At 67.6% G+C, this 57,201-nt stretch carries 50 protein-coding genes (1 of these 50 only partly in view); 26 read left to right on the top strand and 24 right to left on the bottom strand.

Going from position 1 to position 57,201, the window contains the following annotated elements; translation table 11 throughout:
• Nucleotides 1–171, top strand: partial view of an NAD(P)/FAD-dependent oxidoreductase gene (locus tag NFU04_RS10810; RefSeq protein ID WP_251309443.1) — the 3' end only. It extends 948 nt beyond the left edge of the window; the window shows 171 of its 1,119 coding nt (coding positions 949–1,119); the start codon falls outside the window, past its left edge; its stop codon occupies nucleotides 169–171.
• Between the two features lie 81 nt (nucleotides 172–252).
• Here NFU04_RS10810 and NFU04_RS10805 read toward each other — a convergent pair whose 3' ends face one another.
• Nucleotides 253–798 carry a gamma carbonic anhydrase family protein gene (locus tag NFU04_RS10805; RefSeq protein ID WP_251309442.1) on the bottom strand — a complete coding sequence of 182 codons (546 nt, stop codon included), beginning with the start codon at nucleotides 796–798 and terminating at the stop codon, nucleotides 253–255.
• A 33-nt stretch (nucleotides 799–831) separates the two neighbouring features.
• Nucleotides 832–2,172: a sodium-dependent transporter gene (locus NFU04_RS10800; RefSeq protein ID WP_251309459.1), complete on the bottom strand. Its 1,341-nt coding sequence runs from the start codon at nucleotides 2,170–2,172 to the stop codon at nucleotides 832–834.
• 168 nt (nucleotides 2,173–2,340) lie between these two features.
• Between NFU04_RS10800 and prlC the strand changes: the two genes are divergently transcribed.
• From prlC to NFU04_RS10780, 4 genes are all read left to right on the top strand, one after another.
• Entirely contained in the window at nucleotides 2,341–4,392 is a 2,052-nt protein-coding gene (prlC, locus tag NFU04_RS10795; RefSeq protein WP_251309441.1) for an oligopeptidase A, read from the top strand.
• A 255-nt stretch (nucleotides 4,393–4,647) separates the two neighbouring features.
• The gene (locus NFU04_RS10790; RefSeq protein WP_251309440.1) at nucleotides 4,648–4,893 is read left to right on the top strand and encodes a YheV family putative zinc ribbon protein; all 246 of its coding nucleotides are present in this window, start codon (nucleotides 4,648–4,650) and stop codon (nucleotides 4,891–4,893) included.
• Nucleotides 4,894–5,118: 225 nt separating this feature from the next.
• Nucleotides 5,119–6,099 (top strand): TAXI family TRAP transporter solute-binding subunit, encoded by a 981-nt coding sequence (locus NFU04_RS10785; protein WP_251309439.1) that lies wholly within the window; start codon nucleotides 5,119–5,121, stop codon nucleotides 6,097–6,099.
• 73 nt (nucleotides 6,100–6,172) lie between these two features.
• Nucleotides 6,173–8,335 (top strand): TRAP transporter permease, encoded by a 2,163-nt coding sequence (locus tag NFU04_RS10780; RefSeq protein WP_251309438.1) that lies wholly within the window; start codon nucleotides 6,173–6,175, stop codon nucleotides 8,333–8,335.
• A 73-nt stretch (nucleotides 8,336–8,408) separates the two neighbouring features.
• Here NFU04_RS10780 and sodC read toward each other — a convergent pair whose 3' ends face one another.
• Together sodC and metF are read right to left on the bottom strand one after the other, a co-directional pair.
• A complete protein-coding gene (gene sodC / locus NFU04_RS10775) occupies nucleotides 8,409–8,936 on the bottom strand; it encodes a superoxide dismutase [Cu-Zn] SodC (protein WP_251309437.1) in 528 nt (175 codons plus the stop codon).
• A gap of 204 nt (nucleotides 8,937–9,140) precedes the next feature.
• Entirely contained in the window at nucleotides 9,141–9,983 is an 843-nt protein-coding gene (gene metF, locus NFU04_RS10770; RefSeq protein WP_251309436.1) for a methylenetetrahydrofolate reductase [NAD(P)H], read from the bottom strand.
• A 265-nt stretch (nucleotides 9,984–10,248) separates the two neighbouring features.
• On the opposite strand from metF, the gene NFU04_RS10765 reads away from it, so the two are divergent.
• Nucleotides 10,249–11,181, top strand: coding sequence for an AEC family transporter (locus tag NFU04_RS10765; protein WP_251309435.1), 933 nt, complete (start codon nucleotides 10,249–10,251; stop codon nucleotides 11,179–11,181).
• A 118-nt stretch (nucleotides 11,182–11,299) separates the two neighbouring features.
• Here the strand turns inward: NFU04_RS10765 and NFU04_RS10760 are convergent, their stop codons facing one another.
• The 7 genes from NFU04_RS10760 to NFU04_RS10730 all read right to left on the bottom strand — a co-directional run bounded on the left by NFU04_RS10760 (nucleotide 11,300) and on the right by NFU04_RS10730 (nucleotide 20,722).
• Nucleotides 11,300–12,523: a GGDEF domain-containing protein gene (locus tag NFU04_RS10760; protein ID WP_251309434.1), complete on the bottom strand. Its 1,224-nt coding sequence runs from the start codon at nucleotides 12,521–12,523 to the stop codon at nucleotides 11,300–11,302.
• 84 nt (nucleotides 12,524–12,607) lie between these two features.
• Nucleotides 12,608–14,017, bottom strand: coding sequence for an adenosylhomocysteinase (gene ahcY / locus NFU04_RS10755; RefSeq protein WP_251309433.1), 1,410 nt, complete (start codon nucleotides 14,015–14,017; stop codon nucleotides 12,608–12,610).
• 219 nt (nucleotides 14,018–14,236) lie between these two features.
• Nucleotides 14,237–15,457, bottom strand: coding sequence for a methionine adenosyltransferase (metK, locus tag NFU04_RS10750; RefSeq protein ID WP_251309432.1), 1,221 nt, complete (start codon nucleotides 15,455–15,457; stop codon nucleotides 14,237–14,239).
• 172 nt (nucleotides 15,458–15,629) lie between these two features.
• Entirely contained in the window at nucleotides 15,630–16,376 is a 747-nt protein-coding gene (locus tag NFU04_RS10745) for an ABC transporter ATP-binding protein (protein ID WP_251309431.1), read from the bottom strand.
• A gap of 14 nt (nucleotides 16,377–16,390) precedes the next feature.
• Nucleotides 16,391–17,458 (bottom strand): FecCD family ABC transporter permease, encoded by a 1,068-nt coding sequence (locus NFU04_RS10740; RefSeq protein ID WP_251309430.1) that lies wholly within the window; start codon nucleotides 17,456–17,458, stop codon nucleotides 16,391–16,393.
• Complete coding sequence (locus tag NFU04_RS10735) at nucleotides 17,455–18,609, bottom strand: ABC transporter substrate-binding protein (protein ID WP_251309429.1); 1,155 nt, start codon at nucleotides 18,607–18,609, stop codon at nucleotides 17,455–17,457. The genes NFU04_RS10740 and NFU04_RS10735 overlap by 4 nt, the downstream gene beginning before the upstream one ends.
• A 58-nt stretch (nucleotides 18,610–18,667) precedes the next feature.
• Nucleotides 18,668–20,722 carry a TonB-dependent receptor family protein gene (locus NFU04_RS10730; protein WP_251309428.1) on the bottom strand — a complete coding sequence of 685 codons (2,055 nt, stop codon included), beginning with the start codon at nucleotides 20,720–20,722 and terminating at the stop codon, nucleotides 18,668–18,670.
• Nucleotides 20,723–20,811: 89 nt separating this feature from the next.
• On the opposite strand from NFU04_RS10730, the gene NFU04_RS10725 reads away from it, so the two are divergent.
• The 5 genes from NFU04_RS10725 to fba all read left to right on the top strand — a co-directional run bounded on the left by NFU04_RS10725 (nucleotide 20,812) and on the right by fba (nucleotide 27,190).
• The gene (locus tag NFU04_RS10725; RefSeq protein ID WP_251309427.1) at nucleotides 20,812–21,543 is read left to right on the top strand and encodes a GntR family transcriptional regulator; all 732 of its coding nucleotides are present in this window, start codon (nucleotides 20,812–20,814) and stop codon (nucleotides 21,541–21,543) included.
• A gap of 150 nt (nucleotides 21,544–21,693) precedes the next feature.
• On the top strand, nucleotides 21,694–23,685 hold the full coding sequence (tkt, locus tag NFU04_RS10720; protein ID WP_251309426.1) for a transketolase: 1,992 nt from the start codon (nucleotides 21,694–21,696) through the stop codon (nucleotides 23,683–23,685).
• A gap of 161 nt (nucleotides 23,686–23,846) precedes the next feature.
• Complete coding sequence (locus NFU04_RS10715; protein WP_251309425.1) at nucleotides 23,847–24,872, top strand: type I glyceraldehyde-3-phosphate dehydrogenase; 1,026 nt, start codon at nucleotides 23,847–23,849, stop codon at nucleotides 24,870–24,872.
• Between the two features lie 37 nt (nucleotides 24,873–24,909).
• Nucleotides 24,910–26,073: a phosphoglycerate kinase gene (locus NFU04_RS10710; protein WP_251309424.1), complete on the top strand. Its 1,164-nt coding sequence runs from the start codon at nucleotides 24,910–24,912 to the stop codon at nucleotides 26,071–26,073.
• Nucleotides 26,074–26,125: 52 nt separating this feature from the next.
• Nucleotides 26,126–27,190: a class II fructose-bisphosphate aldolase gene (fba, locus tag NFU04_RS10705; RefSeq protein WP_146803125.1), complete on the top strand. Its 1,065-nt coding sequence runs from the start codon at nucleotides 26,126–26,128 to the stop codon at nucleotides 27,188–27,190.
• A gap of 75 nt (nucleotides 27,191–27,265) precedes the next feature.
• Here the strand turns inward: fba and NFU04_RS10700 are convergent, their stop codons facing one another.
• From NFU04_RS10700 to NFU04_RS10680, 5 genes are all read right to left on the bottom strand, one after another.
• Complete coding sequence (locus tag NFU04_RS10700) at nucleotides 27,266–28,156, bottom strand: SMP-30/gluconolactonase/LRE family protein (RefSeq protein ID WP_251309423.1); 891 nt, start codon at nucleotides 28,154–28,156, stop codon at nucleotides 27,266–27,268.
• 13 nt (nucleotides 28,157–28,169) lie between these two features.
• The gene (locus tag NFU04_RS10695) at nucleotides 28,170–29,969 is read right to left on the bottom strand and encodes an IlvD/Edd family dehydratase (protein WP_251309422.1); all 1,800 of its coding nucleotides are present in this window, start codon (nucleotides 29,967–29,969) and stop codon (nucleotides 28,170–28,172) included.
• Nucleotides 29,970–30,047: 78 nt separating this feature from the next.
• On the bottom strand, nucleotides 30,048–31,454 hold the full coding sequence (locus NFU04_RS10690) for a sugar porter family MFS transporter (protein ID WP_251309458.1): 1,407 nt from the start codon (nucleotides 31,452–31,454) through the stop codon (nucleotides 30,048–30,050).
• Between the two features lie 121 nt (nucleotides 31,455–31,575).
• Nucleotides 31,576–32,454, bottom strand: coding sequence for an aldose 1-epimerase (locus NFU04_RS10685; RefSeq protein ID WP_251309421.1), 879 nt, complete (start codon nucleotides 32,452–32,454; stop codon nucleotides 31,576–31,578).
• 9 nt (nucleotides 32,455–32,463) lie between these two features.
• A complete protein-coding gene (locus NFU04_RS10680) occupies nucleotides 32,464–33,234 on the bottom strand; it encodes an SDR family NAD(P)-dependent oxidoreductase (protein WP_251309420.1) in 771 nt (256 codons plus the stop codon).
• A gap of 256 nt (nucleotides 33,235–33,490) precedes the next feature.
• Here NFU04_RS10680 and NFU04_RS10675 point away from each other — a divergent pair, with 256 nt between their 5' ends.
• The 7 genes from NFU04_RS10675 (at nucleotide 33,491) to NFU04_RS10645 (ending at nucleotide 39,814) form a co-directional block, all read left to right on the top strand.
• Nucleotides 33,491–34,693 carry an ROK family protein gene (locus tag NFU04_RS10675; protein ID WP_251309419.1) on the top strand — a complete coding sequence of 401 codons (1,203 nt, stop codon included), beginning with the start codon at nucleotides 33,491–33,493 and terminating at the stop codon, nucleotides 34,691–34,693.
• Between the two features lie 102 nt (nucleotides 34,694–34,795).
• Nucleotides 34,796–36,373, top strand: coding sequence for an aldehyde dehydrogenase (NADP(+)) (locus NFU04_RS10670; protein WP_251309418.1), 1,578 nt, complete (start codon nucleotides 34,796–34,798; stop codon nucleotides 36,371–36,373).
• Nucleotides 36,370–37,551, top strand: coding sequence for a fumarylacetoacetate hydrolase family protein (locus tag NFU04_RS10665; protein WP_251309417.1), 1,182 nt, complete (start codon nucleotides 36,370–36,372; stop codon nucleotides 37,549–37,551). The genes NFU04_RS10670 and NFU04_RS10665 overlap by 4 nt, the downstream gene beginning before the upstream one ends.
• Before the next feature lie 31 nt (nucleotides 37,552–37,582).
• Nucleotides 37,583–37,954 (top strand): Rossmann-fold NAD(P)-binding domain-containing protein, encoded by a 372-nt coding sequence (locus NFU04_RS10660; protein WP_309296793.1) that lies wholly within the window; start codon nucleotides 37,583–37,585, stop codon nucleotides 37,952–37,954.
• 270 nt (nucleotides 37,955–38,224) lie between these two features.
• Complete coding sequence (locus NFU04_RS10655) at nucleotides 38,225–38,905, top strand: HAD family hydrolase (RefSeq protein WP_251309416.1); 681 nt, start codon at nucleotides 38,225–38,227, stop codon at nucleotides 38,903–38,905.
• Between the two features lie 138 nt (nucleotides 38,906–39,043).
• Nucleotides 39,044–39,418 carry a translation initiation factor Sui1 gene (locus tag NFU04_RS10650; protein WP_251309415.1) on the top strand — a complete coding sequence of 125 codons (375 nt, stop codon included), beginning with the start codon at nucleotides 39,044–39,046 and terminating at the stop codon, nucleotides 39,416–39,418.
• 9 nt (nucleotides 39,419–39,427) lie between these two features.
• Complete coding sequence (locus tag NFU04_RS10645) at nucleotides 39,428–39,814, top strand: YbaY family lipoprotein (protein ID WP_251309414.1); 387 nt, start codon at nucleotides 39,428–39,430, stop codon at nucleotides 39,812–39,814.
• Here NFU04_RS10645 and NFU04_RS10640 read toward each other — a convergent pair.
• Nucleotides 39,811–39,969, bottom strand: coding sequence for a hypothetical protein (locus NFU04_RS10640; protein WP_251309413.1), 159 nt, complete (start codon nucleotides 39,967–39,969; stop codon nucleotides 39,811–39,813). The genes NFU04_RS10645 and NFU04_RS10640 overlap by 4 nt on opposite strands.
• A gap of 182 nt (nucleotides 39,970–40,151) precedes the next feature.
• On the opposite strand from NFU04_RS10640, the gene NFU04_RS10635 reads away from it, so the two are divergent.
• Nucleotides 40,152–41,063, top strand: coding sequence for a nuclease-related domain-containing protein (locus NFU04_RS10635; RefSeq protein ID WP_251309412.1), 912 nt, complete (start codon nucleotides 40,152–40,154; stop codon nucleotides 41,061–41,063).
• Nucleotides 41,064–41,075: 12 nt separating this feature from the next.
• Here NFU04_RS10635 and NFU04_RS10630 read toward each other — a convergent pair whose 3' ends face one another.
• From NFU04_RS10630 to glnA, 6 genes are all read right to left on the bottom strand, one after another.
• The gene (locus NFU04_RS10630; RefSeq protein ID WP_251309411.1) at nucleotides 41,076–41,801 is read right to left on the bottom strand and encodes a ribonuclease T2 family protein; all 726 of its coding nucleotides are present in this window, start codon (nucleotides 41,799–41,801) and stop codon (nucleotides 41,076–41,078) included.
• 128 nt (nucleotides 41,802–41,929) lie between these two features.
• Nucleotides 41,930–43,270, bottom strand: coding sequence for a deoxyguanosinetriphosphate triphosphohydrolase (locus NFU04_RS10625; protein ID WP_251309410.1), 1,341 nt, complete (start codon nucleotides 43,268–43,270; stop codon nucleotides 41,930–41,932).
• A 92-nt stretch (nucleotides 43,271–43,362) separates the two neighbouring features.
• Entirely contained in the window at nucleotides 43,363–44,772 is a 1,410-nt protein-coding gene (glnG, locus tag NFU04_RS10620) for a nitrogen regulation protein NR(I) (protein WP_251309409.1), read from the bottom strand.
• Nucleotides 44,773–44,803: 31 nt separating this feature from the next.
• Complete coding sequence (gene glnL / locus NFU04_RS10615) at nucleotides 44,804–45,832, bottom strand: nitrogen regulation protein NR(II) (RefSeq protein ID WP_285835142.1); 1,029 nt, start codon at nucleotides 45,830–45,832, stop codon at nucleotides 44,804–44,806.
• A gap of 443 nt (nucleotides 45,833–46,275) precedes the next feature.
• Nucleotides 46,276–46,818, bottom strand: coding sequence for a DUF4124 domain-containing protein (locus NFU04_RS10610; protein ID WP_251309407.1), 543 nt, complete (start codon nucleotides 46,816–46,818; stop codon nucleotides 46,276–46,278).
• Nucleotides 46,819–46,941: 123 nt separating this feature from the next.
• Nucleotides 46,942–48,348 carry a glutamate--ammonia ligase gene (glnA, locus tag NFU04_RS10605; RefSeq protein WP_146803114.1) on the bottom strand — a complete coding sequence of 469 codons (1,407 nt, stop codon included), beginning with the start codon at nucleotides 48,346–48,348 and terminating at the stop codon, nucleotides 46,942–46,944.
• A 482-nt stretch (nucleotides 48,349–48,830) separates the two neighbouring features.
• Here glnA and NFU04_RS10600 point away from each other — a divergent pair, with 482 nt between their 5' ends.
• From NFU04_RS10600 to NFU04_RS10570, 7 genes are all read left to right on the top strand, one after another.
• A complete protein-coding gene (locus NFU04_RS10600) occupies nucleotides 48,831–49,361 on the top strand; it encodes a hypothetical protein (protein WP_251309406.1) in 531 nt (176 codons plus the stop codon).
• Nucleotides 49,362–49,480: 119 nt separating this feature from the next.
• Nucleotides 49,481–51,307, top strand: a complete 1,827-nt coding sequence (gene typA / locus NFU04_RS10595; RefSeq protein ID WP_251309405.1) for a translational GTPase TypA — start codon at nucleotides 49,481–49,483, stop codon at nucleotides 51,305–51,307.
• A 106-nt stretch (nucleotides 51,308–51,413) separates the two neighbouring features.
• Nucleotides 51,414–51,719 carry a hypothetical protein gene (locus NFU04_RS10590; RefSeq protein WP_146803111.1) on the top strand — a complete coding sequence of 102 codons (306 nt, stop codon included), beginning with the start codon at nucleotides 51,414–51,416 and terminating at the stop codon, nucleotides 51,717–51,719.
• 150 nt (nucleotides 51,720–51,869) lie between these two features.
• Nucleotides 51,870–52,637 (top strand): ABC transporter ATP-binding protein, encoded by a 768-nt coding sequence (locus tag NFU04_RS10585; RefSeq protein ID WP_251309404.1) that lies wholly within the window; start codon nucleotides 51,870–51,872, stop codon nucleotides 52,635–52,637.
• A gap of 13 nt (nucleotides 52,638–52,650) precedes the next feature.
• Nucleotides 52,651–53,355, top strand: a complete 705-nt coding sequence (locus NFU04_RS10580; RefSeq protein ID WP_251309403.1) for an ABC transporter ATP-binding protein — start codon at nucleotides 52,651–52,653, stop codon at nucleotides 53,353–53,355.
• 14 nt (nucleotides 53,356–53,369) lie between these two features.
• The gene (locus tag NFU04_RS10575; RefSeq protein WP_251309402.1) at nucleotides 53,370–54,374 is read left to right on the top strand and encodes a branched-chain amino acid ABC transporter permease; all 1,005 of its coding nucleotides are present in this window, start codon (nucleotides 53,370–53,372) and stop codon (nucleotides 54,372–54,374) included.
• Nucleotides 54,374–55,666, top strand: coding sequence for a branched-chain amino acid ABC transporter permease (locus NFU04_RS10570; protein WP_251309401.1), 1,293 nt, complete (start codon nucleotides 54,374–54,376; stop codon nucleotides 55,664–55,666). Before NFU04_RS10575 ends, NFU04_RS10570 begins: the two co-directional genes overlap by 1 nt.
• Before the next feature lie 105 nt (nucleotides 55,667–55,771).
• Here the strand turns inward: NFU04_RS10570 and NFU04_RS10565 are convergent, their stop codons facing one another.
• Nucleotides 55,772–56,977 (bottom strand): ABC transporter substrate-binding protein, encoded by a 1,206-nt coding sequence (locus NFU04_RS10565; protein ID WP_459382084.1) that lies wholly within the window; start codon nucleotides 56,975–56,977, stop codon nucleotides 55,772–55,774.
• Nucleotides 56,978–57,201: the final 224 nt, after the last annotated feature.

Here is a 57,201-nt window from a genome sequence, read left to right as displayed (position 1 = left end):
GGCGAACCCGTCCTCGGAGAACTCGAAGCCGTGCCGGGGTGCTTCGTCGCCTTCACGCACTCGGGCGCCACCCTGGCCCTGGTGGTGGGCGAACTGCTGGCCGATGAAATCCTCTCCGGCGCCAAGAACCCCATGCTCGAGACCTTCCGCCCGGAACGCTTCGGTACCTGACCGGCTATGAAGCCGTTGGAAAAGCAAAAGGGCTTTCCCGATGGGAGAGCCCTTTTTTGTCCCTGCCGAGCCGATCGGTGCTCAATCGGACTGAGCGGCCAGGTAGTCGTCCTTCAGCTTGACGTAATTGCCGGCGCTATAGGCGAAGAAGCGTCGCTCCGCGTCCTTGAGCGGGCGCAACGCCTTGGCCGGGTTGCCGGCATAGACATGGCCGCTCTCCAGGCGCTTGCCCGGGGTCACCACGGCGCCGGCGGCGATGATCACCTCGTCCTCCACCACGGCGCCATCCATGACGATGGCGCCCATGCCCACCAGGATGCGGTCGCCCAGGGTGCAGCCGTGGAGCACGGCGCGATGGCCGATGGTCACCTCGTCGCCGATGGTCAGCGGATAGCCGCCGGGGTTGTAGTCGCTGGCGTGGGTGATATGCAGCACGCTGCCGTCCTGGACGCTGGTCCGCGCGCCGATACGGATGCGGTGCATATCGCCGCGGATCACCGCCGTGGGCCATACCGAGCTATCGTCGCCCAGCACCACATCGCCCACCACCACGCTGGCGGGGTCCACATAGACCCGCTCGCCGAGGCGGGGGGTCAGGCCGCGATGACTACGCAGTGCCTCTTGCATCGTGTCGCTCCCGGGGCGTAATCGCCCGCTTTATCAGATCAGGGTGGAGAACAGCACCACCAGGGTCAGCGGAATGGAGACATAGCGTACCACCGTCCGCCATACCCGGTAGCCGGTGGGGCCCGCATCCAGCGCCCGCAGGGCGATATCCCGGGGCATGACCCAGGCGGCGAAGATGGCGATCAACAGCCCCCCCACCGGCAGGAAGAACTCGGTGGGCACGGTGGTCACCAGTTCGAAGAAGTTCATCCCGGCGATCCAGTGCACCTCCGCCAGGCTGGAGAAGGAGAACACCGACAGCAGCCCCACCAGCCATACCGTCACCCCCACCAGGGCGGCGGCCTGACCGCGCTTGAGGCCTACCCCCTGCAGCCCCGCCACCATGGGCTCGGCCAGGTTGATGGAGGAGGTCCAGGTGGCCATCAGCAGCAGCAGGAAGAAGAGCCCCAGCCACAGCTGGCCCCAGGGCAGCTCGGCGAAGGCGATGGGCAGGGTGACGAACATCAGCCCCGGGCCCTCGCCGGGATCGATGCCCTGGGAGAAGACCACCGAGAAGATGGCGATGCCCGCCAGCAGGGCCACGGTGACGTCCAGCGCGGCCACCGCCACCGCGGCCCGGGGCAGGCTCTGGTGATCGGGCATATAGGCGCCGTAGGCCATCAGTGCGCAGGCCCCCACCGCCAGGGTGAAGAAGGCGTGCCCCATGGCATGCATCACCACCACCGGCGTCACCGCCGAGAGGTCGGGCCGGAACAGCCAGGCCAGGGCGGTGCCGAAGCCGTCGGTGGTGGCGGCATAGCCCACCAGCACCAGCAGCAGCAGGTAGAGCAGCGGCATCATCAGGTTGTTGAGCTTCTCCAGGCCGTTGGCGACCCCGGCGGCCACCACCGACATGGTCAGCAGCAGGAAGAGGGTGTGGTTGAAGGTCATGCGCAGCGGGTCGGCCAGGAAGGCATCGAAGCCGGCCCCGATCTCCGCCGGCGTACTGCCCACGAAGTCGCCGTTGATCGCCTCCACCAGGTACTCGATGGACCAGCCGGAGACCACCGAGTAGAAGGAGAGAATCAGGAACACCGTCACCCCGCCGAACCAGCCCAGCCAGCGCCAGTGCGGCGAGGCCCCGGCCTGGTTGGCCAGTTGCAGCAGCGACTGCATGGGGCTGCGGCGTCCGGCGCGACCGACCATGATCTCGGCCATCATCACCGGCAGGCCCAGCAGGGCCACGAAGGCGACATAGAGCAGCAGGAAGGCCGCCCCGCCGTTCTCCCCGGTGATGTAGGGGAAGCGCCAGATATTGCCCAACCCCACCGCGGCGCCGGTCACGGCGAGAATAAAGGCGCGCTGGGAGCCCCAGCGCTCCAGGGTCTCGTGCATCATTCGAGCTGTCCTTGTGTCACGGGCCGACCTGGGTCGACGATAGGGGCGCAAGCCTAGCAGGCCAGCCCGGGCCGGCCAATCCGCCTAGCGTCGATAGCCCGGCGATTGAAACCCCGCCGTCGCATCCCCATCTAAGGCGTATTACCCGCTAGCGACGAGGCCCGCATGTCACATAACCCCCTGCTCGAGACCCATGAGCTGCCGCCCTTCGGCCAGATCCTGCCCGACCATGTCGTGCCGGCCATCGAGGAGCTGCTGAGCGAGAATCGCGAGGCCATCGAGCGGCTGGTGGCACGGGCCGAGCAGGAGCCGCCCACCTGGGAGAGCCTGGCCGCGCCCCTGGAGAGCCTCAACGATCGCCTTTCCCAGGCCTGGTCGCCGGTCTCGCACCTCAACTCCACCATGAACTCCGAGGCCCTGCGCGAGGCCTATCAGGCCTGCCTGGCCAGGCTCTCCGACTACAGCACCTGGCTGGGCCAGCACGAGGGACTGTTCCGGGCCTACCAGGCCCTCAAGGACTCCCCCGCCTTTACGCGCCTCGACCAGGCCCAGCAGCGCAGCATCGATAACAGCCTGCGCGACTTCCGCCTCGCCGGGGTCGACCTGCCGCCGGCGCAGAAGCAGCGCTATGGCGAGATCCAGAGCCGCCTCTCGGAGCTTTCCAACCGCTTCTCCAACCAGGTGCTGGACGCCACCCAGGCCTGGCACAAGTCGCTGCCCGACGCCGACGCCCTGAGCGGCCTGCCCGACAGCGCCCTGGAGACCCTGCGCGCCAATGCCGAGGCCAAGGGCGAGGCGGGCTACCGCATCACCCTGGACTTCCCCAGCTTCTACCCGGTGATCAGCTACGCCGACGACCGGGCGCTGCGCCAGGAGGTCTATACCGCCTACGTGACCCGGGCCTCGGACCAGGGCCCCCAGGCCGGCCAGTTCGACAACGCCCCGGTGATCGAGGAGACCCTGGCCCTGCGTCAGGAGCTCGCCGAGCTGCTGGGCTTCGCCACCTACGCCGACTACTCCCTGGCCACCAAGATGGCCGAGTCGCCCCGCCAGGTGCTCGACTTCCTCGATGACCTGGCCCGCCGCGCGGTGCCCCAGGCCCGGGAGGAGTTCGACGAGCTTTCCGCCTATGCCCAGGACGAGCTGGGCCTCGAACGCCTGGAACCCTGGGATATCGGCTACGCCAGCGAGAAGCTGCGCGAGGCCCGCTACGCCATCTCCCAGGAGCAGCTGCGTCCCTACTTCCCGGCGCCGCGGGTCATCGACGGCCTCTTCCAGGTGGTGGAACGCCTCTACGGCCTGAGCTTCGCCGAGGACCCGGAGGCGCCCCGCTATCACCCCGATGTGCGCTTCTACCGCATCCTCGAGCAGGGCCAGCCCATCGCCGGTTTCTACCTGGACCTCTATGCCCGGGAGGGCAAGCGTGGCGGTGCCTGGATGGACGAGTGCCGGGTGCGGCGCCTCTGCGAGGATGGCGGCCTGCAGCTGCCGGTGGCCTACCTGACCTGTAACTTCACCCGCCCGGTGGGCGACAAGCCGGCCCTGCTGACCCACGACGAGGTCACCACCCTCTTCCACGAGTTCGGCCACGGCCTGCACCATATGCTCACCAAGCAGACGGTGGCGGATGTCTCCGGCATCAATGGGGTGGCCTGGGACGCGGTGGAACTGCCCAGCCAGTTCATGGAGAACTTCTGCTGGGAGCGCGAGGGCCTCGACCTGATCGCCGGCCATGTGGAGAGCGGCGAGCCGCTGCCCGAGGCACTCTTCCAGCGCCTCCAGGCGGCCCGAAACTTCCAGTCCGCCATGGGCATGGTGCGCCAGCTGGAGTTCTCGCTGTTCGACTTCCGCCTCCATCACGAGCTGTCCGCACCGAGCGCGACCCGGGTGCAGGCGCTGCTGGACGAGGTGCGCGAGGCCGTTTCGGTGGTGCCGCGGGCCGCCTTCAACCGCTTCCAGAACGGCTTCAGCCATATCTTCGCCGGCGGCTATGCGGCGGGCTACTACAGCTACAAGTGGGCCGAGGTGCTCTCCGCCGACGCCTACAGCGCCTTCGAGGAGGCCGGCACCTTCGACGCCGCCACCGGCGCGCGTTTCCGCCGCGAGATCCTCGAGCAGGGCGGCGCCCGGGATGCCGCAGAGCTGTTCCGCGCCTTTCGCGGCCGCGAGCCCAGCATCGAACCGCTGCTGCGTCATAGCGGCATTCGTGCCGCTTGAATTGATGGTTCATCGCACTGTGGCGTGAATACCACCGTGGGAGCGCGGATTCCGCGCGATTATCGCCCGAAGGGCGATCCTGGCTGCCACCAGGGGCGACTTCGTCGCCCAATCGCCGAGGCGTCGGACCGTCGGCATAGCCAAACTCCCACGATGGCAAGCTGGAATCATCCATGTCGTGACTTCACGCTAATCCGCGCTGCCTGAATTCTTCGCCGCCGGCTCTCGCCCGGCGGCTATCGAGAGGCCTCAATCATGACTGTCCAGAAACGTTTTATCGCCGGCGCCATCTGTCCCCGCTGTGCGGAGATGGATCGCATCCGTGCCTGGGAGCAGCACGGGGTGCGCTACCGGGAGTGCGTCAGCTGCGATTTCTTCGAGCAGCTGCCCATCGAGGAGGAGACGCCCCAGGAGCTGGAGACCCGGGTCAACCGGATCCGCGAGAGCCAGGCCCGCGATACCCTCCAGACGGTGAAGATCCTCGACCCCAAGAAGTCCTGATACGGCGCCCCTCGCCTCGCCGCCTCCGAGCTGTGCGGATTTCCGCACGACCAGCCCCGGCGAGGGTGCGGGGCTCCGCACAGATGGCCCGCCGAAGGCTTCGACCAAGGTCGCAAGAGGAATCCCTAACCCATTGACAAAGAAGGACTAAAAACCGAGTGGCGCGTATTTGGCTATAGTCAGGAGGCAACCCGCAACAATCATAACTGCCTCAGGAGAGACGCCATGCGCCTTACTGCACGCCCGCTACTCACCCTCGCCCTCGGCGGCACCCTGCTGGCCGCCGCCGGCGCCCAGGCCGACCGCAGCGAGTGGCCGGAGAGCTTCACCATGGGCACCGCCAGCCAGGGGGGGACCTACTTCGTCTACGGCTCCGGCTGGGCCAACATGATCGCCGACGAGCTGGGCCTCTCCGGCGGCGGCGAAGTCACCGGCGGACCGGTGCAGAACCTGGCGCTGGTGCATACCGGCGATATCGCCTTCGGCATGACCACCATGGGCCCCGCCGCCGATGCCATGGCCGGCCAGAGCCCGCTGGCCCCGGGCATGGTGCTGGACAACGTCTGCGCCATGTTCCCCATGTACGAGACGCCCTTCTCGATCACCGCCCTGTCCAGCAGCGGCATCACCAGCATCAGCGAGATTCCCGACGGCGCGCGCATCGGTTTCGGCCCCGCCGGCTCCACCTCCGACACCTACTTCCCGGCGATTCTCGAGACCCTGGGCGTCGACTTCGAGCGGCGCAACGGCGGTTGGACCGACCTGGGTGGCCAGCTTCAGGATGGCCTGCTGGACGTGATCGCCTTCGCCGCCGGCATCCCGATTCCCGCGGTCAGCCAGCTGGAAGTGCAGAGCGAGGTGAACATCATCGAGTTCAACGAGGAAGAGCTGGCCACCACCCTGGAGAACTTCCCGGTGGCCGAGTTCTCGATTCCCGCCAGCACCTACACCACCCTGGAGGAGGATGCCCGGGCGGTCTCCATGTGGAACTTCGCCATCGCCGGCTGCGACCTGCCGGAGGACCTGGTCTACGAGGCGACCCGCCTGACCATGGAGAACAACGAGCGCATGCAGAGCATCCACCGCAGCGCCGTCACCACCATCCCCGAGAACGTGGTTCATAACCAGGTGCTGCCGTTCCATCCGGGCGCCGCTCGCTGGTTCACCGAGAACGGCTACGAGATCGACCCGGCGCTGATCCGCTAAGCGCCATCGCGAGCCGCCCGCGGGCGGCTCGTCCCCTCGTTCTCTTACCGTTCGTCCCTCAGGGGGAAGCTTCATGACCCAATCAACCGACCATCAGGCGCCCGACACCATCGCCCAGGGCGTCGACGAGGAGGCAGTGGAATCCAACCGCCGCCTCTATACCGGCTGGCAGTGGATCCTCTTCGCCACCCTGGCCATCGCCTATGCCGGCTTTCACCTGGTGACCCTGAATATGCTGCCGATGGAGACCTGGTCCTATCGCATCGTGCATATCTGTGGCGCCCTGATTCTCGGCTTCGGTCTCTACACCGGGGCCCGCTTCGCCGAGGCCGAGGCCCCCTCGAGCCGCCCCTGGCTCACCGGCCTCGGCTATCTGCTGTTGCTGCCGGCCGCCTATGCCCTGCTGCAGGTGTGGCTGATGCAGCGTGAACTGGCCGGCGGCGCCATGCGCATCGACGCCGCCGTGGAGGCCTGGCACTTCGGCTACCCGTTGATGCTGGCCACCTTCGCCACCATCGTGCTCTCCTGGTTCCAGCGCCAGCATCGCGAGCGCCTGGCCTCCGCCGACCTGGCGCTGATGGTCTGTGCCGTGGCCAGCGCCGCCTACCTGCTGCTGATCTATAACACCCCGATGCGCATGTCCACCGGCACCGCCTTCGCGCCGCCGGGCATCGCCTACGCCGCCATCGCCGGCTCGGCGCTGATCCTCGAGCTGACTCGCCGGGTCGCCGGCCTGGCCCTGGTGATCATCTCCGCGCTGTTCCTGGCCTATGTCTTCGCCGGCCCCTACCTGCCCGGCTTCCTCGGCTATCCCGGGCTCTCGGTGCAGCGCTTCTTCAGCCAGGTCTACACCGACGCCGGCATCCTCGGGCCGACCACCGCCGTGTCGTCCACCTATATCATCCTGTTCATCATCTTCGCCGCCTTCCTGCAGGCCTCCAAGGTCGGCGACTACTTCGTCAACTTCGCCTTCGCCGCCGCCGGCCGCGCCCGGGGCGGCCCCGCCAAGGTCTCGATCTTCGCCTCCGGGCTGATGGGCATGATCAACGGCACCTCGGCGGGTAACGTGGTCTCCACCGGCTCGCTGACCATTCCGCTGATGAAGAAGGTCGGCTACCCCGGCAAGAGCGCCGGGGCCATCGAGGCCGCCGCCTCCACCGGCGGGCAGATCATGCCGCCGATCATGGGCGCCGGCGCCTTTATCATGGCCGAGATCACCGGCATCCCCTACACCGAGATCGCCGTGGCGGCGCTGATTCCGGCGATCCTCTACTTCGCCTCCGTCTACTTCATGGTCGACTTCGAGGCGGCGAGGAAGGGCATGCAGGGCATGCGCAAGGAGGAGATCCCGCAGTTCCGCCGTCTGGTCAAGCAGGTCTACCTGTTCGCGCCCATCGTGATCCTGATCGCGGCGCTGTTCATGGGCTACTCGGTGATCCGTGCCGGCACCCTGGCCACCGCCTCCGCCGCCGTGGTCAGCTGGCTGTCGCCCTACAAGATGGGGCCCCGGGCGATCCTCAAGGCGCTGCAGCTGGCCGGCACCATGTCGATCCAGATCATCGCCGTCTGCGCCTGCGCCGGCCTGATCGTCGGGGTGATCTCGCTGACCGGCGTGGGCGCGCGATTCTCCTCGCTGCTGCTCGGCCTGGCCGGGGTCAGCCAGCTGCTGGCGCTGTTCTTCGCCATGTGTATCTCCATTTTGCTGGGCATGGGCATGCCCACCACCGCCGCCTATGCGGTGGCCGCCTCGGTGGTCGCACCGGGCCTGATCAATATCGGCATCCAGCCGCTGGTGGCACACTTCTTCGTGTTCTACTTCGCGGTGGTCTCGGCGATCACCCCGCCGGTGGCCCTGGCCTCCTATGCCGCGGCGGGCATCTCCGGCGCCAACGCCATGGGCACCTCGGTGACCTCCTTCAAGGTGGGCCTGGCGGCCTTTATCGTGCCCTTTATGTTCTTCTACAGCCCGGCGCTGCTGATGGAGGGCTCCTGGCTGCAGATCCTGCGGGTCGGCGTCACCGCCACCCTGGGCATCGTGCTGCTGGCCGCCGCCGTCCAGGCCTGGTTCTTCGGCCCGGTGAAGGCCTGGCAACGCCTGCTGATGCTGGTCGGCGCCCTGTGCATGATCTATGGCGGTATCTACACCGATATCGCCGGCCTGGTCATCGGCGCCCTGCTGTTCCTGATGCAGCGCGGCAGCCATGGCGGCGGCACCAAGGCCGCCACCCCCGGCTGATATCGACGATACCCCCGCCCGAAACCACGACGGCCCCGCCATTGGCGGGGCCGTCGTGGTCTGTATCGACGATCTAGAAGGGCACCACGCCGCAGGCCATGCGGGCACCGCCGCCGCCCAGGGGCGACGGCTCGTCGCTGTAGTTGTCACCGCCGGCGTGCAGCATCAGGCTACGCCCGGCGAGGTCCTCCACGGACAGGCGCGGCGCCAACAGCGGCACCCCAGCCCGTCCCTCGGCATCGACGGCCAGCGCCGGCAGGTCACCCAGGTGCCCACCCCCGTAAGGGCCGGCATGCTCGCCACTCTCGTCAGGGTCGTAGTGCCCTCCCGCGGACAGGCCCGGCACGACATTGCCCTCGGCATTCTCGGCGGGTTCGCAGCTCGGGTTCTGGTGCACATGGAAACCGTAGACCCCGGGCTCGAGCCCCTCGAGGCTCGGCGTCAGCAGCAGGCCATGGTCGCTATCGGTCAGCTCGACCTCGCCGATGGCGTCGCCGACGCCCTCCGGGGAGATCCGCTGCAGGGTCACGCTGGCGGCGACGGCGGGAAGCGCGGCCAGGCAGCCGCAAACGGACAGGGAAGCGAGCAGGGAAGAACGCATGACGAGCCCTCCTGATTGGCTGGAACGAACCCTTTCCAGGCTAGTCGCTGCCTGCTCGAGACGCCATGAAAAGGCAGACGGAGCATCAGAAGGGCGCGGCCTTAGCCGCAGAGATTATCCAGGACCCTCAGGGTCGGCTCGGCCTGGTTGAGGCAGGTGTAGAGAGGGAAGTGCAGCCGGGCTGCACTTGCTCAGCACATCGCCTTAGCCGCAGAGATTATCCAGGACCTTCAGGGTCGGCTCGGCCTGATTTAACGTATAGAAGTGCAGCCCCGGGGCGCCGCCTTCCAGCAGCCGCCGGCTCAACTCGGAGATCACCTCTTCGCCGAAGGCGGCGATGGAGGCGCTGTCGTCGCCATAGGCCTCCAGCTGCTTGCGGATCCAGCGCGGGATCTCGGCGCCGCAGGCGTCGGAGAAGCGCGCCAGCTTGGTGTAGTTGGTGATCGGCATGATGCCCGGCACGATCGGTGCCTCGACGCCCAGGGCCTGGGCTCGCTCGGCGAAATGGAAATAGGCATCGGCATTGAAGAAGTACTGGGTAATCGCCAGATTGGCGCCGGCCTTCATCTTGCGGGCGAAGTTCTCCAGGTCGCGCTCGAAGTCGGGTGCCTGGGGGTGGCATTCCGGGTAGGCGGCCACGGCGATCTCGAAGTGATCGCCGGTCTCCTCGCGGATAAACTCCACCAGCTCGTTGGCGTAGCGCAGTTCGCCGACGCCACCCATGCCGGAGGGCAGGTCGCCGCGCAGGGCCACCAGGCTATCGATCCCCTCTTCCCGGTACTGGGCCAGCAGGTCGCGCAACTGGGCCTTCTCGCTGCCTACGCAGGAGAGGTGCGGCGCCGTGGAGATGCCGCTCTGGCGTACCTGACGCACCGTGTCCAGGGTACGGTGCTGGGTGGAGCCGCCGGCGCCGTAGGTCACCGAGAAGAAGCGCGGTTGACGGCCAGCCAGGGCATCGCGCACATGCATCAGCTTCTCGCGCCCCGCCTCGGTGTTCGGGGGAAAGAACTCGAAACTGATACCCAGCGGATGCTCTTGTGCGCTCATTGACTCAACCCTCGTTTCATTATGCCTGGTCACCTGAGCCGGTGACTCTCATGACTGGTCGGTGGACCGTCGCGTGTCCGGACGCCGAGAACGGCATTGTGCCGACTCGGCACACCTGAGACCAATGAAAGTTTCCCCGCCTCTGCTTCGAAATGGCTCATGTTAGTGGTTATAGTTTTATGCCCTGGTTTATCGAGCCAGGGAGGGCCACTGACAACCCGGGCCCGAGCCGGCATGATGGCCACGATACCCAAGGAGAGGCCCCGTGGAACTCGCAACGACCCTGATGACGCCGCTATGGACGCTGCTGGCCTTCGTCGGCCTGGGCTGGCTGGCGGCCCGCCGCCTGGCCATCGACCCGCGCCCCATCGCTACCCTGCTGATCTACCTGATCGCCCCCCTGACCTTCTTCCGCGGCCTGGTGCTGGGGGGGCCGACCCCGGCCTACCTGCTGCTGACCCTGGCCGCCTTCCTGGTGGCCAGCCTGCTCTGCCTGCTGGTCAGCCGCCTGGTGCGCCATGGCTTCGCCGATCAGGAGGCGGCCCTGCTGGCCTTCTCCGCCGGTACCGGCAATACCGGCTACTTCGGCCTGCCCATCGCCATGGTGCTGCTGCCGCCGCAAGGCGTGACCCTCTACCTCTTCTGCGTGCTGGGGATCACCCTCTATGAGTTCACCCTGGGCTTCTATATCAGCGCCCGGGGGCGTTTCTCGGTGCGCGAGAGCCTGCTCAAGATCTTTCGCCTGCCGCTGATCTACGCCTTCGCCGCCGCCCTGCTGGTCAGCGGCCTGGGGCTCGGCGTGCCGGCCCCGGTGATGCAGGGCCTGGAGGCCTTCCCGGCCACCTATACCCTGCTGGGGATGATGATCATCGGCATGACCCTGGGACGGGTCTCGCTGCGCGAGGTGGATGGCCGCTTTATCGGCGCCTGCGTGGCGGTGCGCTTCGCGCTCTGGCCACTGCTGGCCCTGGCCCTGGTGCTGGGCCTGCAGGCGCTGCTGCCCCTGCCACCGGAGATGGCCCTGGCGCTGTTGCTGCTGGGGGTGGTGCCCATGGCCGCCAATGTGGTGGTGGTGGCCATGGAGCTGGGTATCGCCCCCGCCAAGGGGGCCCTGGCGGTGCTGATCACCACCCTGGCCGCCCCCCTGGTGATTCCCCTCTATCTGCACGGGATGATGGGGCTGACCGGCCTGGGCTAGGCCCGAAAACTGGCGGCGCCGAGTCGAAGCCCGGCGCCACCAGCAGGACATACCTGCAGCGACGAGGAGCGGCTCCCGGCCCGTCGACGGGGAGTCGAGGCGGGTACCGGCCGCCGAGTCAGAAGCCATCCAGGGAGGGCCAGTCCTCCCCTTCCCGATACCCGGAATCGCCCCCCTTGATCTCGCCTGCGCCTCCCGCCGTCTCGCGGCGAGCCGTCCTTACCCGGCGCTTGTTATGGTACATCTCGCTGTCGACCCGCTGGATCAGGGTGTCCATGTCCACCCGGGCATCGTTCCAGGGCTCGTAGGTGAGCAGGCCGACGCTGGCGGTGATGGGTCGCTCGGGGTCGGCGGCCAGCCGCTGCCCGTCCAGGGCCTGCCGGAGCGCCTCGGCCCGCTGCCGACAAGCGGCTCGACCGCTACCCGGCAGCACCACCAGGAATTCGTCGCCGCCCATGCGGCAGGCCATTTCCCCCTTGCCGACGATGCCCCGCAGAACCGCGGCCACGGCACAGATCAGCTCGTCGCCGGCGGCGTGCCCCAGGGTATCGTTGACCGGCTTGAGGTGATCCACATCGATCAGCAGCAAGGACAGCGACCAGCGCATTTCCTGCTGGCAATTGGCCAGGGAACCCTTGAGGAAGGCCATGCCCCGGCGCCGATTGGGCAACCCGGTCATGGTGTCGCAGTTGGCCAGTTGCAGCAGTTCCTGATGCTGCTGGGTCAATCGATCATAGGCGACGCCGAGTTCCGCGTTACGCTTGGCCAACTCCATGCGCAGGGCCGCGGCGCGGGTGAAGTTGAAGTGGCGTACCTGGGAGAGCAGCGGGGCGATCAGGGCCCCGATCAGCAGGAAGACGCCGCCGTACTGGCCCAGGATAAAGAAGCTGAAGGGGCTCCATAGCAGGAAGCAGAGCAGGTACGCTGCGATTACGAAGACATCGAGCAGCAGCATCTTGCGCCAGTGCCAGACGGTGGCCACCGGCACCAGCAGGAAGAGCGCCAGGGCGGTGCTGATGTTCCAGAAGAAGAAGATATCGGTATCGTCGATCCGAGACGCGCCCCAGGCCATGAAGAGCCCCGCCCCCAGGCCACTGATCAGCAATGCCCTCTCGCTGCGCTCCGGGTGACTGCGCTGCCAGAGCAGACAGGCGACGATCAGGCCGATGCTGCCCAGGCGGCCGGCCCACAGCTGCGGCCAGAGAGACGGGATCAACCAGTAGTCGAAGGGCAGGTAACAGAGCAGGCCGATCACCGCGCAGAGCAGGAAGGCGGCGTTAACGCGCGCCTGCTGTAGACGCTCTTCCAACGCCGCATCGAGATTCAGGTCTGCCAGCATCATGGCTGCCTCCAGCGAGCGTCCTGCTCGCCTATGGAACGCCAGCGGCGGGCCAGGGAAGGCCCCACCGCCAGCGCCTGCCGTACCTCAGTAACGATAGGCATCCGGTTTGTAGGGCCCACCCACCGGCACCCCAAGATAGTCCCCCTGGGCCTCGGTAAGCCGCGTCACCACGCCGCCGAAGCCCTCCACCATATAGCGCGCCACCTCCTCATCCAGCGCCTTGGGCAGCACCGAAACGCCCAGCGCCGTCGCCTGGTCCACGGCCGGCAGCTCGGCGTAGCGCTCCTCGTAGAGGTGGATCTGGGCCAGTACCTGGTTGGCGAAGGAGCCGTCCATGATCCGCGACGGATGGCCGGTGGCATTTCCCAGGTTCACCAGGCGCCCCTCGGCCAGCAGGATCAGGTAGTCGTCGCTGTCCGGAGCATAGTCGCCCGGGTCGCTATCCCGATAGACCTTGTGGACCTGGGGCTTGACCTCCTCCCAGTGCCACTGGCGACGCATGTAGGCGGTATCGATCTCGCTGTCGAAGTGGCCGATATTGCACACCACCGCGCCCTTCTTCAACGAGCGCAGCATGGGCGCATCGCAGGCGCCGATATTGCCGGTGGCGGTGACCACCAGATCGATCCTCTGGAGCAGCCCCCGATCGATGCTGTCCATGCCGCGGTTGATGCCGTCGAGATAGGGGGAGACCACCTCGAAGCCATCCATGCAGGCCTGCATGGCACAGATGGGGTCCACCTCGCTGACCTTGACGATCATCCCCTCCTGACGCAGCGAGGCCGCCGACCCCTTGCCCACGTCGCCATAGCCCACCACCAGCGCCTGCTTGCCGGCCAGCAGGTGGTCGGTGGCGCGCTTGATGGCATCACTCAGGGAGTGGCGGCAGCCGTACTTGTTGTCGTTCTTCGACTTGGTGACGGCATCGTTGACGTTGATGGCCGGCACCCTGAGGCTGCCGTCGCGGAGCATCTCCTGGAGGCGATGCACGCCGGTGGTGGTCTCCTCGGAGATGCCGTGGATGGCGTCCAACCGCTCGGGAAATCGCTCATGGAGCAGCTGGGTCAGGTCGCCACCGTCGTCCAGCACCAGGTTGGGGGCCCAGCCATCGGGACCGCCGACGGTCTGCTCGATGCACCACCAGAACTCTTCCTCGGTCTCGCCCTTCCAGGCGAAGACCGGGATGCCGGCCGCGGCGATGGCGGCGGCGGCATGATCCTGGGTGGAGAAGATATTGCAGGAGGACCAGCGCACGCTGGCTCCCAGGGCCACCAGGGTCTCGATCAGCACCGCGGTCTGGATGGTCATATGGATGCAGCCGGCAATACGCGCGCCGGCGAGGGGCTGCTGGTCCTGATACTTGCGACGGATCGCCATCAGCGCCGGCATCTCGGTCTCGGCAATGCGAATCTCGCGGCGGCCCCAGTCGGCCAGGGAGAGATCGGCGACCTTGAAATCACCAAGGTCGGCGGCGGACAAGGCGGCTCGGGTCATGCGGGCACCTCGATTGCGACGATGGGTTATAAACGCATTGACTCCCACTATAGGCAGTACGTTCTGCCACCACCATTCGCGGCCCTAAACGCCGGATACCTCCACCGCCATGCGATTCCCCCAGGCGGTCCGCTTTCTTGCCGTCGCCACACGGATGCCTAAACGCCCGCGCCCGGCACGAGGCCGGGCGCGGGGAGCAACGCTGGGACGGAGAGACGCTTAGAGGCCGGCGGCGTCGCGCAGGGCCTGGGCCTTGTCGGTCTTCTCCCAGGGGAAGGCGGTGAAGGTCTCGGTCTGAGTCTCGCCGCCGTTATCGGTCCAGGTATAGGAGGTCTCGAAGGGCTCGCGGCCGAAGTGACCATAGGCCGCGGTGAGGCGATACATGGGATGCTCCAGATCGAGCATGCGGGTGATGGCATAGGGGCGCAGGTCGAAGTGCTCGCGCACCAGCTCGATGATGCGCGCGTCATCCACCTTGCCGGTACCGAAGGTGTTGACCGAGACCGAGGTCGGCTCGGCCACGCCGATGGCGTAGGAGACCTGGATCTCGCACTTGTCGGCGAGCCCCGCGGCGACGATGTTCTTGGCCACATAGCGACCGGCATAGGCGGCGCTGCGGTCCACCTTGGAGGGGTCCTTGCCGGAGAAGGCACCGCCGCCGTGGCGCGCCATGCCACCATAGGTATCGACGATGATCTTGCGCCCGGTCAGGCCGCAGTCGCCCACCGGGCCGCCGATCACGAACTTGCCCGTCGGGTTGATATGGTAGCGAGTGGTCTCGGTAAGCCACTCGGCGGGGATCACCTGCTCGATGATCTCGCGCTTGACCATCTTGCGCAGCTCTTGCTGATCGATGCTGGGATCATGCTGGGTCGAGAGCACCACCGCCTCCACGGCGCAGGGCTTGCCGTCGGCGTCGTAGCGGAAGGTGACCTGGCTCTTGGCGTCCGGGCGCAGCCAGGGCAGCAGGCCGTGCTTGCGCAGCTCCGCCTGACGCTCCACCAGACGGTGAGCGTAGTGGATCGGCGCCGGCATATAGGAGTCGGTCTCGTTGGTGGCGTAGCCGAACATCAGCCCCTGGTCGCCGGCCCCCTGATCCTCCGGCTTGCTGCGATCGACGCCCTGGGCGATATCCACGCTCTGCTTGCCGATCAGGTTGAGCACGCCGCAGGTCTCGCCGTCGAAGCCCACGTCGGAGGAGGTGTAGCCGATATCGGTGATCACCTCCCGGACCAGGGCCTCCAGGTCGACCCAGGCGCTGGTGCTGATCTCGCCGGCGACGATCGCCACACCGGTCTTGACCAGGGTCTCGCAGGCCACCCGGGCGTTCTTGTCCCGGGCGATAATGGCGTCCAGCACCGCATCGGAGATCTGGTCGGCGATCTTGTCCGGATGCCCCTCGGACACGGACTCGGAGGTAAACAGGGAGTATTCGCTCATGGCGGTCCTCGACCCTCTGGAAATGGGATGACGGCATCTGGGCTCGAAGCCAGGGTAAAAGCCGGTACGACGCGAATAAGGAGACACCCTCGCCCTAGCGCCACGGCCGGAGGCGAATTCTACACCCTCACCGCCGGGGATCCTACCGGAGCCCGCCGATCCGGCGCCGCCCTCACAGGCCCAGCGCCTGGATGCGCGGCCGCGCATCGGGTCCGGCCTCCACGGCGAGGCGCACGTCGAACAGGGGCTCGAGCCGCCCGGGGGTCAGGCACGCCTCCACCGTCCCCGAGGCCAGGCAACGTCCCTCCTTCAGCAGCCAGCAATGATCGGCGAAGCGTGCCGCCAGGTTGAGGTCATGAAGCGCCAGCAGCACGGTGCGCCCCGCATCGGCTTCACCACGCAGCCACTCCAGCACCCTCAGTTGCTGGTGGAGATCCAGGGCACTGGTGGGCTCGTCCAGCATCAACACCCGGGGGCGGCGTACCAGGGCCTGGGCGATGGCGACCCGTTGATATTGCCCCCCGGAGAGGCTGGCGAGGCGCCGCTCCGCCAGGGCCTCGAGCCCCATGGCGCTCAGCGTCGCCGCGACCCGCGCCAGGTCCTCGCCACGCACGCGCCCGGGATGCAGGGTCTTCAGCGACAGCAGCACCGCCTCGTGCACGCTCAGCGCCGCCTGGCTGCCGCCCAGTTGCGGCAGGTAATAGCAGGTCGCGCGGCGCTGGGCCGGGGGCAGGGTCATCAGGTCACGACCGTCCAGGCTCGCCGACACCCTGGCCGGCTCGATGCCTGCCAGGGCTCGGAGCAGGGTCGACTTGCCGGCCCCGTTGGGGCCCAGCAGGACGGTAATGGCTCCGGCGGGAGCCACCAGGGGGCCGTCGATGGCCAGCCGCCCCTCCAGGCTCACGCGCCGTACCAACAAATCCTCGGGTGATATCAAGATGACCTCCGGCGACGCAGAATCAGCAGGAAGAAGGCGGGCAGTCCGGCCAGGGCGGTAATGATGCCGATGGGCAGTACCAGTCCCGGTACCACCAGCTTGCTGGCCAGATCGGCAATGCACATCAGGCTGGCGCCACACAGCGCCGAGAGCGGCAGGAAGTGACGCTGCTGCTCGCCCACCAGCAGGCGTGCCATATGCGGCGCCACCAGGCCGACGAAGCCGATGGTGCCCACCGCCGCGACCACCACCGCCGTCAGCAGCGCCATGGCCGCCAGCACCCCTAGCCGCAGACGATCCACCCGCACGCCCATGGCCTGGGCCGAGACGCGCCCCAGGCGCAGGGCACTCAGTTGCCAGCCCAGGCATCGACATAACAGCAGGCAGGCCACCAGCACCCCGGCGATCAGGCCGAGCTTGAGGCCGGATGGCCGCGCCAGGCTACCCAGGGACCAGAACACCAGCTGCTGCAAGGCATCCGGCGAGGCCAGGTACTGCAGTAGCCCCAGCAGGGCATTGAAGGTGAACATGGTGGCGATCCCCAGCAGCACCAGGGTATCCAGGCCGACGCCCCTCAGCCGTCCGAGCAGATGGATCGCCCCCGCCGCCAGCAGGCTGAAGACGAAGGCATTACCCGCCGCCGCCAGGTGCCCCGCCAGGGGCAGCAAGCTGACCCCAGCCACCACCGCCAGGGCGGCACCGAAGCTGGCCGCCGAGGCCAGCCCCAGGGTAAAGGGGTCGGCCAGGGGGTTATCGAGCACCGTCTGCATCTGGGCACCGGCCACCGCCAGCCCAGCGCCGGCCAGTAATGCCAGCAGCGCCGTCGGCAGGCGGATCTGCCATAGGGTGATGCGCACCAGCGGACTGGCCTGCTGCGGCTGCCACAGGGCCCGCAAGACCTCCCCCGGAGGGTGATTGCCCGGCCCCAGCAGCAGGTCGGCGAGGAAAGACACGAGCAACAGCCCCAATCCGGCCAGCAGCCAGGCACGATGCCGGGCCTCCCGGCGATAAAATCCGGCGTTCAGGGTCAATCGCCCCGCGTCACCGCTGACCTCCAGGCTCATGGCCCCTCCTCTCTCAACGAGGCCCAGAAGGCCCCTTCCGCCGACCACGGCAGGAAATCATCATGCAAGCGGCGCCACAAGGCCTCCGGGGCCAGGTCGGCCATGGCCACGGGGTGCAACCACTTGGCCAGGCGCTGTACGGCCACGAACTGGAAGGGGGTGTTGTAGAACTGATGCCAGAGGGCATGCACGCGCCCCGCACGCGCCGCGGCCAGTTCGGGCCAGCCCTCACGCGACTCGATCAGCCGCGTCATCGCGGCCCGAGCCTCGGCGGCACGGGTATCGTAGCCCATCGGTACCGCCGTCTCGCGCAGCCCCTGCCAGGCACCGCCGGTCATGACGATGACGTCGGGATCCTCGGCCAGGATCCACTCGGGGTGCAATCGCCCGAACACACCCGGCAGGCGCTCCGCGGCGATATTGTCGCCGCCGGCCAGGCGCACCACCCGCCCCAGGTTGTCGTCTCCCACGCTGCGACAGCAGTCCGGATGCAGCCCCGCCGCGGTCTCGATCAATACTCGGGGGCGCCGCTCGGGGAGCCGGGCCGCCACCGCCGCGAGGCTCTGCCGGCGCAGCGTCAGCAGGGCCTCGGCCCGAGCCTCGGCGGCAAACAAGCGCCCCAGCAGGCGCACGCTGGGCGCCAGATGGCGATCCGGCTCGGTCAGGAAGTCGACGAACACCACCGGAATCCCCGCCGCCTCCAGCACCGCCAGGGCCGGGCCATCCGCGAGTGTCGGCCAGGCGGCCAGGTCGAAGACGATGGCGTCGGGCTCCAGGGCCAGGGCGCGCTCGAGGCTGAATTCACCGTTGGCCGCCTTGCCGAAGGTCGCTAGCCGCTCGGCGCGGGGGAAACGTTCCCGAAGGCGCGCCCAGACATCGCCATCGAAGCGCCTGAGCTCGTCCCGCCAGCCCACCAGGGGCGCGAAGGGATCCTCCGGGCGTAGCACCGCCAGGGTGTATAGCAGGCGCCCCTCCCCCAGGATCACCCGCTCGGCGCCATGGGGAATGGTGACCTCGCGACCGGCCAGGTCGGTTACCGTGACCGACTCGGCGGCGAAGGCCCCCGAGGCCCAGGCCAGTAGCCAGGCGCCGAGCAGCCGCCGGGCCAGGCGCATCAGCGGCCTGAGTCGTGCAGAAAGATGCAATGACATCATGTGTTCCCTATCGCGGGCCGGCCTGCCCGGAGCCTCCCGGGCAGGCCGACCGGGCTCAGAAGGTCATGTCCAGCCCCAGGCTGTAGGCACGCCCGGGCAACGGCACCCGTCCGACCGGGCTGACATCCACCCCCCGGAAGAAGGCATCGGCATCGGTCAGGTTGTGGGCCCCCAGGGTCAGGCTGGCATCGACCGCCACCGGGAGCCGATAGGCGAGGCTCGCATCCAGCTGCCAGTAATCGGGCTGCTCGCCGGCGCTACCGTCAGGCGTCTCCGCCTCGGTGTTGGCGGCATCGGAGAAACTCTCCGCCACATAGCGGCCGTTCAGGCCCAGGGTCCAGTCGCCCTGCTCCCAGCCCGCATACAGGTTGAGCAGGTGTTGCGGCGCATTGGGCACCTCATTGCCGGCATGCTCGCCGTCACGCTGCTCGGTATCGAGCCAGGTCCAGGTGCCCTCCAGGCTCAGGGGAGCATCGCTCGGCGCCCAGGCCAGGCGGGTCTCCAGGCCCTGGTAGCGGGTGCGGCCGAGATTCTTGAAGCTATTATCCGGCTGCTTGACGATCTGGTCCTCGTTATCGATGACGAAAGCGGTGGCCTCGGCCTGCCAGGCCCCGGCGGTGTAGCGTCCCCCCAGCTCGTAGTTCCAGGCGGTCTCGTTGGCCAAATCGCCCGGTTTGGTGACCTGGGCCAGCTGCACCGGGGTCAGGGAGCGCTGGCCGGTGGCGAAGAGATACCAGGCCTCGCTGGCCTCGAAGCCGACGGTCAGGCCCGGCAACCAGGCCTCGGCGACATTCTCGTCCTGGTCGCCACTCTTGGCATCAGCGAAGTCCATCTCGGCCCGCTCGTAACGCAGCCCCGGCGTCAGGGTCCAGCCGCTGTCGCCGAGCCGCCAGGTATCGCTGATATAAGCGGCCACGGCCCGGGTCTCGAAGTCCCAGCGACGCACCTCGCTGGTGGTGCCACTGGCCAACTCTTGCCGGTCGACATCGAAATCGACGCTCTCCTCCAGGTAGCGAGCCCCCAGCATCAGGGTATGATCGCCGTGGCGCAGGGCCAGGCGCGGCTCACTGGCCCAGACCCGGAAGGGGCGCGGCGAGTTGGCGACATGGGTGGTGGGCGCCGCCGGATCGGCCCAGTCAAAGCCGGTGCCCAGGCTCTGGCCGAACCAGAAGGTGCGATCGCTGCGATGACCGAAGTGACGCCAGCTGAAATCCACGTCCTCGTTGGGTTGCCAGCGCCAGGTCAGGTGCCCTCGCCAGGTATCGGCCTCGAAGCGATCATAAGGGCGCTGGGAATCGCTACGGTCGCCTTGGTATGCCTCGGGGGAGAGGGCCCCCGGCAGTTCGGCATCCACCCGGTAATACTGCAGCTGGCCGCTCAGGGTATGGGCCTCGCCGAGCGCCAGCTCGCCGTCGAGGATAAAGTTGTCGACTTCGGTATCGCTGTGCTCCCGACTCCCCTCGCCGCGGACCAGATTCGCCTGGAACTGCAACCCCAGCCGCTCACTGACCTGACCACCGACCCGCAGATAGTTGTCGCTCAGCACATGGCCGGTGGCCTCGTCCACGGTCAGCCGCTCGCGCAGCTGAGTCTCGGGCTCGTAGGGGATCCCCCGGGTCACGAAGTTCAGTACGCCACCGACATTGTTGGGACCGTAATGAACCGCGGCCCCGCCACGCACCACGTCCACTCGCTCCAGGGTGGGCAGGGTCACCGGAAACAACGAGACGCCGATGTTACTGTAGGGCCCCAGGGCCACGGGGATGCCATCGACCAGGATCTGGACTCGCTCGCTGCGCCGCGGCGACAGGCCACGCACGCCGATATTGGGCAGGATGCCGGTGCCGGTCTCGTCCTGGACATGCACCCCCGGCACCCGTGCCAGGGCATCCTCGAGATGGCGCACCTCGCCGGCCTCGAGGGTCGATTCGTCGAGAGCGAGTCGCCCTCCCGGCGTGGTGCGGGGATCCGTCCGGGTCGCCCCCAGCCAATCGCTGGAGACCACCAGGGTATCGAGGGTCAGCTCCCCCTCGGCCCAGGCGGCGGGAGAGAGGAACGAGGCGGCCAGAATGGCCAGTGACAGCGGCGCAAGGCGGTGGCGCGAATGCATAGCGGATCCCGTTGCTAATGATTATCAAAGACGAGGCGAGATCATATATAATTGGCGCCAATCTGCAAGGGAAATTGCCGGAGGAGTTCATGACAGAGCCGACCCATAGCAACGAACTGGCCTGGCTGCAGGAGCAGCTACGCCTGGGCATGAGCGGCGGGCGCTTCCCCGCGGGCAGCTGGTTGCGCCAGGATGCCCTGGCGGAGCAGTACGGGGTGAGTCGCTTCGTGGTGCGCGGCGCCCTGGAGCGACTGGCGGAACTGGAAAGCATCGAGCACGTGCCGAACCGCGGCTATCGCGTGCGCCACTGGAGCCTGGAGGAGCGCCGCGAGCTCACCGAGGCGCGCCTGGTAATCGAGCAGGCCATGGTGCCACTGATGATGGCACGCAAGACGCCGACGGGGCTGGCCGAGGCACGCCGGGCACTCCACGACTTCGAGCGTGCCGCGGAAAGCCTCGACGGCGAGGCCCTGGCGTTGACCAACCATGCCTTCCATCGCGCCCTGGCCGACCTGGCGGGAAACACGGCCCTGGCCCGCCAGGTCAACTGGCTGCGAGAACAAGGCCTGCGCGGCGCCGGCCCGGGCTGGCCCAAGGCCGGCGGGGTAACACGCAGCCTGGCGGAGCACCGCGAGATGCTGACGGCCCTGGAGCGCAACGACCCCATCGCCCTGCAGGGCGCCATCCAGCGTCACCTGACCGCCTGGCAAGAGCGCGGGGCGACGACGACCGCCGGCGCCCGGTCCGGCGAAGAGCACGCCGGCCGCCTGAAAAATGGCGCCAATCCCGCGTCACCATGCAGGCCCCCGGAGATTATTTGAAGGCCGCGTCCCATTCGGCGACAATAAGCGACCAAAATCGACCGCGCCGCCCCATTTGGCGGCGCATCCCAGCCAGAATCCACGTCCGGCCACGCCCCAGGCCCGACCGTGTCACCGCATACTATCTGCCCTAGGCGAGGAGCTGCCCCCATGCCGTCCCGTTTCGAACTGGCCAACGCCATTCGCGCCCTGTCCATGGATGCCGTCCAGAAGGCCAAGTCCGGCCACCCCGGCGCCCCCATGGGCATGGCCGATATTGCCGAGGTGCTGTGGAACGACCACCTCAAGCATAATCCGGCCAACCCCCACTGGGCCGACCGCGACCGCTTCGTGCTCTCCAACGGCCACGGCTCCATGCTGCTCTACTCCCTGCTCCACCTGACCGGCTACGACCTGGACCTGGAGCAGCTGCAGCACTTCCGCCAGCTCCACTCCAAGACCGCCGGCCACCCGGAGCTCGGCTACGCCCCGGGCGTCGAGACCACCACCGGCCCCCTGGGCCAGGGCCTGGCCAATGCGGTGGGCATGGCGCTGGCCGAGAAGACCCTGGCCGCCCAGTTCAACCGTCCCGGCCATACCATCGTCGACCACACCACCTGGTGCTTCCTCGGCGACGGCTGCCTGATGGAGGGCATCTCCCACGAGGTCGCCTCCCTGGCCGGGACCCAGCAGCTCGGCAAGCTGGTCGCCTTCTATGACGACAACGGCATCTCCATCGACGGCGAGGTGGAAGGCTGGTTCACCGACGACACCGCCAAGCGCTTCGAGGCCTACGGCTGGCACGTGGTGCCCAATGTCGACGGCCACAAGCCGGAAGAGATCCAGGCCGCCATCGAGCTGGCCAAGACCCACGACGACAAGCCGAGCCTGATCATCTGCAAGACCATCATCGGCTTCGGCGCCCCCAACAAGCAGGGCAAGGAAGAGTGCCACGGCGCGCCCCTGGGCGACGAGGAAGTGGCCGCCGCCCGCGAACAGCTGGGCTGGCCCCACGCCCCCTTCCATGTCCCCGAGGAGATCTACCAGGGCTGGGACGCCCGCCAGCGCGGCGAACAGCTGGAGAGCGACTGGGAGGCGCGCTTCGCCCGTTACGCCGAGGCCTTCCCCGCCGAGGCCGCCGAATTCCAGCGCCGCCTCAAGGGCGAGCTGCCCAAGGCGCTGACCAGCGAGAAGCTGATCGAGGACGCCCAGGCCAAGGGCGAGACCGTCGCCAGCCGCAAGGCCTCCTTCCAGTGCCTCAACGAGCTCGGCCCGCAGCTGCCCGAACTGCTCGGCGGCAGCGCCGACCTGGCGCCCTCCAACCTGACCTTCTGGAAGGGCGCCCAGGCGATCTCCCCGGAGGCCCCCGGCGGCAACTACCTGCACTACGGGGTCCGCGAGTTCGGCATGGGCGCCATCATGAACGGCATCGCCCTGCATGGCGGCTTCGTGCCCTACGGCGCCACCTTCCTGATCTTCATGGAGTACATGCGCAACGCCGTGCGCATGGCGGCGCTGATGGGTCAGCAGGCGGTCTACGTCTTCACCCACGACTCCATCGGCCTGGGCGAGGATGGCCCCACCCACCAGCCCATCGAGCAGCTGACCAGCCTGCGCTCCACCCCCAACCTGGCCACCTGGCGCCCCTGTGACGCCGTGGAGACCGCCGCCGCCTGGGATGCCGCGGTCAAGCGCCACGCCGGCCCCACGGCGCTGGTGCTGTCGCGCCAGAACCTGCCCCACCAGGAGCGCGACAAGCACCAGCTGGCCAATATCCAGCGCGGCGGCTATGTGCTGCGCGACTGCGACGGCACCCCGGAGCTGATCCTGATCGCCACCGGTTCCGAAGTGAGCCTGGCCATGGACGCCGCGACCCGGCTGAGCGAGCAGGGCAAGGCGGTGCGGGTGGTCTCCCTGCCCTCCACCGATGCCTTCGATGCCCAGGACGCCGCCTACCGCGAGTCGGTGCTGCCCAAGGCGGTCACCGCGCGCCTGGCCATCGAGGCCGGCCACCGCGACTTCTGGTTCAAGTACGTGGGCCTGGACGGCGATATCGTCGGCATGAGCGGCTTCGGCGAGTCCGCCCCGGCGGGCGACCTCTTCAAGCACTTCGGCTTCACCGTCGACAACGTCGTCGAGCGCGCCCAGGCGCTGCTGGGCTAAGCGACGCGGCCCCGGCGGGCCGAGCCTCGAGCCACGGGCGCCACTCCTCGGAGTGGCGCCCGTCGTCGTTACGGCCATGCCCCACCGGCCGCCTGCATCGGCGGCGCTTTTGCGCTAGAATCGCCCACTCTGAACGAGTCACGGGAACGAGTGCCGACGCCATGGCCTATCGCATCGCCATCAACGGATATGGCCGTATCGGCCAGTGCGTGCTGCGCGCCCTGGTGGAGCGCGCCCAGGAGCTGGGCGGCACCCCGCTGGAGGTGGTGGCCATCAACGAGCTCTCGGACCTCGAGACCATCGCCTACCTGACCCGCTACGACACCACCCACGGGCGCTTCCCCGCCACCGTGGAGGCCGAGGGCGGTCGGCTGCTGATCGACGATCACCCCATCCATATCCTCTCCGAGGCCGATCCGGACCGCCTGCCCTGGGCCGAGCTCGACATCGACCTGGTGCTGGAGTGCTCCGGCAGCTTCAAGGATCGCGCCACCGCCGAGCGCCACCTGGCCGCCGGCGCCAAGCGCCTGCTCTTCTCCCAGCCCGCCGAGAGCGACGTGGACGCCACCATCGTCTGCGGCATCAACGACCATAGCCTGGCGGCGAGCCAGCGCATCGTCTCCGCCGCCTCCTGCACCACCAACTGCCTGGTGCCGGTGCTCACCGTGCTCGACGAGGCCCTGGGCGTGGCCCACGGGGTCACTACCACCATCCACTCGGCGATGAACGACCAGCCGGTGATCGACGCCTACCACCAGACCGACCTGCGCCTGACCCGCTCGGCCATGCAGTCCATCGTGCCGGTGGATACCGGCCTGGCGCGAGGCCTCAACCGCCTGATGCCGAGCCTGGCCAACCGCTTCGAGTGTCTGCATGTGCGGGTGCCGACGATCAATGTCTCGGCCATGGACCTGGCCATCTGCGTCGAGCGCGACACCGACGCCGCCGAGGTCAATGCCCTGCTCCGCGAGGCCAGCCGGGGCCGGCTGGCGGGGCTGCTCGGCTATACCGAGGAGCCCACCGCCTCCATCGACTTCAACCACGATCCGCGCTCGGGTATCGTGGACGCCACCCAGACCCGGGTGGCCGGCGGCCGCCTGGTGAAGATGCTGTGCTGGTTCGATAACGAGTGGGGCTTCGCCAATCGCATGCTCGACGTGACCCAGCGCCTCGCCGCCCTCGATTGACCCAACCCTGGCTTGCCTAACGAAGGAACACGTGCCGATGAACGTACGCAAGATGACCGACCTGGAGCTCGCCGGAAAGCGCGTGCTGATCCGCGAAGACTTGAACGTGCCCATCAAGAATGGCCGTGTGACCAGCGATGCGCGCCTGCGCGCCGCCCTGCCCACCATCGAGGCGGCCCGGAACGCCGGCGCCAGGGTGATGCTGATGAGCCACCTGGGCCGCCCCACCGAGGGCGAGCCCACCGAGGAGTTCTCCCTGGCGCCGGTGGCCGAACGCCTCGGCGAGCTGCTGGGCCGCCGGGTCACCCTGATCAAGGACTACCTGGATGTGGCCCTGGACCTGGCCGACGGCGAGGTGGTGCTGCTGGAGAACGTGCGCTTCAATGCCGGCGAGAAGGGCGATGACGAGGCACTGGCCAAGCAGTATGCGGCCCTCTGCGATCTCTTCGTGATGGACGCCTTCGGCACCGCCCACCGCGCCCAGGCCTCCACCCACGGCGTAGCGCGCTTCGCCCCCGAGGCCTGCGCCGGCCCGCTGCTGGCCCAGGAGCTGAACGCCCTGGAGCAGGCCCTGGCCACCCCCAAGCGGCCCATGACCGCCATCGTCGGCGGCTCCAAGGTCTCCACCAAGCTCGACGTGCTGACCGCCCTCGCCGAGAAGTGCGACCAGCTGATCGTCGGCGGCGGCATCGCCAACACCTTTATCGCCGCGGCGGGCCATAACGTCGGCAAGTCGCTGCATGAGGCCGACCTGATCGAGCAGGCCAAGGCGCTGATGGCCCAGGTCGAGATCCCGCTGCCTTCCGATGTGGTGGTGGCCACCGAGTTCTCCGAGAGCGCCGCCGCCGTGGTCAAGCCCGTCGACCAGGTCAACGATGACGAGATGATCCTCGATATCGGTCCCGAGACCGCCGCCCGCCTGGGCGCGCTGCTCGAGGACGCCGGCACCATCCTGTGGAACGGCCCGGTGGGCGTCTTCGAGATCGACCAGTTCGGCAAGGGCACCGAGGTGATCTCGAAGGCCATCGCCGCGAGCGACGCCTTCTCCATCGCCGGCGGCGGCGATACCCTGGCGGCCATCGACAAGTACGGCATCGCCGACCGGGTCTCCTATATCTCCACCGGCGGCGGCGCCTTCCTCGAGTACGTGGAAGGCAAGACCCTGCCGGCCGTCGCGGCCCTGGAAGCCGCGGCCCAGTAATCCATCGAATCCCGGGCGGCCCGGCGCCGCCCACCCAGACACAGGTGAGATCATGGCACTGATCAGCATGCGCCAGATGCTGGACCACGCCGCCGAACGCGGCTACGGCATCCCGGCCTTCAACGTCAACAACCTCGAGCAGATGCGCGCCATCATGGAAGCCGCCGACGCCACCGACTCCCCGGTGATCGTCCAGGCCTCCGCCGGCGCCCGCAAGTACGCCGGGGCCCCCTTCCTGCGCCACCTGATCCTGGCCGCCGTGGAAGAGTTCCCGCATATCCCGGTGGTGATGCACCAGGACCACGGCACCAGCCCCGCGGTCTGCCAGCGTTCCATCCAGCTCGGCTTCTCCTCGGTGATGATGGACGGCTCCCTGGGCGAGGACGGCAAGACCCCCATGGACTACGACTACAACGTCGACGTCACCCGCCGTACCGTGGCGATGGCGCATGCCTGCGGCGTCTCCGTGGAGGGCGAGCTGGGCTGCCTGGGCAGCCTGGAGACCGGCATGGCCGGCGAGGAAGACGGCATCGGCGCCGAGGGCAAGCTGGACATGGACCAGCTGCTCACCGACCCGGAAGAGGCCGCCGCCTTCGTCAAGGCCACCCAGGTGGACGCCCTGGCCATCGCCATCGGCACCAGCCACGGCGCCTACAAGTTCACCAAGCCGCCCACCGGTGACACCCTCTCCATCCAGCGCATCAAGGAGATCCACGCCCGCATCCCCGACACCCACCTGGTGATGCACGGCTCGTCCTCGGTGCCCCAGGAGTGGCTCGAGGTGATCAACGAGTACGGCGGCGCCATCCCCGAGACCTACGGCGTGCCGGTCGAGGAGATCGTCGAGGGCATCAAGTACGGCGTGCGCAAGGTCAATATCGACACCGACCTGCGCCTGGCCTCTACCGGTGCCGTGCGTCGCTTCCTGGCCCAGAACCCGGCCGAGTTCGACCCGCGCAAGTTCCTCAAGGAGACCGTCTCCGCCATGCGCGATGTCTGCATCGCCCGCTACGAGGCCTTCGGCACCGCCGGCAACGCCAGCCGCATCAAGCCGATCAGCCTGGAAGCCATGGTCGGCCGCTACGACAGCGGCGAGCTGGATCCCAAGATCAACTAAGGGATTCCACGATGAGGGCGGCCCACGGGCCGCCCTTTTTATGGTTCCATCACGCCCCGAGCCAGGGCGACCCTTCTAGCTCAGCGCCATGGGCTCCGCCTGACCGGCGACCGGCGCCGGCATCCGCAACAGCCCACCGGCCGCCGACCAGCGCGCCTTGCCCGCGGCATCCAGGTGCTGGGTGGCAGTGGTGATATAGAGGGTGCGCAGATCGGGGCCGCCGAAGGCTACCATGGTGGGATGCGGACAAGGCAGCGCCACGCGCTCCACCAGCTCGCCCTCGGGCGAGAAGCGTACCAGTTGTCCGCCGTCATAGAGCGCGCTCCAGTAATAGCCCGCACTGTCCACCGCGGCACCGTCGGGCACCCCCGGCAACTCCAGGGCTTCCAGGTCGACCCAGGCCTCCGGCTCCCCGGTGGCTCCCGTCTCGGCATCGTAGGGAAAGCGCAGGATACGCCGGGTCAGGGAGTCGGTGTGGTAGAGCCAGCGCCGATCAGGGCTGAAGGCCAGGCCGTTGGAAATTCCGAGCCCGGCCCGCCGCCGCACCAGCTCGCCCTTTTCCAGGCAATAGAGGGCCGCCGAGGGGCTCTGTTCATCACCGGCGATGGTACCCACCCAGAGCCGGCCGGCCGCATCGCTACGCCCGTCGTTGAATCGATTCCCCGTCCCCTCGCGCCACTCGGGGTTGGTCGCCAGCGGCTCGATTTTGCCATCGAAGGGCAGGCGCAGCCTGACGATGCCCGAGGCCGTCGCGGCCAGCAGCCCCTCCTCGCAGAGGGCGATACAGCCAACCTTCTCGTCCAGCGTGAGCGTCTCCGGAGCCTCCCCGGTTCCGGGCCGCCAGGCATAAATCACCCCTCGATTGATATCCACCCAGTAGAGGGTCTGTCGCGCCACTGACCATAGCGGACTCTCACCCAGGCTCATCTCCAGTTCGAGCGCCACCTCAATGCGCTGCTCCGTCATCTCGTCTCTCCGCTCAGTGATTGTCCCGTGGCGGGCTGACCCGGGCCACGTCCCGGTACTTGGGCGCCGGCTCGAGCGTCATGCCACGATCCAGCGGCTCCACCAGGGTGCGCTGGATCTCCTGCCAGGGGGTCTGGTGATCGGGGTAGCGATAACCGCCCTGGGCCTCCAGCCGCTGGCGCCGGGCCGTCAGTTCATCATCGCCGATCAGCAGTCTGACCTCGCCCTTGCGCAGGTCGATGCGCAACCGATCCCCTGTCTCGAGCAGCGCCAGGCCACCGCCGGTGGCCGCCTCCGGCGAGGCGTTTAGAATCGAGGGCGAGCCCGAGGTGCCCGACTGGCGGCCATCGCCCAGGCAGGGCAACGACTCGATGCCGCGTTTTATCAGTGCCTCCGGCGGCTGCATATTGACCACCTCGGCGCCACCCGGATGCCCCACCGGGCCTGCCCCGCGCATCACCAGGATGGTGCGTTCGTCGATCCCCAGCGCCGGGTCGTCGATGCGCGCGTGGTAATCCTCGGAGCCGTCGAACACCACCACCCGGCCCTCGAAGGCCTCGGGATCGGCGGAGTCGCTGAGGAAGCGCTCGCGGAAGTCCCGGGAGATCACGCTGGTCTTCATCAGCGCCGAGTCGAAGAGATTGCCCTTGAGATTGAGGAAGCCGGCATGCTCGACGAGCGGGTTGTCGTAGCGGCGGATCACCTCGGGGTCACAGGTCTCACGCCCCGTCAGGTTCTCGGCCAGCGTCCGGCCATTGACGGTGAGTGCCTCGCCGTGCACCCGGCCGGCGCCGAACAGCTCACTCATCACCGCCGGCACCCCGCCGGCACGGTGGAACTCTTCCCCCAGGTAGGCGCCGGCGGGCATCACGTTGGCCAACAGCGGAATCTCATGGCCGAGGCACTGCCAGTCGTCGTTGGTCAATTCGACCCCGGCATGGCGGGCAATGGCATTGACGTGGATCGGCGCATTGGAGGAGCCGCCCAGGGCCGAGCAGGTGACGATGGCGTTCTCGAACGCTTCTCGGGTCAGGATATCGCTGGGCCGCAGGTCCTCCCAGACCATCTCGACGATGCGCTCGCCGGTCTGGTAGGCGGCCATGGCACGCTCCTTGTAGGGCCCGGGGATCATCGCCGACCCCGGCAGGCTCATGCCCAGTGCCTCGGCCATGGAATTCATGGTGGAGGCGGTCCCCATGGTGTTGCAGTGCCCCACCGAAGGCGCCGAATCCGTCGCCCGGGCGAGAAATTCGGCATAGTCGATGTCGCCGGCGGCCAGCCGCTTGCGCAGCTCCCAGATGATGGTGCCGGACCCCACCCGCTCGTTGCCCCGCCAGCCGTTGAGCATGGGCCCACCAGAGAGCACAATGGCCGGGATGTTCACCGTGGCCGCGGCCATCAGCGCCGCCGGGGTGGTCTTGTCGCAGCCGGTGGTCAGCACCACGCCGTCCAGCGGGTAGCCATGCAGCACTTCCACCAACCCCAGGTAGGCCAGGTTGCGATCCAGCGCCGCCGTGGGACGACGGGCGTTCTCGTGGATCGGATGCATGGGGAACTCGAAGGGCACCCCACCGGTGGCACGAATGCCCTCCTTGGTCCGCTTGACCAGCTCGAGATGGTGGCGATTGCAGGGCGTGAGGTCCGAGCCCGACTGGCAGATACCGATGATCGGCTTGCCACTGGCCAGCTCCTCCAGGGTGATCCCGTAATTCATGTAGCGCTCGATGCACAACGCCGTGGTCCCGGGGTGCTCGGGGTTGTCGAACCAGTAACGCGAGCGCAACTGGTCGGATGTGATCTTGCGGTCAGCCATGGCCTTTTCCCTTTACTAACAAGCCAATGAGCCGAGGCACGCAGTCCCCGGCCGGATCCACGATGGCGCCGGGGCGCCTCACTCGTAAGTCATCTCTTCCAGTTCCTTGCCACGCGTTTCCTTGACGCAGTGCTGCACGAAATACACCGACAGCACGGCACAGAAAGCATAGAAGCCGTAGGCACCCGCCAGGCCGATAGAGGCCAGCAAGATGGGGAAGGTCATTGTGATGGCGAAGTTGGCCAGCCACTGGAACAGTCCGGCGATGGCTAGGCCCGAGCCGCGCATCTGGTTAGGGAACATCTCTCCCAGCATCACCCACATCACCGGTCCCCAGGAGACATTGAAGCAAAACACATAGGCATTGGCGGCGAGCAAGGCGAACACGCCCATGTCGTCGCTGAGACGCAGGCTGCCGTCGACCAGGGTCGCCGTGGAGAAAGCGAACACCAGGCAGGCCAGGGTGACGGCCATTCCCACCGAACCGACCCACAGCAGCGGCTTGCGCCCGATCTTGTCGATCAGCGTAATGGCGACCAGGCAGGCCCCGATGCTCACGGCACCGGAGATCACGTTGATCAGCAGGGCATCGCCCTCAGAGAAGCCTACCGACTGCCACAGCACGGCGCCGTAGTAAAACACGACGTTGATGCCCACCAGTTGCTGGAACACCGCCAGGCCGATGCCGACCCAGACGATGCCGTGCACCTTGCCGGTCGTACGGTTGAGCACATCGCTCAGCCGGGGCTTGTGATCGTGGGCCAGGGTGGCGTTGATCTCATCGAGCTTGTCGCCGACCTCACTCTCCGGCATCACCAGGCCCAACACCCGGCGAGCCTCCGGCTCCCGACCACTGCTGATCAGATAGCGTGGGCTCTCGGGAATGAACAGGAGTGCCACCAGGAACACCGACGCCGGCAGCAGCTCCATCCAGAACATCCAACGCCAGGTGGCGAACCCGAACCACAGCTCGGCGACCGCGGAACTGGAAACGGAGGCCAGCACGTAGTTGCTAAGGAACGCCATGAACAACCCACCAATGATCGCCACCTGCTGGATGGTGGCCAGCCGGCCGCGATAGGCCGAGGGCGCCACCTCGCTGATATAGGCCGGCGTCATCACGCTGGCAGCACCTACCGCCATGCCGCCGAGAATGCGATAGAGCACGAATTCTAGGGAGCCCTCCGACACCCCAGAGCCCCAGGCACTGACCAGAAAGAAGATCGCTGCCACGATCAGCAAGGTACGACGCCCGAAGCGGTCCGCCAGGCGTCCGGCGAAGAAGGCACCGATGGCGCACCCCAGCAGCATCGAGGCCACGTTGAAGCCGGTGCCGGCACTGTCGGAACCGAAGGCGGACTGCAGGCCATCGACGGTGCCGTTGATCACGCCACTGTCGAAGCCGAACAGGAAGCCGCCGATGGCGGCAATGCAACAGACGATGAAGATATAGGTCGACTGACCGAGCGAGGCGTGTCCTGGCATATTCATTGTTGTACTCCCGTGTCGTTGTTGACTGTTATACGAAGCCTTATGGGTAAATTTTCTTAACTAACCAGATGTAAAACTCCCGTCGGCCGATCTCCTCTGCTAGTGCATTGGGGCCCTAACGGACCCAGCGAAACCGGCAACGGTAGGCGTGTCGTTCTCCCGCGCCCAGCTCGACCAGCCCCTGGGCCAGAGGATCGGCAGCGTGATGGGCATCGACATCGTGATCGATCGGCTCGAAGCAGAAAAAGTCGGCCTCGGCCCCTGGCGAGTAGACCAGGTAGCGACTGGCCTGCGGCGCGGCGGTGACTTCCAGCGCCATTCTCTCTTCTGGCCAGCGCACCAGGGCGCGCCCACTCCAACCAGTGAAGAGGTTGTCGATCTTGCCCCCGGGCAGGGCCGAAGGGATGGAGAAGTTCCACGCCGCCCCCGCCTCGAGCCGCCGCCATGCGATGGGCAATTGCGCGGCATCCACCTCCCACACGCCCTCGGCGGGTGCCTCGAGGCGCACGTCGGCGCTGCGTAGAAACCAAGGGTGCAGCCCCACACCATAGGGGGCCGGAATCGCGCCCAGATGCGTCACCGCGAGTTCCACCAACAGGCTCTCCGCCTCGAGGCGATAAACCAGTTCGGCCCGATAGTCGAAGGGAGGTTGCTCGCGGGAGCGCAGCACCAGGCGCAGCGCATGCCCTTCATGGGCCTCGATCCGCCAAGGGCGCTGCCAGCCGTCGCCATGGATCGGCAGGGGTTCACTGACGAGATTGGCGGCCAGAGGATAGTGTCGCCCCCGCCAGGCGAAGCCCCCCGTCGAGATGCGGTTCGACCACGGCACCAGCGGGTACATGGCTAGCCGGTTGGGGTCCCGTTCGTCATCGACACCGGGTCGCATCAACGCCACCGGGCCGCCTTCGGTCAGGGCATCGAAGCGCACCACGGCGCCACCGATGGCCGGGGCGACCACAAGGCGCAGCCTGCCGTTATCGAGGGTGATCGTCATGGCGGCGACTCAGCCCCAGCCACCATCGACGGCGAGCTCCTGTCCGGAAATCGCCAGGCTATCGGCGCTGGCCAGGAAGAGCACGGCCGGCGCGACATGCTGCGGCTCCAGGCGCACCTTCAGGCACTGATGATCCTGGATCGAGGCCTCCTCCTCGGGACCGATCCACTTCTCGAGTTGCCGCTCGGTCATGACCGAGCCAGGCACCAGGGTGTTGACGCGAATATTGTGCGGCCCCAGGTCACGGGCCAGGCTGCGCGTCAGTCCGTGTACCGCCGCCTTGGCGGTGACGTAGGAGGAGAGATCGCCGATCGCCATCCGCACACTGATCGAGCCGAAGTTGATGATCGAACCGCCACCGGCCTCGATCATCTGATGGGCCACCGCCTGCGCCGCGAAGAACATCGGCCGCAGATTGAGCGACATGCGCTCGTCCCAGTAATCGACATCGACATCCTGCCAGGCATGCCGGTCATCGTTGGCCGCGTTGTTCACCAACGTATGAATCGGCCCCAGCGTCTGGCCCACCTCCGCGATGACCGCCTGCAGGGCCGCCACATCACGAATGTCGCAGTGGCGATACTGCGGCGCCCGTCCGGTTTCCGCCTTCAGCCCCTCGACCAGCGCCTGGCTGGCGGCCTCAGCGATATCGACGAAGACCACCTTGGCGCCCTGGTGATGAAAGGCGCGGGTCAATCCCGCGCCAATACCGCTACCGCCGCCGGTGATGAAGACCACCTGCCGTTCCAGACTAGAGTAGCGTGTCGCGTCATTGCTCATCTTGGCTCCACTTAGTTTTATCTATTTACTAAGTGAAGAATGATCGGCGCCCTCCCACTCTTCAATGAGACGTTAGTAGGAGTGAAGGAAGTTTCGATGAGGTAAGGTAGAATTAGCAGCTGGATCAGGCCGCTGACGGCGCATCCGGCGAGGTGACTCGCCGTGTGCGATTCGTTCAATATAAGTACCAAGATCCGGCGCGTGATGCTCGCCGAGCCACCGACACCGGCCGGAATGGATAGGGTTCGTTTCTCTCATGCCAACCAGCTTCCAGCAGCACAAGGCGGGTGACCTGCACTTCCTCAAGCGCCTCAACCGTAGCGCCATCCTCGAGTTGGTGCGCCGCACCCCCGGCCTGACCCGGGCCGATATCGCCACCCAGGCCCAATTGACCAAGGCCACGGTGGGCGCCGGAGTGCAGTCCCTGCTGAACCAAGGCTGGCTGCGTGAAGGCGAACTACAGAAGAGCAGTGGGGGCCGGCCGGGCCGGGCCCTACACCTCAACGACAGTCACTACGCCATGCTCGGTGCCGAGATCGGCGTGCATGGCTTGCGCCTGGTGGCCTGTACGCCCTCCGGCGAGATCCTCGCCTCGCACCATGAACGCCTGGTCCCAACCAGCCCCGAGGCCACCGCCGAACTGCTCGCCGAACTGCTGCACGCGCTGATAGCGTCGCCGCAGCTCGCCGGCTCCCGCAGCCTCGGCGTCGGGGTCGCCCTACCGGGCCCCGTGGCTCCGGGCGAATCCGTACTGCGCCTGGCACCGAACCTGGGCTGGCGAGACGTGCGCTTCCTCGACCTGTTGCGCCCCCACCTCCCCCGACTGGAGGGCGTCTGGCTGATGGACAACGAGGCCAAGTCGGCCGCTTTCGGGGAATTCTATTTCCGCACCGGCCAGATTCCCGGCTCCCTGGTCTACGTCAGTGCTGGCACCGGCATCGGTAGCGGTATGGCCGAGGGCAATCATATGCCACTGATCTCTCGGGGTTTCCAGGGACTAGCCGGAGAAATCGGCCATACCGTCTTGCAGCCCGGCGGGCTCTACTGCCACTGCGGTAACCGAGGCTGTGCGGAGACCCTGGTCAGCGGCTGGTCAATCCGGGCGGCTCTCGGGATCGCCGAGGAAGACGATCTCATCGAGGCTCTGCTGCCCCGGCTGCACGAGGCACCGGTCCAGCTCACCCTGCGCCGCGCCGGCGAGGCCTTGGGCACCCTGCTGCTCAATTTGCATCACACCCAGAACCCCGACGAAATCGTCCTCGGCGGTTCGCTGGTCCAATTGGGCTCCCCGCTCCTCGAACCGGCCCTAGCCTACTTCAAGACGAACCAGAACCGCCTGCTAGGTACCAGCCAACAGGTACCGCTGCGGGTGATCGAGGATTCCACCTTCATCGCCGCCCGCGGTGCCGCCGCCCAGGTACTGGCCAACGTCATCCATGGCCCCAGCGACCTCATCTGAGCCATCGACCAAAGTCGAGCACACCGAATAAGTAAAAAGCTTGAACTTACATAACCAGCCACCCAGGATAATAAATAGATCCAACCAACCTGGGAGACCCTTATGCGACTGGAAGGCACCCTACTGATTGGCCAGCAGGCCATTACCGGCACCCGTGGCGAGATCCGCGCCATCGACCCGGCCAGCGACGAGGCCCTGGAACCCATCTACCACGGCGGCGGCAAGGCCGAGGTGGAGCAGGCCTGCGAGCTGGCCCGGGCCGCCTTCGATACCTATCGTGAAACCTCCCTGGAAGCCCGCGCGGCCTTCCTCGAGGCCATCGCCATCGAGATCGAGGGGCTCGGCGATGACCTGATCACCCGTGCCATGGCCGAGACCGGCTTGCCCCGGGCACGTCTGGAGGGCGAGCGCGGCCGCACCTGCGGCCAGTTGCGGCTGTTCGCCTCGGTGGTGCGCGCCGGCGAGTGGCTCGACGTGCGTATCGACCGGGCCCTGCCCGAGCGGGCGCCGCTGCCTCGCGCCGACCTGCGTCAGCGACATATCGCCCTCGGCCCGGTGGCGGTGTTCGGCGCCTCCAACTTCCCGCTGGCCTTCAGCGTGGCCGGTGGCGATACCGCCTCGGCCCTGGCCGCCGGCTGCCCGGTGGTGGTCAAGGCTCACTCCGCCCACCCCGGCACCTCCGAGCTGGTCGGCCGCGCCGTCCAGGCGGCGGTGGCCAAGTGCGACTTGCCCGAGGGCGTCTTCTCGCTGCTGTTCGGTTCCGGCAACGAGATCGGCCAGGCCCTGGTCGCCGATCCGCGCATCCAAGCGGTGGGCTTCACCGGCTCCCGCGCTGGCGGCATGGCGCTGATGGCCACCGCCCAGGCGCGGCCCCAGCCGATCCCGGTGTATGCCGAGATGAGCTCCATCAATCCGGTGCTCCTGCTGCCCGAGGCCCTCGAGGCTCACGGCAAGGCGATCGCCGAGGGCTTCGTGGCCTCGCTGAACATGGGCGCCGGTCAATTCTGCACCAATCCCGGCCTGGTGCTGGGCATCAAGGGCCAGGCCCTGGACGCCTTCGTCGCGGCCGCCGGAGAGGCGGTAGCGGCCAGCGCCGCCCAGACCATGCTGACTCCGGGCATCCACGGGGCCTATGAGCAGGGCGTCGGCCAACTGACCGCCCATGCCCGTGAGGTGGCCCGTGGTCAGGCCGGGGAGGGGCCTCACCAGTGCCGGAGCGGCCTCTTCGTGGCTAGCGGCGGCGACTTCTTGGGCAGCGAGGCCCTGCAGGCCGAGGTGTTCGGATCGGCTTCCCTGGTGATCGAGTGCGCCGACCTCGACGAGATGCGCGCCGTGGCCGAGCGGCTCGAGGGCCAGCTCACCGCCACCCTGCAGATGGACGATGCCGACCTGGAGGCCGCCCGGGCCCTGCTGCCGACCCTGGAGCGCCGGGCGGGGCGGATCCTGGTCAACGGCTGGCCCACCGGGGTCGAGGTGTGTCACGCCATGGTTCATGGCGGCCCCTTCCCAGCCACTTCTGATGCCCGTTCCACCTCGGTGGGCAGCGCGGCCATCCAGCGCTTCCTGCGTCCGGTGTGTTATCAGGATCTGCCCGAGGGGCTGTTGCCCGAGGCCCTCAAGGATGCCAACCCGCTGGGCGTCAGTCGCCTGGTGGGTGGCAAGCGTGAGGTGTCGGCATGATTAATAAAGCCACCACCATGAACTCTTCTTTCCTGCTTCCTGACGATCTGAATCGCGCCCTCCTGGCAGGGCGCGTCTGGCGCGATACCCCTCGGCCGGGACCGGCACTGGTCGTGGTCCGCCAGGGCGAGGTACTGGACATCAGCGCCCACTACGACAGCATGGCCGACCTGCTGGATCAGGCAGATGCCGCCGAGATCGTCTCGCGCCTGCAGGGCGAGTCGCTCGGCTCCGTTGATAGGCTGCTGGAAAACTCGCTGACATCTCCCCAAGTCTCGCCCTACCTACTCGCCCCCTGCGACCTTCAAGCGATCAAGGCCTGTGGGGTGACCTTTGCCGTCAGCTTGATGGAGCGCGTCATCGAGGAGCAGGCGGCAGGCGACCCCGCTCGTGCCGCCGAGCTACGCCGCGAGCTCCAGGCCCTGATCGGCAGCGACCTCTCACAGATCGTCCCCGGCTCCGAAGAGGCCATGGCGCTAAAGGGCGAGCTCCAGGCTCGTGGCGCCTGGTCGCAGTACATGGAGGTGGGCCTCGGACAAGATGCCGAGGTTTTCACCAAGTCTCAGCCTCTCTCATCCATGGGCTTTGGCGCCTGGGTAGGCCTGCATCCGGCGTCACAGTGGAACAATCCTGAGCCGGAGATCGTGCTGGCGGTCGACGCTAGCGGCACTCCCAAGGGAGCGACGCTCGGCAACGACGTCAATCTTCGCGACATCGAGGGGCGCAGTGCCTTGCTGCTGGGCAAGGCCAAGGACAACAACGCTTCCTGTGCACTGGGTCCCTTCATTCGGCTGTTCGACGACGCCTTCACCCTCGACACGGTGCGCCAGGCACGAGTCTCGCTGCGTATCGAGGGCCTAGACGATGGTTTCGTCCTCGAGGACAGCAGCGACATGCGCCAAATCAGTCGCGATCCGCTGGACCTGGTTCACCAGACCATTGGCGCCCACCACCAGTACCCGGATGGCTTCATGCTGTTCCTCGGCACCATGTTCTCGCCGATCCAGGACCGCGATGGCGAAGGCCAGGGGTTCACCCATCATCTGGGCGACACCGTCACCATCGCCACGCCGGCCCTGGGAGCCCTGATCAATCGGGTCGATCGCAGCGACCGCCTGCCGCCCTGGACCTTCGGCATCCGGGCCTGGATTAACCATCGACGCTCTGCGGACGGATGAATACCATAAGGCGTATTTGAAGGAGTTCCGGGTGCCCCAGCGAATCGTCGCCTTTCGTCGCCTCCAGCCCCACCACCGGGAGCAGCTCGCCCGGGACGCCCGGGTGGACTACTTCGAGGACCTGGAGAGCGTCGAGGATCCCGACTTCCGCGCCGCCCTGCGCCAGGCAGACGGTTTGATCGGCGCCGGCCTGAGGATTCCCGAGCCCCTGTTCGACGAGGCGCCGAGGCTCAAGGCCATCGCCACCATCTCGGTGGGCTACGACCACTACCCGCTGGAGGCCCTGACCCGCCGCGGCATCCTGCTCTGCAACACCCCGGACGTGCTCACCGAGACCACCGCCGACACCGGCTTCGCGCTGATCATGGCCTGTGCCCGACGGGTGGTGGAGCTGGCCAACTGAGTCCGCCACTTATGAGACCCGCGAGGCGATGACCCAGCGTGCCGTGGATAATCTGCGCCAGGCGCTGCGCGGCGAGCGTCCCGACGACCTGGTCAACGCGGCGGCCTGGGGACGCGAGTAGGCGATACGCCTTCCCGATGAAGGGAAAAATGACAAGGTTTATGAACAGCGTTCACAAAATTCCGAAAATGGGCTTCAATAGTGGGTAGGGCGGTCGATATCTGTAAGAATATCGATAGAAGCACCTGACTGGCGTGCGAGGTTGAGGCGATGACGACTCCCCACTGTCTATTGTTCGATTGCGATGGAACCCTGGTCGATAGCGAACCCCTGCTGGCGGATGAGATGGCGACCAGCCTGGCCGCCGTGGGGCTGCCCTTCGTCGCCGAGGACTATATGGGGGAGTTTCGCGGCGCCCGCTTCGTGCATATCGTCAGCGAACTGCAGCGCCGCCACGGCGAGGTCGACCCGGAACGCCTCAAGGCCAGCGAGGCGCGCATGCGCCGTCGCCTGGCGGAGCGCCTGGCCAGCGAGCTGACCCCCCTGCCCGGAGTGCGCGAGGCCCTCGATAGCCTGGCTCGGATCCCCCACGCCGTGGTCTCCAACGGCCCCGAGACCAAGATTCGCGCCAGCCTCGAGGCCACCGGCCTCAGCGATTATTTCGGCGACCACCTGTTCAGCGGCTACTCGGCCCAGTGCTGGAAGCCCGACCCCTGTCTCTACCTGCATGCCGCCACCATCATGGGCTACGAGGCCCGCCATTGCGTGGCCATCGACGACGCCATCGTCGGCGTCAAGGCGGCCCTGGCCGCCGGCATGACGGTAATTCACCTCAACCGCTTCCCCGACGTGGAGACCACCCCGGCGGGTGCCATCGCCATCAGCAATATGCATCAGCTGCCCACGGTGATCGAGCACCTCAGCCGGCGCCCCGCCGTCGTGGCCCGTTAGTCACGAATTCACGCTCTGGGCCCGATTTATCCACAGCGCCCGGCTAATCGAGGCGCTGTGGATAAGTTGGGTCGCTATCGAGGCCGCCGGCGGCTGGTTTATCATGGGGCGACATCCCACACGCCGAGGACTGCCCCCATGGCCTCACTGCAGGATCAACTCCGCGGCCTGGTCTACTCCACCGAACACGGCCAGACCTGTCCCGACTGTCGCCAGCCCCTGGACGGCTGCCAGTGCGCCGACCAGGCCGAGCAGGCGCGCCTGGCCGCGCTCGACGGCGTCGTGCGCATCCGCCGCGAGACCAGCGGTCGCAAGGGCAAGGGGGTGACCACCCTCAGCGGCGTGCCGCTGCCCGCCGCCGAGCTCAAGGCCCTGGCCAAGCAGCTCAAGCAGCGCTGCGGCACCGGCGGCGCGGTCAAGGAGGGGATCATCGAGATCCAGGGCGACCATCGCGCCACCCTCAAGGCGGAGCTGGAAAGCCGTGGCTATACCGTCAAGCTGGCCGGCGGCTAAGGAGACCCCATGAATCTTCGACGCAAGGCGGGCCTCGCCACACTGCTGCTGGGGGCGGCCCTGCTGGCCGGCTGCGCCGGCGGCCCCGAGTTTCGTACCCTGGAGGCGCGGGTGGTCAGTCAGGCGCCCCTGACACTGGGCCCCGAGGCGGAACTCCGCGTCAGCCTGGAGCGCGAGGACGGCGGGGTGATCGCCGAGACCCGCCAGCGGCGCCTGGGCGACGCCCCCATACCGGTGCGCTTGAGCTACGACGCCCGCTCCCTGGCCCAGGGCGACGCGGCCCTGCACGCGGAGATCCGCGAGGCGGGGCGACTGCGCTATCGCCAGACGGAACCCCGGCCCTTCGCTCCCGGCGCCAACGAGCCGGTGACCCTGACCCTCGAGCCCGTCGACTAGAAACGGGCGGCCAAGGCAGCCAGGCTCTCGCCGATGGGCAGCGACGCCTTGAGGGCATAGAGATCATCGGCTCGGGTACGCCCCCGGTTCAGGCAGGCCACCGGCTTGCCGGCATGAGCCGCCTGGCGCACCAGGCGAAAGCCGGAATAGACCATCAGCGACGACCCCACCACCAGCAGCCGGGGATATCGCTCGATAAAGGCGGCCAGGGCCTCCAGGGGGGGCCTGGGGAGACTCGCGTTGCTGCATGACTCACGACCAAGGATGCGTGGCTCCCGGCCGATGGGGCCACTAGAATGAACGCCTATTGATATATCACGGGCAAGGACTCGTTGCGATGGCCTGGCTGGAATACCTGCTTCCCCTGATCTTCCTCTTCCCCCTGGCGGCCACCGCGGTGATCGTGGTGGCCCTGAAGAGCCTGCACGACGCCCGGGTCCACTCCCCCTTCGATGCGCACCCCCTGCGGGAGGCGGGGCAGGCCCTGCGCGACCGCCTGGATCGCGCCTTCGCCAGCCTCTTCCTGGATGCCGCCCTGGGGCCCATCGTGGTACTGGCGCCGCTGGTCTATGGCATGGGGCGGATGCTCTTCGCCAGCGAGCAGAACTGGCTCGAATGGACCCTCTATGGCGCCCTCTGCACCCTGCTGGCCCTGGGCTTCTGCCTGCTGCTGATCCGCGACTACCAGCGCATTCGCCGCCTCAAGCTGGGGCTGGCCTGCGAGCTGGCGGTGGGTCAGGAGCTGGAGCGACTGATCCGGCCGGAGGCCCACCCCTACCATGTCTTCCATGATGTGCCCGCCGACACCTACACCATCGATCATGTGGCGGTGACCCCCCATGGGGTCTTCGTGATCGAGACCCGGGCCCGCACCCGCCCCTTCGATGCCCGCGGGCGGGAGCAGACCCAGGTGGCGGTGGAGCGCGAGCGGCTGCGCTTCCCCGGCTGGAGCGAACGCCGGCCGCTGCGCAAGACCCGCCAGGCGACGCGCTGGCTGCGCCACTGGCTGGCCCGGGAGTGCGGCGGGGAGATCCCGGTGCAGGGCATCCTCGCCCTGCCCGGCTGGGACGTCGACACCAGCGAGGCCGCCGCCGACCTGCTGGTGGTGGGCGGCGACTCCCTGGCGGCACTGATCGATGCCACGCCCCTGGCGCCGCTCGACGGCGCGGCCCATGACAAGGCCATCCAGGCCCTGGCCAGGCGCGCCGCCCTGCTCGATCTCAAGCACCTGCAACAGCCGTCCGTCTAAGTCCGGGCCGCCTCACTCGAAGGTGGCGATATGTACCCGGCCGGCGCAGCGCCCCCGGGCCTGGCGCACCAGGCTTTCCGCCGCGGGAAAATCGCCCAGGCGCTGGCTATCGATGGCGATACGCACCTCGGTCAGGGTGCGATTGCCGCGCCCCCGACACTCCAACCGCAGGGCCCGGCCACTGCCCTCGCCGAAGGCCGCCTCGAAAGCGCGGATCAGGTCGTTGCGGCCCACCTCGCCGCCCTGGTTGAGCACCACGAAGTCGGCGAAGGCACTGGCATTGACCGCTTCCTGCAGGCGCAGGGCGGCGGTGAAATAGGCCTCCTGAGGCAATGCCAGGCAGGCGGCATGCTTGGCGTACTGGTAACGCGCCAGGCAGCTATGGCGCCCCGGCATGGCCTCCGTCAGGGCCGCGGCCAGGGGCTCGGAGAGGGCCAGGGGCGGGTGGGCGCGACAGAAGCCGCCGTCCGGACGCGGTCGCTCCAGGAAACAGCCCTGCCGCCACCAGCGGCGCCGATCGACGCCCTCCTCGGCGAAGCGCCCCGGCAGCGAGGGCCAGAGGCCATGCAGCACAAAGCCCCGATCCGCACCACGCCTTAAGTCTCGCTCTCGGCACTCCCGGGGCGGCCCGCGGTGGCTGTCGCAGAAGCCGGGGTGCCAGGTCAGCGCGAGGGTGAAGTGCTCGACGCCCTCCGCCTCCAGGGCCCGGGCCGGGGCGCTGCCCAGCCACAGGGCCACGAAGGCACCGAGGAGTATTGCGCCCCACCCCGACGGACCTAATACTCCGCGCTTTCGACGCCGGCTCAACGACACGCTCGCCTCCATGAAACCGATCACCTTCGATGTCTTCCGCACCCTGGGCATCATTAATCGCCCTTGAGGCGGCCGCCCATCTCCTGGGCCAGGTCGACGGCATAGTGATCCGTCATGCCACCGATAAAGTCGAGCATGCGCCGGTAGCTGTCGTAGAGGGGCCAGGAGGGCAGCGGGGTGTTCTCGCCGATCAGCGCCAGCACCCGCTGATGCTTGAAGCTGGAGCGCCCCTGGTGGTGCAGCTCGTGGGCGGCGCCGATAAAGGCCTCCAGCAGGATACCCAGGGTGGTATAGGCGCCGATCTCCAGCTTGGCCTTGCGCTCGTTCTGGAAGATGCGCTCCCGGGCCAGGGTCTTGGCGGCCTTGACCCCCCAGTCCAGGTCCGGGTGGCAGAGCTCCAGCAGGTCGTCCTTGAGGGCGCCGTTGAGCAGTTCCTGCTCATGGGCCACGAAGACCGCCCCCACCTCGCTTACCGCCCGCTCCATGGCGGCGCCGCGCAGGGCGGCGATACGACGGCGCTGGGAGACCCCCTGCTCGGCCATGCGGGCGTATTCCGGCGGCGCCTCCCCGGCGATCTGGATCAGCACCTCGGCCACCTCGTCGTAGCGCAGGATGCCCATCTCCAGGCCGTCCTCCAGGTCGAGCAGGGCGTAGCAGATATCGTCGGCGGCCTCGACCAGGTAGGCCAGGGGGTGGCGGCACCAGGCCCAGTCGCCCCGGGGACTCAGCCCCAGGCGCTCGGCCACCTCGGCCAGCAGCGCCCGCTCCGACTGGTAGCAGCCGAACTTGCCGGCGCTGCCGCCGTGCTCCACCGTCCAGGGGTACTTGAGCAGGGTGCCCAGGGTGGCGGTACTCAGACGCATGCCGCCGCGGAACTGGTTGTATTCGATCTGGGTGACGATGCGAAAGCCCTGGGCATTGCCCTCGTAGGTCAGCAGGTCGGCCCGCTGGGTGTCGCTGAGGCCCTCCAGCAGGCCGCTGCCGTCGGACTCGGCGCGCTTGAACCAGTCGCGGATGGCGTACTCGCCGGCGTGGCCGAAGGGCGGGTTGCCGATATCGTGGCCCAGGCAGGCGGCCTGGACGATCACCCCCAGGTCCGCCGGGGTGATCCGGGCCGGCAGCCGCTCGCGCAGCCCCTCGCCGACGATCATGCCTAGGGAACGGCCCACGCAGCCCACCTCCAGGGAGTGGGTCAGGCGGGTATGGATATGGTCGTTCTCGGTGAGCGGGTGCACCTGGGTCTTGCGTCCCAGGCGGCGGAAGGAGCCGGAGAAGACGATCCGGTCATGATCCTTGTGGAAGGGGGTGCGGCCCGGCTCGGCGCTGCCGCGCCCCCCCCGGGTATCGTGCAGCCGGCCGGGGTCGAGCAGCCGTTCCCAGTGCATCTGCGTCATGGCGCCTCCTGGTGGGAAGCCTCCATTGTGCACCCGGGCCGGCCCGGCGGGAAGTCAGGGCTCTCCTATTGCCGTGGCATCCCGGCCGTCGCTTAATCGTCCGCCAGCGCCGGCAGCAGGGTCTTTAATTTCCGCGTCAGGGTATTGCGTCCCCAGCCCAGCAGCTCGGCGGCCTCGCCTTTCCTGCCACCGGTATGCCTGAGGGCGGTCTCGATCAGGATCTTCTCGAAATCCGGGACGGCTTCCTCCAGCAGATGGGTGTGCCCCGCGGCCAGGGCCCGGTCGGCCCAGTCGCGGAAGGCGGCTCGCCAGTCGCCGGGGCTGACCTCGCCGGCCTCGCGTTGACGCAGCTCCGGAGGCAGGTCGTCCACCAGCACCTCGCGCCCCGAGGCCATCACCGTCAGCCAGCGGCAGGTGTTCTCCAGCTGGCGCACGTTACCCGGCCAGGGCAGGCGCGTCAGGTGCTCCTCGGCCTCCCGGGTCAGCACCTTGATCTCGGTGTCCAGCTCCTTGGCCGCCTCGGCCAGGAAGTGTCGCGCCAGGCGCGGGATATCCTCGCGGCGCTCGGCGAGCCGCGGCAGGTGTACCCGGATGACGTTGAGGCGGTGGAAGAGGTCCTCCCGGAAGCGCCCGTCCTCCACCAGCCGTTCCAGGTGCTGGTGGGTGGCGGCGATGATCCGCACGTCCACCTTCACCGGGGTATGGCCGCCGACCCGATAGAACTCGCCGTCGGCCAGCACCCGCAGCAGCCGGGTCTGGGTGTCCGGCGGCATATCGCCGATCTCGTCGAGGAAGAGGGTGCCGCCGTCGGCCTGCTCGAAGCGCCCGCGGCGCTGGGCAGAGGCCCCGGTAAAGGCGCCCTTCTCGTGGCCGAACAGCTCCGACTCCATCAGGTCCTTGGGAATCGCCGCCATGTTCAGGGCGATAAAGGGATGGCTGGCCCGGGGGCTGTGCTGGTGCAGGGCCTGGGCCACCCGCTCCTTGCCGGTCCCCGACTCGCCGTTGATCAGCACGGTGATATGCGACTGGGAGAGCCGGCCGATGGCCCGGAACACCTCCTGCATGGCCGGCGCCTCGCCGATGATCTCGGCGGTGAGCCCCTCCGGCACCGCCGCCGGGGACTGGCGCTCCCGGGCATGGGCCACGGCACGGCGCACCAGGGCCAGGGCCTCGTCCACGTCGAAGGGCTTGGGCAGATACTCGAAGGCGCCGCCCTGGTAGGAGGCCACGGCGCTGTCCAGATCCGAATGGGCGGTCATCACGATCACCGGCAGGTCCGGATGGCTTTCGCGTACCCGGGCCATCAGGTCCAGGCCATCCAGCCCCGGCATGCGAATATCGGTGAGCAGTACCTCCGGCGGGTTCGCCAGGACCCGCTCCAGGGCCCGGTCGGCCCGCTCGAAGCACTCCACCTGGAGATCGGGCTGTGCCAGGGCACGCTCCAGCACCCAGCGAATGGCGCGGTCGTCGTCGACGATCACGATGCGAGCGGCGTCGGTCATCAGTCTCTCCTGGATTGGGAAAAGGGGAACATCAGCTGGCCTCCAGCGGAATCAGCAGACGGAACTCGGTATGGCCCGGGGTCGAGTCGCACTCAATCAGGCCCTGGTGCTGGTGGAGGATCGACTGGGCGATGGAGAGCCCCAGGCCACTGCCACTGGCCCGCCCCGAGACCATCGGATAGAAGAGGGTCTCCTGCAGCACCTCGGGGATTCCCGGGCCGTTGTCGATCACCGCCACCTCGCAGACCAGACGGTGGCGTTCGGCACCCAGGGTGAACTGGCGCCGCGCCCGGGTGCGCAGCATCAGGCGCGGCGCAGGGATGGCGTGCTCCTCCAGGGCCTGGACGGCGTTGCGGGCCACATTGAGCACCGCCTGGATCAGCTGCGCCTCCTCCCCCGAGAGCTCCGGCAGGCTGGGGTCATAGTCGCGCGCCACCTCGATATCCGGGTGTTCGGCCAGCACCAGGCTGCGCACCCGCTCGAGCACCTGGTGAATATTCAGCGGCGCCGGCTCGCGCAGCTGGTTGGGGCCCAGCATGCGATCCACCAGGTCGCGCAGGCGATCCACCTCCTCGACGATGATATGGGTGAACTCGGCGAGTTGAGGATCGGGCAGGTCCCGCTCCAGCAACTGGGCGGCACCGCGAATGCCTCCCAGGGGGTTCTTGACCTCGTGAGCCAGGCCCCGGGAGAGCACCTTGATCGCCTCCTGGCGGGCGATCAACGCCTCCTCCCGGGAGATGCGCAACAGGCGGTCCCGCGGCTCGATCTCCAGCAGCAGCTCGTCCTCGGACAGCGGCGTGACGGTGAAATCCACCGTCACCGGCTCCTGCCCCGGCAAGGGCAGGCTCGCCTCGCGCTGGGTATAGGGGTGAAACTCGCGGCGCGCCTTGGTCAGCACCTCGGCCACCGACTCCAGGCTCTCCAGGCGCGTGCCGCGCACCCGCCCCAGGCTGACCGCCAGCAACGACTCGGCGGCGGGGTTCATCCAGCGAAGGTGCAGCGCACCATCGAGGAGCAGCACCGCCGTGGACAGGTGTTCGAGTAAGCGTTGATACATGGGGCATCCCGATGGCAACGGAGTAAGGGCCGATCGTTCCGGCGACTCCCCTTGCACTTGCAAGAAGCGCGCCAGCACGCGGCGGCGGAAAACTCGGGGCTGCCGGCAAGGGTCGCGCCCGTTCACGCACCATTTTAGTGCATCACGGGAGGGCGAGGCGCGATAAGCAGGCGAGGGAGCCGCGATGTGGCTCAGCGGTGATCGCGATGACGCCAGCGACGCCGCGGCTCATGGGCGGGGGCGTTGCGCCGCAGGCCGGGCCAGGGCTCGCCGGGGCGATACTCCAGGGCGCTGCGCTGACGCAGCTGGCGGGCATGATCGAAGGCATCGAAACCGCGCTCCGGCGTGCGCGGCGGCTCGACATGACGGTGGCGCGAGTGGTCTCGGCAGGGCGGCGTCGCGGCGTCGAAGCAGGGAAAACGGAAGCCGCGCCGGCCGATGAGCTAATCGCCCCGCGCCTGCACGCTCACGGTGATCGGCGGGCTACGGTGGCGCACCCGGCCGGCGCCATCCAGCAGCTCCGCCTGCAGGGTGCGCTGCCCCGGCGCGAGGCGCGGCACGATAAAGGCGCGGGTGTGCATCGCCGACTGACTCAGTTGCCCATCCACCAGCAGGCGCACCCGATGGTCCTCCCTCAGCCCCGGCTCGATGGCCAGCTCCACGGTGAGGTTCTGGGAGCGGGCCTGGCTCAGCGTCATGGCGTCACGAGGGTTCATGATGCGGAAGGTGGAGTAGGGCATAAAGGGCGAGGCCAGGGAGCCCGTCGCCGGCCGCCGCGGCGCCGGAGCCGGCGACGCGGCGGGCACCGGGTCCAGGGTCCGCGAGGGCACCACGGTCAGCGGCGCCACCTCCACGGGCTCGCCCCGCTCGGGGTTGTCGGTAAAGATCACGTTGCCCTGGGCATCGACACTGCGATAGACGGTGTCGGCCCCGGCCAGGGGGACCAGGCAACAGCTCACCAGCAAGCAGAGTAGGCGGAGTTTCACGAGCGACCCCCTAATGCGGAGCGGCGGAAGGAGAGATGAGATGCATCGTTAGATAGTGTAAGACAAAAAGGGGTTCCGCCGACGGCGGAACCCCTTGCACAGCCAACGCTAAGGGCGTGGCGCTTAGCAGCTGTAGTACATGTCGAACTCGATCGGGTGTGTGGTCATGCGGATGCGCTCCACGTCTTCCATCTTCAGTTCGATATAGGCATCGATCATGTCGTCGGTGAAGACGCCGCCCTCGGTGAGGAAGGCACGGTCGGCGTCCAGGGCGTCCAGGGCCTGATCCAGGCTGTTGGCCACGGTGGGGATGGACTTGCCCTCTTCCGGCGGCAGGTCATAGAGGTTCTTGTCCATGGCGTCGCCGGGGTGGATCTTGTTCTTGATGCCGTCGATCCCCGCCATCAGCATCGCCGCGAAGCACAGGTAGGGGTTGGCGGTCGGGTCGGGGAAACGGGCCTCGACGCGCTTGCCCTTGGGGCTGGCGGTGTAGGGGATACGAATGGAGGCGGAGCGGTTGCGGGCGCTGTAGGCCAGCATCACCGGCGCCTCGAAGCCCGGCACCAGACGCTTGTAGGAGTTGGTGGAGGCGTTGGTGAAGGCGTTCAGGGCCCGGGCGTGCTTGATGATGCCGCCGATGTAGTAGAGGGCCATCTCGGAGAGGCCCGCGTACTGGTCGCCGGCGAACTGGTTCTGGCCATCCTTCCAGAAGGACTGGTGGACGTGCATGCCGGAACCGTTGTCACCCACCAGCGGCTTGGGCATGAAGGTGGCGGTCTTGCCGTAGGCGTGAGCCACGTTGTGGATCACGTACTTCATTTCCTGAACTTCGTCGGCCTTCTTCACCAGGGTGTTGAACTTGACGCCGATCTCGTTCTGGCCGGCGTTGGCCACCTCGTGGTGGTGCACCTCGACGCTCTGGCCGATGGCCTCCAGGGTGTTGCACATGGCGCCACGGATATCGTGGAAGCTGTCCACCGGGGGTACCGGGAAGTAGCCGCCCTTGACCCGCGGACGGTGCGCCAGGTTGCCGCCCTCGACCTGACGGTCGGTGGCCCAGGCCCCCTCTTCGGAGGTGATCTTGTACATGGCGCCTTCGATATCGGCCTTCCAGTGCACCTCGTCGAAGATGAAGAACTCCGGCTCCGGGCCGAAGAAGGCGGTGTCGCCCAGGCCGGTGGACTGCAGGTAGGCCTCGGCGCGCTTGGCGATGGAGCGCGGATCCCGCTCGTAGCCCTGCATGGTGGCCGGCTCGATGATATCGCAGCGCAGCACCAGGGTGGCGTCTTCGGTGAAGGGGTCGAGGAAGGCGGTGCCATCTTCCGGGCGCAGGATCATGTCGGACTCGTTGATGCCCTTCCAGCCGGAGATGGAGGAACCATCGAACATCTGGCCGTTTTCGAAGAACTCCTCATCCACGTCACGGGCGGGGATGGTGACATGCTGCTCCTTGCCGCGGGTATCGGTGAAACGCAGGTCCACCCACTTGACGTCATGCTCTTCGATCAGGGCGAGGGTCTTCTCGGCCATGGTGTCCTCCAGTCGTGAACGTATGGCTAGTGTTATCTGGCTAGCGTATCCAGCGTCGTTTGTAGCATGTCATGGGCACCCTGCCCACGACCGCCGCCACCAGAAACGCGCTCCGTGGCTTTGTACTCGATAATGCAGGCGGCGTGCCAAAATGCAGCAAGGCGCTCGCCAATCAAGGTAATCATCTGAATTAAAAAGAAATAATCCTTGCGCCATGGTGGCGCACGAGTCGTGACCCTCCTCCCGGATGGCCGCCGCCGCCCCGAAAGGCGCCATCAAGGTGCAAGAAAACCGCCACATGCACCATAGTAGTGCATTTGCCGCCCGAGGCCTTCCCGCATCCGATTCGCCGCCGCTCATTGATACCTGGAGCAACCTATTACTACAATTTGTTACCAACCTTGAGGCCGGCGCTCCTGGGTCACCGGAATTTCCGGTGTCGTGTCCCACGCCGAGACCGACCCCGCGGCGGAGGGCTGCCCGTGGTGCATCGCACCTGCATCATTATCGACGCTTGCCTGATGGCCACCTGGCTGCCCCGTCAGCTGCCGGGCCTGCGCCATTTGCGCCGCCATCATGCCGGTCAGCTCGATATCCATGTGGTCAGCGAGTCGTATCAACCCCGCCTGCAGGCCCTGAGTCGGCGCTTCGGCCTGACCCTGGAGGTGGTGCCCGAGCCTACTGCCGGGGCCCGGAGCAACCGCCTGGTTCAGGGCACCCAGGGCGAGCTGCTGATCTTCCCCTCGCCCCAATACGGCCTGCCGCCCCAGTGGCTGTCGCGACTGACCTCCGGCGCCGATGACTGGGATGCCCTGCTCTTCACCCCGCCCCAGCGCGCCTGGCGACCCTGGCAGCGCCTGTGGCGAACGCCGGCCACCGGGACCCTCTGCGTGCGCCGCGACTGGTTCGAACGCCTGGGCGGCTTCGACCCCAGCCTGGATCGCCAGGCCCACCAGGACCTCCTGGCCCGCCTGCGCGCTTGTCATGCCCGCATCCGCACCCTCTCCGGCTGATTCCCGCGCCGCCAAGCCCTTGATCTACCGTTTCCACGCAGATTTCTCGGTGTCAGTGCTGGTAGCCGCCGCGGCCCGGAGACTATAATGCGGCCCAATTTTCGCAGCAGGATCCCGTCGTGATCGAGAATCTTCGCAACATCGCCATCATCGCTCACGTCGACCATGGCAAGACCACCCTGGTCGACAAACTCCTCCAGCAGTCCGGCACCCTGGACCGCAAGGCCGAGGGGCAGGAGCGCATCATGGACTCCAACGACCAGGAGAAGGAACGCGGCATCACCATCCTGGCCAAGAACACGGCGATCCGCTGGCAGGACGGCAATGGCCGCGACTACCACATCAACATCGTCGACACCCCGGGACACGCCGACTTCGGCGGCGAGGTGGAGCGGGTGATGTCCATGGTCGACTCGGTGCTGCTGCTGGTGGACGCCGTCGACGGCCCCATGCCGCAGACCCGCTTCGTGACCCAGAAGGCCTTCGATCAGGGCCTCAAGCCGATCGTGGTGGTCAACAAGATCGACCGCCCCGGCGCACGTCCCGACTGGGTCATCGACCAGATCTTCGATCTCTTCGATAACCTGGGCGCCTCCGACGAGCAGCTCGACTTCCCGATCATCTACTGCTCGGCCCTCAACGGCATCGCCGGCATGGAGCCGGAGGCGCTGGCCGAGGACATGAACCCCATGTTCCAGGCCATCGTCGATATCGTCGAGCCGCCCAAGGTGGAAATCGACGGCCCCTTCCAGATGCAGATCTCGGCACTGGACTACAACAGCTACGTGGGCGTCATCGGCCTGGGCCGCATCAAGCGCGGCGCCATCTCCCCCAACCAGCAGATCACCGTGATCGGCACCGACGGCAAGACCCGCAAGGGCAAGATCGGTCAGGTGATGACCCACCTGGGGCTGGAGCGGGTGCAGACCGAGCAGGCCACCGCCGGCGACATCATCTGCATCACCGGCATCGATGACCTGGCCATCTCCGACACCCTCTGCGACCCGATCGCCGTCGAGGCGCTGCCGCCGCTGTCGGTGGACGAGCCCACCGTCTCCATGACCTTCCAGGTCAACGACTCGCCGATGGCCGGCCGTGACGGCAAGTACGTCACCAGCCGCAACATCAAGGATCGCCTCGATCAGGAGCTGATCCACAACGTGGCGCTGCGCGTCGAACAGGGCGAGAGCCCGGAGAAGTTCATCGTCTCCGGCCGCGGCGAGCTGCACCTCTCGGTGCTAATCGAGACCATGCGCCGCGAGGGCTTCGAGCTGGCCGTGGGCCGTCCCGAGGTGATCATCAAGGAGATCGACGGGATCAAGCAGGAGCCCTACGAAGAGGTGATCATCGACTGCGAGGAGCAGCATCAGGGCGCCATCATGGAGGAGCTCGGCTACCGCAAGGGCGAGCTGACCAACATGAACCCGGACGGCAAGGGTCGGGTGCGTCTCGACTTCCTGATCCCGGCGCGCGGCCTGATCGGCTTCCGCGGCCAGTTCATGACCCTCACCTCGGGCACCGGCATCCTCACCAGCCGCTTCGACCACTATGGCGCGCTCAAGCCGGATGCCGCCATCGAGCGTCGCAACGGCGTGCTGGTCTCCATGGTCGACGGCAAGGCCCTGGCCTACGCCCTCTACGCCCTGCAGGATCGCGGCAAGCTGATCATCGATCACGGCACCGAGGTCTACGAGGGCATGCTGATCGGCATCCATAGCCGTGCCAACGACCTGGTGGTCAACCCCACCAAGGGCAAGAAGCTCGACAACATGCGCGCCTCCGGCAACGACGAGAACATCGTCCTGACCCCGCCGGTGCGCTTCACCCTGGAGCAGGCCATCGAGTTCCTCGACGACGACGAGCTGGTGGAGGTGACCCCCAACCATATCCGCCTGCGCAAGAAGTTCCTCAAGGAGAACGAGCGCAAGCGCGCCAGCAAGAAGTAAGCCGCTCCGCCAGACCCACGCAGCCCGCCCCTCGGCGGGCTGCGTCGTTTCTGGCCCTGGCCGGCGCAGCGGCTACGCTTGAAACACACCACCCAGGAGAAGCCCCATGCACAAGCACGTCGACTGGGACGAGCCGGGCGCCGACAGCGTCCTCGCCCACTATGCCAAGGACCCCAATCACCGGGCCGAGCCGGCAAGCGGCGATATCCTCTCGGCGCGCCTCGATGGCCTGGTGGTCCGGGTCCGCGTCGAGGCCCATGTGGAGGCCACCAGCATCGGCGAGGTGGTGGCGCTGATCGACCCCGCCAGCGGCGAGCGCAAGAAGAGCCACGGCAAGCTGGCCCTGGGCGATACCGTGCGCCTGCCCGATGACAAGCGCGCCTTCGAGCCTCGCGACGAGATGCCGGACTGAGGCGCGGCGCGAACCACGACCTTGGTCGGAGCCCCCCCGGCCGAGGCTCGCGTCCCAACGTCCGTTTAACGCTCTCGCTCTGGTCAAGCGCCGCGCCCTGACGCAAAGTAGGACCAGCCTGCCATAACACCAACAACCACGAGATAGGGCATGAGCACGATTATCGACGTCCGCCACGTCAACAAGGCGTTCGGCGGCCTCAGGGTCATCAATGACTGCTCCATCCGCGTGGAGCAGGGCTCGATTACCGGCCTGATCGGCCCCAATGGGGCCGGCAAGTCGACCCTCTTCAATATCATCGCCGGGGCCCTGCCCCTGGACTCTGGCCAGGTCTTCCTCGACGGCGAGGAGATCACCAACCGCCCCGCCAATGAGCTCTTCCACCAGGGGTTGCTGCGCACCTTCCAGATCGCCCACGAGTTCTCCCAGCTGACCGCCCTGGAGAATCTGATGATGGTGCCGCCCGACCAGGCCGGCGAGAGCCTGTTCGGCGCCTGGTTCCGGCCCGCCCGGGTGCACCAGGAGGAGGCCCAGGTACGCCAGAAGGCCCTGGAAGTCATCGACTTCGTGGGCCTCGGCCATGTCCGCAACGAGCTGGCCGGCAACCTCTCCGGCGGCCAGAAGAAGCTGCTGGAGCTGGGCCGCACCATGATGGTGGATGCCCGGGTGGTGCTCCTCGACGAGATCGCCGCCGGGGTCAATCGCACCCTGCTGGGCGACCTGGTGACCAATATCGAGCGCCTCAACCGGGAGCTGGGCTACACCTTCCTGGTCATCGAGCACGACATGGACATGATCGCCCGCCTCTGCGACCCGGTGATCGTGCTGGCCGAGGGCAGCGTGATGGTCCAGGGCAGCATCGAGGAGATCCAGAACGATCCCGTCGTCATCGACGCCTATTTCGGCGCCCAGCCCTAGTCGGAGACCACCCATGGCACTACTGGAAGCACGCAACGTACACGGTGGCTACGGCGGCATGAATATCCTCAATGGCGTCAGCATGGCCATCGAGGCGGACGAGGTCGGCGTCATCGTCGGTCCCAACGGCGCCGGCAAGTCGACCATGCTCAAGGCGATCTTCGGCCTGCTGGAGGTCAACCAGGGCGAGATCCTGCTGCGCGGCGAGCCCATCACCAACCTCTCCCCGGACCGCCTGGTCCATCGCGGCATGGGCTTCGTGCCCCAGGAGAAGAACATCTTCCCCAGCCTGACGGTGGAGGAGAACCTGGAGATGGGCGCCTATATCCATCCCCAGCGCTTTCGCCCCATGCTCGAGCGGGTCTACGACTTCTTCCCGCCCCTCAAGGACAAGCGCCGCCAGCCCGCCGGCGAGCTCTCCGGCGGTCAGCGCCAGATGGTGGCCATGGGCCGGGCGCTGATGGTCGAGCCCAGCCTGCTGCTGCTCGACGAGCCCACCGCCGGCCTCTCGCCCCTCTACATGAACGAGATCTTCGCCCGGGTGCAGGAGATCAACGCCGCCGGGGTCGGCATCCTGATGGTCGAGCAACACGCCAAGCAGGCCCTGGCCATCGCCGACAAGGGCTTCGTGCTGGCCGCCGGCCAGAACCGCTTCACCGATACCGGCGACAACCTGCTCAACGACCCCGAGGTCGCGAAGAGCTTCCTGGGCGGCTGAGAGGAGACAACGCCTTGAACGAACTGGTCTTCTTTATCAATAACGTGGTGGTGGCCGGCAGCGTCACCGGCTCCATCTATGCCATCGGCGCGGTGGGGGTGACGCTGATCTTCAGCATCATGCGCTTCGCCCACTTCGCCCATGCCGACATGATGACCTTCGGTGCCCTGATGGTGCTGGTGCTGACCAGCGCCTTCCCCGAGGTCGGTGGCGCCGTGGGGCTGCCCACCGCCGTGGTCATGCTGCCCCTGGCCATGGCGCTCACCGCGCTGCTGGCGGTGGGCATCGACAAGGGCTTCTACAAGCCGCTGCGGGCCCACGGGGTCAAGCCCATCGTCATGGTGATCGGCTCCCTGGGGGTCGCGCTGATCCTGCAGGGGCTGATCCGCCTGTTCGCCGGCACCCGGGCCCAGAGCCTGTATATCGCCGAGCGCAAGGAGATCTTCCGCCTGGAGCTGCCCTTCGAGTCGGTCACCCGGCCGATCATCGTCACCGAGCCCCAGGTGATTCTCTTTATCCTCACCCTGGCGGCGGTGATCGGGCTGCACCTCTTCCTCAATCGCACCCGCACCGGCAAGGCGATGCGCGCCATGTCCGACAACCCCGACCTGGCGCGGGCCTCGGGGATCAACACCAGCCGCATCGTCACCATCACCTGGGTCATCGCCGGCGGCCTGGCCGCGGTGGCCGGCACCCTGCTGTCGCTGGACGTGGCCTTCAAGCCGGACCTCAGCTTCTTCCTGCTGCTGCCGATCTTCGCCGCGGCCATCGTCGGCGGCGTGGGCCACCCCTACGGGGCCATCGCCGGTGGCTTCGTGGTGGGCTTCGCCGAGACCCTGGCGGTGTTCAACTGGGCGGTGCTGCTGCGGCCCCTCCAGCAGCACTTCCCCGACTGGCTGGAGCTGCCCCGTAACCTCGCCTTCGTCGGCACCGAGTACAAGATCGTGGTGCCCTTCTTCATCCTGGTGGCCATCCTGGTATGGCGCCCCACCGGCATCTTCAAGGGGAAGGTGATCTGATGAACAAGCCTGCAACTGCCGAGCAGCCGAGCCGCTTCCCGCTCCGCGAGCTATCGCTGTGCCTCGCCCTGGCGGCGGCCATCCTGGCGGTCTACGCCATCATGGGCGGGGCCTACAGCACCCGCATGCTGGTGGAGGCGGCCTGCTACGCCATCCTGGCCCTGGGCCTGACCATCCAGTGGGGCTATGCCGGCCAGTTCAACGCCGGCGTCATGGGCTTCGTCGCCCTGGGCGGGGCCTGCGCCATGACCTTCAGCGTGCCGGTCAACGAGGCCTTCTGGGCCAGCGAGCTGCCCTTCGAGCTGGGTCGGGTGCTGCTCTATGCCCTGGCCGCCATCGTCCTGGTGTGGGGCGCCACCCGCCTCGACCGGCTGGGGGTGCCGAAGACGCTGCGCACCCTGATCGCCGTGGCCCTGGCGCTGCTGCTCTACCTGGTGGTGATCAGCCTGCTGCGCGGGGTCACCGACGAGATCGAGTCCCGGGTCGGCTTTATCGGCGGCCTGGGGCTGCCCGCCGGGGTCGGCTGGGTCGTCGGCGGCGCCCTGGCCGGCGGCGTGGGCTACTTTATCGGCCATATCTGCCTGGGGCTGCGCAGCGACTACCTGGCCATCGCCACCCTGGGCATCGCCGAGATCATCAAGGCCTTCCTCAAGAACTCCGACTGGCTGACCCGCGGCACCGCCACCGTCTCGCCGCTGCCCTGGCCCACCCCCGGGCCCGGCGAGCTGGGCTTCGTGATGGCGCGCTCGATCTACCTGGTGGTCACCGCGCTGATCATCGCCGTGATCTTCTTCCTGCTGCACCGCGCCTACAACGCCGCCTGGGGGCGCACCATCCGCGCCATCCGCGACAACGAGATCTCCTCGGCGGCCATGGGCAAGGACGTCAACCGCCGCCGCCTGCAGATCTTCGTGCTGGGCTGCATCCTGATGGGCATCGGCGGCGCCGCCCTGACCAGCTTCAACAGCATCTTCGACCCCCAGGGCTACCTGCCCCTCAACCACACCTTCCTGGTGCTGGTGATGGTGATCCTCGGCGGCCCCGGCAACAACCTGGGCACCATTATCGGCGCCGTGCTGGTCTACCTGATCTGGATCATGTCGGAGCCCCTGGCCCTCTACCTGATGCAGCTGGCCTCCAGCCTCGGCGAGGGCCTGGGCTGGGTCGACCCCGCCGATATGCAGAGTCGCGCCCTGCAGGCCCGGGTGCTGGTGATCGGCCTGCTGATCACCCTGGTGCTGCGCTTCGCCCCCAAGGGACTGCTGCCGGAGAAGATCAAGCACCACGGCTGATTCGGCGCACCGAGTACCAACGCAAACCAACGAAAAGGCCCCGCTCTTATGCGGGGCCTTGGCTTCGCGGCGGCACTAACTCGTCGATCGAGACGGGCCGTCCTTCTAGAGGTCGAGGAAGTCCTTGGTCACGAAGCGGCCGTCTTCCACGGTCATCTCCACCACCACCCCGGGCACGTCACCATTGTCGTCGAACTCGTGGCTGCCGGAGGCGCCCTCGTAGTTGATCTCCTCGCCGGCGGCGATCAGCTCCACCGCCTTCTCCCACTCGCCGGGCAGGATCACCTCGCCGGGGGCGCTGGACACGCTGCGCAGGGCCGCGGAGAGCCCCTCGCGTTCGGCGTTACCGTTCTGCTCGATGGCCAGGGCCAGCAGGAAGGCGGCGTCATAGGCCTGGGCGGCGAACACCGCGCTGGGGTCGATGCCCGCCTCGGTGGCCATCTCTGCGAAGAGCTCGGCGCCGGGAATATCCGGGCTGCCCGGGCGAGTGGCGATCATCCCCTCGAGGACGTCGGCACCGATCGCCTCCACCAGGCTGTCGCCGACCATGCCGTCGGCGCCGATGTACTGGGTGAACATGCCGCTCTCGTAGGCCTGACGCATGATGGTCTGGCCGGAGGTATCGGCATAGGCCAGCACCACCAGGGCCTGGGTACCGGAGGCCGACAGGGAGCCCAGCTCGGAGCGGTAGTCGGCGCGGTTGTCCTCGTGGGCCAGGTTGGCCGCCACCATGCCGCCCTCGGCCTCGAAGGTGGTGGTGAAGGCATCGGCCAGGCCGCGACCGTAGTCGTTGTTCACATAGGTGACCGCCACTTCGTCGATGCCCTTCTGCAACACCAGCTTGGCGAGCATCTCGCCCTGGAAGGCATCGGAGGGCACGGTGCGGAACACCAGGTCGTTATCGTCCAGGCCGGTGACCGCCGGGGCGGTGGAGGCCGGCGAGACCATCACCACGCCGCCGGGGATGCCGGCGTTGTTGGCCGCCGCCACGGTGGCCCCGGTACACAGGGCGCCGACGATGGCGGTGACCTGCTCGGAATTGACCATGCGATCCGCCGCGTTGGAGGCCGCCGAGGCATCGCTGCAGGTGGTATCGCCGGTGGGCATTACCAGGGTCTCGCCGCCGAGGATGCCGCCCTGGGCATTGACCTGCTCCACCGCCAGGCGGGCGCCGTCATGAATCGGCGGCGTCAGACTCTCGATCCCTCCGGTGAAGCCTCCCAGGAAGCCCACCTTGACCTCGGCCTGGGCCGCGCCGGCCAGCGCCGTGGCGGATGCCGCCACGGCCATCGCTAACAGAGCCTTCTTCATGATTATTCTCGCTGTTGCTGATTGAGGAGTGACGACTTAACTCTGGAAGCCCCCCGAGGAAAAGACAAGTGCCCGCCACCAACGCTGGCGGTGGACCGGCGCCCGGCTTCTATACTGAGGCCGGCCACCCCGACAAGGAGATCGCCCATGGCTTCCCGAGCCCCCCGCGCCGCCCCTGCCCCGAGACTGCCCGCGCCCCTGGCGCTGGTCGGCGAGGCCGTCCC

Source organism: Halomonas sp. NCCP-2165, from assembly GCF_023708045.1.
Taxonomy (GTDB): Bacteria; Pseudomonadota; Gammaproteobacteria; order Pseudomonadales; family Halomonadaceae; genus Bisbaumannia; species Bisbaumannia pacifica.
The sequence above is the reverse complement of the archived record's forward strand: the minus strand, read 5'-3'. Positions and strand labels throughout refer to the sequence as shown.

Bases quoted from the DNA above. Each gene is read 5' to 3' on its own strand.
- NFU04_RS10585 (WP_251309404.1), top strand. From the start codon at position 51,870: ATGAGCACGATTATCGACGTCCGCCACGTCAACAAGGCGTTCGGCGGC.
- NFU04_RS10695 (WP_251309422.1), bottom strand. From the start codon at position 29,969: ATGGCTGACCGCAAGATCACATCCGACCAGTTGCGCTCGCGTTACTGG.
- NFU04_RS10590 (WP_146803111.1), top strand. From the start codon at position 51,414: ATGCACAAGCACGTCGACTGGGACGAGCCGGGCGCCGACAGCGTCCTC.
- NFU04_RS10655 (WP_251309416.1), top strand. From the start codon at position 38,225: ATGACGACTCCCCACTGTCTATTGTTCGATTGCGATGGAACCCTGGTC.
- metF (WP_251309436.1), bottom strand. From the start codon at position 9,983: ATGAGCGCACAAGAGCATCCGCTGGGTATCAGTTTCGAGTTCTTTCCC.
- NFU04_RS10635 (WP_251309412.1), top strand. From the start codon at position 40,152: ATGGCCTGGCTGGAATACCTGCTTCCCCTGATCTTCCTCTTCCCCCTG.
- tkt (WP_251309426.1), top strand. From the start codon at position 21,694: ATGCCGTCCCGTTTCGAACTGGCCAACGCCATTCGCGCCCTGTCCATG.
- NFU04_RS10730 (WP_251309428.1), bottom strand. From the start codon at position 20,722: ATGCATTCGCGCCACCGCCTTGCGCCGCTGTCACTGGCCATTCTGGCC.
- sodC (WP_251309437.1), bottom strand. From the start codon at position 8,936: ATGCGTTCTTCCCTGCTCGCTTCCCTGTCCGTTTGCGGCTGCCTGGCC.
- NFU04_RS10710 (WP_251309424.1), top strand. From the start codon at position 24,910: ATGAACGTACGCAAGATGACCGACCTGGAGCTCGCCGGAAAGCGCGTG.
- NFU04_RS10650 (WP_251309415.1), top strand. From the start codon at position 39,044: ATGGCCTCACTGCAGGATCAACTCCGCGGCCTGGTCTACTCCACCGAA.
- NFU04_RS10680 (WP_251309420.1), bottom strand. From the start codon at position 33,234: ATGAGCAATGACGCGACACGCTACTCTAGTCTGGAACGGCAGGTGGTC.
- prlC (WP_251309441.1), top strand. From the start codon at position 2,341: ATGTCACATAACCCCCTGCTCGAGACCCATGAGCTGCCGCCCTTCGGC.
- NFU04_RS10780 (WP_251309438.1), top strand. From the start codon at position 6,173: ATGACCCAATCAACCGACCATCAGGCGCCCGACACCATCGCCCAGGGC.
- NFU04_RS10565 (WP_459382084.1), bottom strand. From the start codon at position 56,977: ATGAAGAAGGCTCTGTTAGCGATGGCCGTGGCGGCATCCGCCACGGCG.
- NFU04_RS10715 (WP_251309425.1), top strand. From the start codon at position 23,847: ATGGCCTATCGCATCGCCATCAACGGATATGGCCGTATCGGCCAGTGC.
- NFU04_RS10625 (WP_251309410.1), bottom strand. From the start codon at position 43,270: ATGACGCAGATGCACTGGGAACGGCTGCTCGACCCCGGCCGGCTGCAC.
- NFU04_RS10675 (WP_251309419.1), top strand. From the start codon at position 33,491: ATGCCAACCAGCTTCCAGCAGCACAAGGCGGGTGACCTGCACTTCCTC.
- NFU04_RS10580 (WP_251309403.1), top strand. From the start codon at position 52,651: ATGGCACTACTGGAAGCACGCAACGTACACGGTGGCTACGGCGGCATG.
- NFU04_RS10790 (WP_251309440.1), top strand. From the start codon at position 4,648: ATGACTGTCCAGAAACGTTTTATCGCCGGCGCCATCTGTCCCCGCTGT.
- NFU04_RS10740 (WP_251309430.1), bottom strand. From the start codon at position 17,458: ATGAGCCTGGAGGTCAGCGGTGACGCGGGGCGATTGACCCTGAACGCC.
- glnG (WP_251309409.1), bottom strand. From the start codon at position 44,772: ATGACCGACGCCGCTCGCATCGTGATCGTCGACGACGACCGCGCCATT.
- NFU04_RS10805 (WP_251309442.1), bottom strand. From the start codon at position 798: ATGCAAGAGGCACTGCGTAGTCATCGCGGCCTGACCCCCCGCCTCGGC.
- NFU04_RS10645 (WP_251309414.1), top strand. From the start codon at position 39,428: ATGAATCTTCGACGCAAGGCGGGCCTCGCCACACTGCTGCTGGGGGCG.
- NFU04_RS10785 (WP_251309439.1), top strand. From the start codon at position 5,119: ATGCGCCTTACTGCACGCCCGCTACTCACCCTCGCCCTCGGCGGCACC.
- ahcY (WP_251309433.1), bottom strand. From the start codon at position 14,017: ATGACCCGAGCCGCCTTGTCCGCCGCCGACCTTGGTGATTTCAAGGTC.
- NFU04_RS10690 (WP_251309458.1), bottom strand. From the start codon at position 31,454: ATGCCAGGACACGCCTCGCTCGGTCAGTCGACCTATATCTTCATCGTC.
- NFU04_RS10760 (WP_251309434.1), bottom strand. From the start codon at position 12,523: ATGATGCTGGCAGACCTGAATCTCGATGCGGCGTTGGAAGAGCGTCTA.
- NFU04_RS10685 (WP_251309421.1), bottom strand. From the start codon at position 32,454: ATGACGATCACCCTCGATAACGGCAGGCTGCGCCTTGTGGTCGCCCCG.
- metK (WP_251309432.1), bottom strand. From the start codon at position 15,457: ATGAGCGAATACTCCCTGTTTACCTCCGAGTCCGTGTCCGAGGGGCAT.
- NFU04_RS10700 (WP_251309423.1), bottom strand. From the start codon at position 28,156: ATGACGGAGCAGCGCATTGAGGTGGCGCTCGAACTGGAGATGAGCCTG.
- NFU04_RS10725 (WP_251309427.1), top strand. From the start codon at position 20,812: ATGACAGAGCCGACCCATAGCAACGAACTGGCCTGGCTGCAGGAGCAG.
- NFU04_RS10800 (WP_251309459.1), bottom strand. From the start codon at position 2,172: ATGCACGAGACCCTGGAGCGCTGGGGCTCCCAGCGCGCCTTTATTCTC.
- NFU04_RS10640 (WP_251309413.1), bottom strand. From the start codon at position 39,969: ATGGTCTATTCCGGCTTTCGCCTGGTGCGCCAGGCGGCTCATGCCGGC.
- NFU04_RS10570 (WP_251309401.1), top strand. From the start codon at position 54,374: ATGAACAAGCCTGCAACTGCCGAGCAGCCGAGCCGCTTCCCGCTCCGC.
- NFU04_RS10665 (WP_251309417.1), top strand. From the start codon at position 36,370: ATGATTAATAAAGCCACCACCATGAACTCTTCTTTCCTGCTTCCTGAC.
- glnL (WP_285835142.1), bottom strand. From the start codon at position 45,832: ATGTATCAACGCTTACTCGAACACCTGTCCACGGCGGTGCTGCTCCTC.
- glnA (WP_146803114.1), bottom strand. From the start codon at position 48,348: ATGGCCGAGAAGACCCTCGCCCTGATCGAAGAGCATGACGTCAAGTGG.
- fba (WP_146803125.1), top strand. From the start codon at position 26,126: ATGGCACTGATCAGCATGCGCCAGATGCTGGACCACGCCGCCGAACGC.
- NFU04_RS10735 (WP_251309429.1), bottom strand. From the start codon at position 18,609: ATGTCATTGCATCTTTCTGCACGACTCAGGCCGCTGATGCGCCTGGCC.
- NFU04_RS10670 (WP_251309418.1), top strand. From the start codon at position 34,796: ATGCGACTGGAAGGCACCCTACTGATTGGCCAGCAGGCCATTACCGGC.